At 59.8% G+C, this 56,495-nt stretch carries 52 protein-coding genes and 4 tRNA genes (2 of these 56 only partly in view); 14 read left to right on the forward strand and 42 right to left on the reverse strand.

The window, feature by feature from the left end:
* The 3 genes from C4N24_RS07710 to C4N24_RS07720 form a co-directional block, all read right to left on the reverse strand.
* Window positions 1–531, reverse strand: partial view of a hypothetical protein gene (locus tag C4N24_RS07710; protein ID WP_242983216.1) — the 5' portion only. The gene continues 12 nt to the left of window position 1, outside the view; 531 of the gene's 543 nt are visible here — the first part of the coding sequence; it begins with the start codon at window positions 529–531; its stop codon lies beyond the left edge, outside the window.
* Between the two features lie 148 nt (window positions 532–679).
* A complete protein-coding gene (locus C4N24_RS07715) occupies window positions 680–1,963 on the reverse strand; it encodes a glycoside hydrolase family 10 protein (RefSeq protein ID WP_112090947.1) in 1,284 nt (427 codons plus the stop codon).
* Window positions 1,960–2,460 carry a conjugal transfer protein TraD gene (locus C4N24_RS07720; protein WP_112090948.1) on the reverse strand — a complete coding sequence of 167 codons (501 nt, stop codon included), beginning with the start codon at window positions 2,458–2,460 and terminating at the stop codon, window positions 1,960–1,962. The genes C4N24_RS07715 and C4N24_RS07720 overlap by 4 nt, the downstream gene beginning before the upstream one ends.
* 128 nt (window positions 2,461–2,588) lie before the next feature.
* On the opposite strand from C4N24_RS07720, the gene C4N24_RS07725 reads away from it, so the two are divergent.
* Window positions 2,589–3,008: a hypothetical protein gene (locus C4N24_RS07725; protein ID WP_112090949.1), complete on the forward strand. Its 420-nt coding sequence runs from the start codon at window positions 2,589–2,591 to the stop codon at window positions 3,006–3,008.
* Window positions 3,009–3,084: 76 nt separating this feature from the next.
* Window positions 3,085–3,161 (forward strand) — tRNA-Ile (locus C4N24_RS07730).
* A 40-nt stretch (window positions 3,162–3,201) separates the two neighbouring features.
* Here C4N24_RS07730 and C4N24_RS07735 read toward each other — a convergent pair.
* The gene (locus C4N24_RS07735) at window positions 3,202–3,399 is read right to left on the reverse strand and encodes a tyrosine-type recombinase/integrase (RefSeq protein ID WP_347475216.1); all 198 of its coding nucleotides are present in this window, start codon (window positions 3,397–3,399) and stop codon (window positions 3,202–3,204) included.
* 175 nt (window positions 3,400–3,574) lie between these two features.
* Between C4N24_RS07735 and C4N24_RS07740 the strand changes: the two genes are divergently transcribed.
* A complete protein-coding gene (locus C4N24_RS07740; protein WP_347475215.1) occupies window positions 3,575–4,444 on the forward strand; it encodes a patatin family protein in 870 nt (289 codons plus the stop codon).
* 78 nt (window positions 4,445–4,522) lie between these two features.
* On the opposite strand, the gene C4N24_RS07745 is transcribed toward C4N24_RS07740, so the two are convergent.
* The 5 genes from C4N24_RS07745 to C4N24_RS07765 form a co-directional block, all read right to left on the reverse strand.
* The gene (locus C4N24_RS07745) at window positions 4,523–6,313 is read right to left on the reverse strand and encodes an ABC transporter ATP-binding protein (RefSeq protein ID WP_112090993.1); all 1,791 of its coding nucleotides are present in this window, start codon (window positions 6,311–6,313) and stop codon (window positions 4,523–4,525) included.
* A gap of 243 nt (window positions 6,314–6,556) precedes the next feature.
* Complete coding sequence (locus C4N24_RS07750; RefSeq protein WP_112090951.1) at window positions 6,557–7,276, reverse strand: YggS family pyridoxal phosphate-dependent enzyme; 720 nt, start codon at window positions 7,274–7,276, stop codon at window positions 6,557–6,559.
* A 5-nt stretch (window positions 7,277–7,281) separates the two neighbouring features.
* Complete coding sequence (locus C4N24_RS07755) at window positions 7,282–7,842, reverse strand: TIGR01440 family protein (RefSeq protein ID WP_112090952.1); 561 nt, start codon at window positions 7,840–7,842, stop codon at window positions 7,282–7,284.
* Window positions 7,843–7,857: 15 nt separating this feature from the next.
* Complete coding sequence (locus tag C4N24_RS07760; protein WP_112090953.1) at window positions 7,858–9,171, reverse strand: SMP-30/gluconolactonase/LRE family protein; 1,314 nt, start codon at window positions 9,169–9,171, stop codon at window positions 7,858–7,860.
* A gap of 412 nt (window positions 9,172–9,583) precedes the next feature.
* Complete coding sequence (locus C4N24_RS07765; protein ID WP_112090954.1) at window positions 9,584–10,873, reverse strand: glycosyltransferase; 1,290 nt, start codon at window positions 10,871–10,873, stop codon at window positions 9,584–9,586.
* Between the two features lie 260 nt (window positions 10,874–11,133).
* Here C4N24_RS07765 and C4N24_RS07770 point away from each other — a divergent pair, with 260 nt between their 5' ends.
* Together C4N24_RS07770 and C4N24_RS07775 are read left to right on the forward strand one after the other, a co-directional pair.
* Window positions 11,134–11,820: a response regulator transcription factor gene (locus C4N24_RS07770; RefSeq protein WP_112090955.1), complete on the forward strand. Its 687-nt coding sequence runs from the start codon at window positions 11,134–11,136 to the stop codon at window positions 11,818–11,820.
* 19 nt (window positions 11,821–11,839) lie between these two features.
* A complete protein-coding gene (locus C4N24_RS07775; RefSeq protein WP_112090956.1) occupies window positions 11,840–13,372 on the forward strand; it encodes a sensor histidine kinase in 1,533 nt (510 codons plus the stop codon).
* Window positions 13,373–13,675: 303 nt separating this feature from the next.
* Here the strand turns inward: C4N24_RS07775 and C4N24_RS15350 are convergent, their stop codons facing one another.
* The 19 genes from C4N24_RS15350 to ruvC all read right to left on the reverse strand — a co-directional run bounded on the left by C4N24_RS15350 (window position 13,676) and on the right by ruvC (window position 31,626).
* Window positions 13,676–13,837, reverse strand: a complete 162-nt coding sequence (locus C4N24_RS15350) for a hypothetical protein (RefSeq protein ID WP_005921947.1) — start codon at window positions 13,835–13,837, stop codon at window positions 13,676–13,678.
* The gene (locus tag C4N24_RS07780) at window positions 13,834–14,799 is read right to left on the reverse strand and encodes a pectinesterase family protein (RefSeq protein ID WP_112090957.1); all 966 of its coding nucleotides are present in this window, start codon (window positions 14,797–14,799) and stop codon (window positions 13,834–13,836) included. Before C4N24_RS07780 ends, C4N24_RS15350 begins: the two co-directional genes overlap by 4 nt.
* 93 nt (window positions 14,800–14,892) lie before the next feature.
* Window positions 14,893–17,187, reverse strand: a complete 2,295-nt coding sequence (locus C4N24_RS07785; protein WP_242983218.1) for a serine/threonine-protein phosphatase — start codon at window positions 17,185–17,187, stop codon at window positions 14,893–14,895.
* A 183-nt stretch (window positions 17,188–17,370) separates the two neighbouring features.
* On the reverse strand, window positions 17,371–17,649 hold the full coding sequence (locus C4N24_RS07795) for a DUF4160 domain-containing protein (protein WP_005921956.1): 279 nt from the start codon (window positions 17,647–17,649) through the stop codon (window positions 17,371–17,373).
* On the reverse strand, window positions 17,633–17,905 hold the full coding sequence (locus C4N24_RS07800) for a hypothetical protein (RefSeq protein WP_112090959.1): 273 nt from the start codon (window positions 17,903–17,905) through the stop codon (window positions 17,633–17,635). Before C4N24_RS07800 ends, C4N24_RS07795 begins: the two co-directional genes overlap by 17 nt.
* A 35-nt stretch (window positions 17,906–17,940) precedes the next feature.
* Entirely contained in the window at window positions 17,941–19,410 is a 1,470-nt protein-coding gene (gene gltX, locus C4N24_RS07805) for a glutamate--tRNA ligase (protein WP_015537235.1), read from the reverse strand.
* Between the two features lie 158 nt (window positions 19,411–19,568).
* Window positions 19,569–20,012, reverse strand: a complete 444-nt coding sequence (locus C4N24_RS07810) for a DUF6773 family protein (protein ID WP_112090960.1) — start codon at window positions 20,010–20,012, stop codon at window positions 19,569–19,571.
* Between the two features lie 3 nt (window positions 20,013–20,015).
* Entirely contained in the window at window positions 20,016–20,213 is a 198-nt protein-coding gene (locus C4N24_RS07815) for a helix-turn-helix transcriptional regulator (RefSeq protein ID WP_015537233.1), read from the reverse strand.
* Window positions 20,214–20,370: 157 nt separating this feature from the next.
* A complete protein-coding gene (locus C4N24_RS07820) occupies window positions 20,371–22,680 on the reverse strand; it encodes an ATP-dependent Clp protease ATP-binding subunit (RefSeq protein ID WP_112090961.1) in 2,310 nt (769 codons plus the stop codon).
* Between the two features lie 21 nt (window positions 22,681–22,701).
* On the reverse strand, window positions 22,702–23,397 hold the full coding sequence (locus C4N24_RS07825; protein ID WP_112090962.1) for a hypothetical protein: 696 nt from the start codon (window positions 23,395–23,397) through the stop codon (window positions 22,702–22,704).
* 60 nt (window positions 23,398–23,457) lie between these two features.
* Entirely contained in the window at window positions 23,458–24,678 is a 1,221-nt protein-coding gene (locus C4N24_RS07830) for a DUF5711 family protein (protein ID WP_112090963.1), read from the reverse strand.
* Window positions 24,675–25,436 carry a tRNA pseudouridine(38-40) synthase TruA gene (gene truA / locus C4N24_RS07835; protein WP_112090964.1) on the reverse strand — a complete coding sequence of 254 codons (762 nt, stop codon included), beginning with the start codon at window positions 25,434–25,436 and terminating at the stop codon, window positions 24,675–24,677. Before truA ends, C4N24_RS07830 begins: the two co-directional genes overlap by 4 nt.
* 227 nt (window positions 25,437–25,663) lie before the next feature.
* Complete coding sequence (locus C4N24_RS07840) at window positions 25,664–26,479, reverse strand: energy-coupling factor transporter transmembrane component T family protein (RefSeq protein WP_112090965.1); 816 nt, start codon at window positions 26,477–26,479, stop codon at window positions 25,664–25,666.
* Complete coding sequence (locus C4N24_RS07845; protein WP_097785299.1) at window positions 26,479–27,393, reverse strand: energy-coupling factor transporter ATPase; 915 nt, start codon at window positions 27,391–27,393, stop codon at window positions 26,479–26,481. The genes C4N24_RS07840 and C4N24_RS07845 overlap by 1 nt, the downstream gene beginning before the upstream one ends.
* A gap of 13 nt (window positions 27,394–27,406) precedes the next feature.
* Window positions 27,407–28,246: an energy-coupling factor transporter ATPase gene (locus C4N24_RS07850; RefSeq protein ID WP_112090966.1), complete on the reverse strand. Its 840-nt coding sequence runs from the start codon at window positions 28,244–28,246 to the stop codon at window positions 27,407–27,409.
* Between the two features lie 231 nt (window positions 28,247–28,477).
* Window positions 28,478–29,353, reverse strand: coding sequence for a class I SAM-dependent methyltransferase (locus C4N24_RS07855; RefSeq protein WP_005921982.1), 876 nt, complete (start codon window positions 29,351–29,353; stop codon window positions 28,478–28,480).
* Window positions 29,354–29,390: 37 nt separating this feature from the next.
* A complete protein-coding gene (gene ruvB / locus C4N24_RS07860) occupies window positions 29,391–30,446 on the reverse strand; it encodes a Holliday junction branch migration DNA helicase RuvB (RefSeq protein ID WP_015537225.1) in 1,056 nt (351 codons plus the stop codon).
* A 3-nt stretch (window positions 30,447–30,449) separates the two neighbouring features.
* Entirely contained in the window at window positions 30,450–31,061 is a 612-nt protein-coding gene (gene ruvA, locus C4N24_RS07865; RefSeq protein WP_055186644.1) for a Holliday junction branch migration protein RuvA, read from the reverse strand.
* Between the two features lie 52 nt (window positions 31,062–31,113).
* Complete coding sequence (gene ruvC / locus C4N24_RS07870) at window positions 31,114–31,626, reverse strand: crossover junction endodeoxyribonuclease RuvC (RefSeq protein WP_112090967.1); 513 nt, start codon at window positions 31,624–31,626, stop codon at window positions 31,114–31,116.
* A gap of 233 nt (window positions 31,627–31,859) precedes the next feature.
* Between ruvC and C4N24_RS07875 the strand changes: the two genes are divergently transcribed.
* The 3 genes from C4N24_RS07875 (at window position 31,860) to C4N24_RS07885 (ending at window position 33,329) form a co-directional block, all read left to right on the forward strand.
* Window positions 31,860–31,935 (forward strand) — tRNA-Val (locus tag C4N24_RS07875).
* A gap of 826 nt (window positions 31,936–32,761) precedes the next feature.
* A complete protein-coding gene (locus tag C4N24_RS07880) occupies window positions 32,762–33,043 on the forward strand; it encodes a type II toxin-antitoxin system prevent-host-death family antitoxin (RefSeq protein ID WP_112090968.1) in 282 nt (93 codons plus the stop codon).
* Window positions 33,033–33,329, forward strand: coding sequence for a type II toxin-antitoxin system RelE/ParE family toxin (locus tag C4N24_RS07885; RefSeq protein ID WP_112090969.1), 297 nt, complete (start codon window positions 33,033–33,035; stop codon window positions 33,327–33,329). Before C4N24_RS07880 ends, C4N24_RS07885 begins: the two co-directional genes overlap by 11 nt.
* 430 nt (window positions 33,330–33,759) lie before the next feature.
* On the opposite strand, the gene C4N24_RS07890 is transcribed toward C4N24_RS07885, so the two are convergent.
* The 5 genes from C4N24_RS07890 to C4N24_RS07910 form a co-directional block, all read right to left on the reverse strand.
* The gene (locus tag C4N24_RS07890) at window positions 33,760–34,314 is read right to left on the reverse strand and encodes a GtrA family protein (RefSeq protein ID WP_006735322.1); all 555 of its coding nucleotides are present in this window, start codon (window positions 34,312–34,314) and stop codon (window positions 33,760–33,762) included.
* Window positions 34,315–34,327: 13 nt separating this feature from the next.
* Entirely contained in the window at window positions 34,328–36,745 is a 2,418-nt protein-coding gene (locus tag C4N24_RS07895) for a glycoside hydrolase family 3 C-terminal domain-containing protein (RefSeq protein ID WP_112090970.1), read from the reverse strand.
* A gap of 168 nt (window positions 36,746–36,913) precedes the next feature.
* Window positions 36,914–39,799, reverse strand: a complete 2,886-nt coding sequence (locus C4N24_RS07900; RefSeq protein WP_112090971.1) for a beta-glucosidase — start codon at window positions 39,797–39,799, stop codon at window positions 36,914–36,916.
* 213 nt (window positions 39,800–40,012) lie between these two features.
* Window positions 40,013–41,311, reverse strand: a complete 1,299-nt coding sequence (locus C4N24_RS07905; RefSeq protein WP_112090972.1) for an ATP-binding protein — start codon at window positions 41,309–41,311, stop codon at window positions 40,013–40,015.
* Window positions 41,308–42,018: a LytR/AlgR family response regulator transcription factor gene (locus C4N24_RS07910; RefSeq protein WP_112090973.1), complete on the reverse strand. Its 711-nt coding sequence runs from the start codon at window positions 42,016–42,018 to the stop codon at window positions 41,308–41,310. The genes C4N24_RS07905 and C4N24_RS07910 overlap by 4 nt, the downstream gene beginning before the upstream one ends.
* 267 nt (window positions 42,019–42,285) lie before the next feature.
* Between C4N24_RS07910 and C4N24_RS07915 the strand changes: the two genes are divergently transcribed.
* Entirely contained in the window at window positions 42,286–42,705 is a 420-nt protein-coding gene (locus C4N24_RS07915; RefSeq protein WP_112090974.1) for a PPC domain-containing DNA-binding protein, read from the forward strand.
* A gap of 55 nt (window positions 42,706–42,760) precedes the next feature.
* On the opposite strand, the gene C4N24_RS07920 is transcribed toward C4N24_RS07915, so the two are convergent.
* Window positions 42,761–44,335: a lipase family protein gene (locus C4N24_RS07920; protein WP_112090975.1), complete on the reverse strand. Its 1,575-nt coding sequence runs from the start codon at window positions 44,333–44,335 to the stop codon at window positions 42,761–42,763.
* A gap of 684 nt (window positions 44,336–45,019) precedes the next feature.
* Window positions 45,020–45,904 carry a LysR family transcriptional regulator gene (locus C4N24_RS07930; protein WP_112090977.1) on the reverse strand — a complete coding sequence of 295 codons (885 nt, stop codon included), beginning with the start codon at window positions 45,902–45,904 and terminating at the stop codon, window positions 45,020–45,022.
* Window positions 45,905–46,151: 247 nt separating this feature from the next.
* On the opposite strand from C4N24_RS07930, the gene C4N24_RS07935 reads away from it, so the two are divergent.
* Window positions 46,152–46,898 (forward strand): TraX family protein, encoded by a 747-nt coding sequence (locus C4N24_RS07935; protein ID WP_112090978.1) that lies wholly within the window; start codon window positions 46,152–46,154, stop codon window positions 46,896–46,898.
* A gap of 575 nt (window positions 46,899–47,473) precedes the next feature.
* Here C4N24_RS07935 and C4N24_RS07945 read toward each other — a convergent pair.
* A tRNA-Ser gene (locus C4N24_RS07945) sits at window positions 47,474–47,567 on the reverse strand.
* A 34-nt stretch (window positions 47,568–47,601) separates the two neighbouring features.
* Window positions 47,602–47,689, reverse strand: a tRNA-Ser gene (locus C4N24_RS07950).
* A gap of 231 nt (window positions 47,690–47,920) precedes the next feature.
* Between C4N24_RS07950 and C4N24_RS07955 the strand changes: the two genes are divergently transcribed.
* From C4N24_RS07955 to C4N24_RS07965, 3 genes are all read left to right on the forward strand, one after another.
* Complete coding sequence (locus tag C4N24_RS07955; protein ID WP_112090979.1) at window positions 47,921–48,553, forward strand: LexA family protein; 633 nt, start codon at window positions 47,921–47,923, stop codon at window positions 48,551–48,553.
* Window positions 48,554–48,739: 186 nt separating this feature from the next.
* Window positions 48,740–50,098 (forward strand): putative DNA modification/repair radical SAM protein, encoded by a 1,359-nt coding sequence (locus C4N24_RS07960; protein ID WP_112090980.1) that lies wholly within the window; start codon window positions 48,740–48,742, stop codon window positions 50,096–50,098.
* Window positions 50,077–50,874, forward strand: a complete 798-nt coding sequence (locus tag C4N24_RS07965; protein WP_112090981.1) for a TIGR03915 family putative DNA repair protein — start codon at window positions 50,077–50,079, stop codon at window positions 50,872–50,874. The genes C4N24_RS07960 and C4N24_RS07965 overlap by 22 nt, the downstream gene beginning before the upstream one ends.
* 180 nt (window positions 50,875–51,054) lie before the next feature.
* Here the strand turns inward: C4N24_RS07965 and C4N24_RS07970 are convergent, their stop codons facing one another.
* The gene (locus C4N24_RS07970) at window positions 51,055–51,459 is read right to left on the reverse strand and encodes a helix-turn-helix domain-containing protein (protein WP_112090982.1); all 405 of its coding nucleotides are present in this window, start codon (window positions 51,457–51,459) and stop codon (window positions 51,055–51,057) included.
* A gap of 267 nt (window positions 51,460–51,726) precedes the next feature.
* Here C4N24_RS07970 and C4N24_RS07975 point away from each other — a divergent pair, with 267 nt between their 5' ends.
* A complete protein-coding gene (locus tag C4N24_RS07975) occupies window positions 51,727–52,203 on the forward strand; it encodes a peptidylprolyl isomerase (protein WP_005921677.1) in 477 nt (158 codons plus the stop codon).
* 214 nt (window positions 52,204–52,417) lie between these two features.
* On the opposite strand, the gene C4N24_RS07980 is transcribed toward C4N24_RS07975, so the two are convergent.
* From C4N24_RS07980 to C4N24_RS07995, 4 genes are all read right to left on the reverse strand, one after another.
* Window positions 52,418–54,370 (reverse strand): bifunctional metallophosphatase/5'-nucleotidase, encoded by a 1,953-nt coding sequence (locus C4N24_RS07980; protein ID WP_112090983.1) that lies wholly within the window; start codon window positions 54,368–54,370, stop codon window positions 52,418–52,420.
* Between the two features lie 328 nt (window positions 54,371–54,698).
* On the reverse strand, window positions 54,699–55,634 hold the full coding sequence (locus C4N24_RS07985; RefSeq protein WP_112090984.1) for an alpha/beta fold hydrolase: 936 nt from the start codon (window positions 55,632–55,634) through the stop codon (window positions 54,699–54,701).
* 21 nt (window positions 55,635–55,655) lie between these two features.
* On the reverse strand, window positions 55,656–55,907 hold the full coding sequence (locus tag C4N24_RS07990) for an AbrB/MazE/SpoVT family DNA-binding domain-containing protein (protein WP_112090985.1): 252 nt from the start codon (window positions 55,905–55,907) through the stop codon (window positions 55,656–55,658).
* Window positions 55,908–56,156: 249 nt separating this feature from the next.
* Window positions 56,157–56,495, reverse strand: partial view of a cation:proton antiporter gene (locus C4N24_RS07995; protein ID WP_112090986.1) — the 3' end only. It continues 957 nt past the right edge of the window; only the last 339 of its 1,296 coding nucleotides appear in the window; its start codon lies beyond the right edge, outside the window — the gene reads right to left on this strand; the stop codon is at window positions 56,157–56,159.

Here is a 56,495-nt window from a genome sequence, read left to right on the forward strand (position 1 = left end):
GCCCTCCACCTTCATCAGGCCGTACAGGTAGTACCGGCTGGAATCATAGGAGATGGTCACGCGGTACTGCGCCGCCGGGTCCAGCCCGGAAATGGTGCAGCGGTAGTCGGTGCCATCGGTTTTGACGTAGTAGGTGCTGTCCGGCACATACGCTGCGCCGCCGTCCACCTTTTTCCACAGTGCCACCTTGAACTTCTGGGTGCCCTCGGCGGTGCCGCAGGCCATGATGTTCAAACTGCCGCCCGGCACGGTAAAGTAGCCGGTGTTGCGGCTCCAGATGCCGTTGAACACCGCGTACAGACAGCCGTCTGCGGTGGCGGTGGCATACTTTGCCGAGGCATCCGCAATGCCCTGAATGATCAGCGGGTCGGCGGTGGCTTCCGCCCAGCGGGTGGTGTCCTCCTCCTGCACTTCCTCGGAGTGGCCTGTCACCTTCTGCGCCACCTTTTTCAGGGTCTCCTTGCAGCCGGTCAGGCTAAGCACCATCACCGCCGCCAGCAGCAGTGCCAAAAGCTGTTTTTTCATCTTCATAGCTTTCCTCATAGAAACAAAGAAACTTTTCTTTTTCGTGCGTCTCTGCCAACGGGCAGATACAGGGTAAGTATACCGCATTTTGCCGCTCTGCACAAGATACCTGTGTTTATTTTGTGCGGTTTGCCGCCTGTTTCTGCACGAATTTTCACTTATTCAGCGCCCGCAGCGCCGCGCACTCGGCCCCGGCCAGCGCAGGAGCCTCCGGCCCGAACAGACTGCCATAGCGGTACAGCGCCCAGCCGCCCGCCGCCTGCTGCCGTAAGTCCTTTACCTGCGCCGCCAGCGCGCTGCCGGTACTCCAGCCGGATACGCTGTCCGGGTTCGCACCGCCGTCCCCGGTGCCCACCCGGTACGCACCCAGCCCGAAGTACAGCGCCACATCCCCCGCCCGTGGGTAGGCAAGCCACGCCGGAACGATGTTTTCAAAGGCAAAGCGGGTGCTGCCGGAGTGCAGGGTAAAGCCGTAACCCCAGTACACCTGCGGGCAGAGGTAGTCGATGACCTTCTCCTCCCCGCCCGCCGCCAGCCATGCGGTCACATCGCTGTACTGCTGGTCAAGGTCGTTGTCCGGGTTGCCCTGCGGACTGATGCCGAACCGCAAGGTGGGGTCTGCCGCCTTTACGGTGCGGTACACTTTCGCCACCAGCGCGGTGACGTTCTGCCGCCGCCACGCGGCAAGGTCGGCTGCGCCGCTTGCCGCAAACTGCACCGCGTCCACGGCGGCATCGGTGGTGGGGTAAAAGTAATCGTCAAAGTGGATGCCGTCCACCGGGTAGTTCTGCAAAAGCTCTGCCACCCCCTGCACCACATAGTCTGCGGCGGCAGGCACGGCGGGGTTCAGGTACAGCCCCTCCCCGGCGGTGCACAGCCAGTCCGGGTGGGTGTTTGCCAGATTATTCTCTGCCAGATTCGGCGGCATCGCCGCCGAGGAGCGCAGACGGTAGGGGTTGACCCACGCTTCCACCCCGATGCCCCGGCGGTGCGCCTCGGCCAGAAAGACATCCAGCGGGTCAAAGCCGGGGTCTTTGCCCTGCACCCCGGTGCACAGATGGCTCCACGGGAACAGGCTGCTGCGGTACAGCGCGTCCCCGAAGGGGCGCACCTGCGCCAGCACGGTGTTCAGTCCCAGCCCGGCGCAATTGTCCAGCAGCTGCGCTGCCCCGGCGCGGAAGGTGTCCTCGGTGGAAAAATCCAGCAGCGCCCAGTCCAGATAGCTCACCCACACCGCCCGCCACTCCCCGGCGGGCAGGGCGGGGTTGGGTGCCGGGGGCGTATCCTGCCCGGAGGCAGCAGTGCGGTCTGCATCGCTTTTCTGCCGCAGATACCACCCCGCCGCAGCACAGGCGGCTGCGCCCGCCCCTGCCAGAAAGGCTCTGCGGCCAAAGCGGCGTTTTGCCTTGGCTTTAGACGTCCTGCGGCGCTGGGTCACAGGGTCTCCTCCTGTGTCTTATACAGGGTAAGCCCCGCCCAGCCCCGGGCGCAGGTCAGCAGCATGAACATCAAATTCGTCCAGAAGGCAAGGCCGCTCATGCCCGCGTACTTGGTCAGCATCCAGAACACCAGCCGCAGCACCTCGGCGGCGCTCACCAGCTGCAGCTGCCGCTGGATGGGTCTGCCGCGCTCGTACTCCGTTGCCAGCAAAGCAGGCCACACCAGCGCCGAGCAGATATCCCCCGCCCAGCCGCTGGCACCCAGCTTGCTGAGCATCAGCACCACGAACACGCCGGTGTAGTTGCGTTTTTCCCTTGCCGGTGCGCCCTTTTGCGCCGCCAGAAACAGCACCGCGATGCCGGTAAGGCAGAACACGATCATTTCCAGCCCGGAAAAATCCATCCCGCTCAGCACGGCAAAGCCGCCCAGCATGGACACCGCCGCTGCAGCCAGCAAAAAGAAATACCATGTCTTGCGTGTAAATTTAAGCTTCATGAAGCCCCTCCCCCCGGGCGTTTGCGCCCGGCCTGCAGAAAAATTTAAAAAAGAATTGTAAATATTATAGCACAAACCCCCGCAGGTTGTGTTACAATAAGGAAAACTCTTTTGGGGAGGGTCTTTCCATGAACGCTGTCGTTTCCGTCTGTCTTTTAGCCTGTGCGCTGGGCATCATCGTGTACCTGCTCTCCCGGCGGGAGACGAACCGCCGCAGCCAGTACGGCCCCGCCGGCCTGTCCGAGTTCCGCACCGGCCTTGCGCTGGACGAGTGCTTTGACCGTCTGGACACCCGCAGCGACACCGACCTCTTTGCCTACGAGTGCCGCCGGGAGAACGACGGCAGCTTTCTGCTGCACCTGACGCTGCACCAGCCCAGCCAGCAGCCGCTGGACACTTTGTACACCCTGCGGCTGGACCCCGGCCGCCAGACCGTGGTGACTTTGATCTTTATCCGGGAGGCCTTTGGCTACAAAGAGCCGCTGTTCCCGCCCGCCATGCTGGACGAATTTATGCTGCAAAAGCTGGATGCCCACCGCACCAAATGATTTTTGCGGAAAATGCTTTCCTTTTTGCGCAGTTTTTGTTATACTAGTGCGTGTTGCAGCAATGCAGCACCCCTGCGGGCCAGTAGCTCAGCTGGTCAGAGCTGGCGGCTCATAACCGCTTGGTCGCGGGTTCAAGTCCTGCCTGGCCCACCAAAAAAGCACGAAGGTCCCGGCCTTCGTGCTTCTTTTTTGCTCATTCGTACAGTTCCTTGCTCATTTGGTTGCGAATCTCTTTGCGCCGCTTGTCATAGACCTGCGTGTAGATTGCAAGAGTGGTACTGGGCTGTGCGTGTCCGGCTTCTGCGGCTACTGTCGCCACGCCGATATTAGGGTTCGACAACAAAATGCTGACAAAGGTGTGCTGGAACATATGCGGGTGGATTTTCTCGATTAGGGGTACATATCACAGAGCACATGATACGCTGGCCGTTTTTGTTTGCCCCCATTGCGGCAGATCCTGCTTTCTGCCGCAAATTGCATCAGATCCCGCCGTTTGCTCAATGAGTATTTCCTGCCGTCCCGTTATACTGGGAGGAAAATGGAATGAAACGATGGAGGAACAGACCATGAAATACGGTGTCATCGATGTGGGTGGCGGCCTGCGGGGCATTTACGGCGCTGGCGTGCTGGACCGCTGCCTGGAGGAGGACCTCCGCTTCGATCTCTGCATCGGCGTTTCGGCGGGCAGTGCCAATATGGCGTCCTATCTGGCAGGCCAGCATGGGCGGAACAAGCCCTTTTACGATGAATACTCCTTCCGCAGGGAGTACATGAGCGTGCACAACCTCATCCGCAAGCACTCCTATCTCGATCTGGGCTATGTCTACGGCACCCTCAGCAATGCAGGCGGCGAGAATCCGCTGGATTACGCGGCGCTTGCCCGCAGCCCGGCAGAGCTCTGCGTGGTGGCCGCTAATGCACAGAACGGCGAGGCGCAGTATTTCACCAAGGCAGACCTCCACCCGGACGACTACCGCGTCCTCATGGCGTCCTGCTGCATCCCGGTCATCGACCAGCCCTGCGTCATCGACGGCGTGCCTTATTTTGATGGCGGCCTGGCCGACCCCGTTCCGCTGGAATGGGCCTTTGCCCACGGCTGCGACCGGGTGGCTCTCATCCTGACCAAGCCCATCGGGCTGGTGAGTAGTGATGCCCGGGACAAGCATCTGGCACACCTGCTGCAGTCGCATTACCCCGCTGCAGCCGAGGGGCTGCGCCGCCGGGCATGGCGGTACAACACGGCTGTCCAGCGGGCGCGGGAGCTGGAGCGACAGGGCCTTGTCTGCATCATCGCCCCGGACAGCACCGAGGGAATGTCCACCCTGACCAAGAACCGCGCCGGCCTTGAAAGAATGTACGCCAAAGGCAAACAGGACGCCGAAGCGCTGGTGCGGTGGATGCAAAACGCCAAACAAGATGAATCGGTGGGTGCCTAGAGATGAAACCCGTTCACTTCCCTTGACAAGAGACAAAAAGACACCCTTTCGGGTGTCTTTTTTGTATTTCAGGCGCTTTTATTCCCCATCCTCTGCGGGCAGCTGGTTCCACAGGCGGTAGTAGATGCCCTGCTTTTCCAGCAGCTGGGCGTGGGTGCCCTGTTCCACGATGCCCTCCTCGCCCAGCACAAGGATGCGGTCGTAGTCCTTGATGGTGGTCAGGCGGTGGGCGATGGTCAGGGTGGTGCGGCCGTGCGCCAGCTTTTCAAGGCTCTGTCCCACAAGGATCTCGCTCTCGTTGTCCAGTGCGCTGGTGGCTTCGTCCAGAATCAGGATGGGCGGGTTCTTCAAAAACACCCGGGCAATGGCGATGCGCTGCTTCTGTCCGCCGGACAGCTTGACGCCGCGCTCGCCCACATAGGTGTCGTAGCCGTCCTTCAGCGCAAGGATGAACTTTTCCGCGCCCGCCAGACGGGCGGCGGCTTCGATCTCCTGCCGGGTGGCACCGGGCTTGCCGTAGGCGATGTTCTGCGCCACCGTGCCGCTGAACAGGTACACGTCCTGCTGCACGATGCCGATATCCTGCCGCAGGCTCTTTAAGGTGACCCGGCGGATATCCTGTCCGTCAATGAGGATGCGGCCGCTGGTCACCTCGTAAAAGCGGGGGATCAGGTTGCACAGGGTAGTCTTGCCGCCGCCGGAGGCACCCACCAGCGCCAGACGCTCCCCGGCGCGGATGTCCAGACTGACGTCGTGCAGCACCTTGTTGTGGTCGTCCGGGTACTCAAAGCACACCTTCTCGAACCGGATCTCTCCGGGACCGGGCTGCAATGGCACTGCGTCCGGGGCGTCCTTGATAGCCACCGGGGTGTCCATGATCTCGGCAAAGCGCTCGATGCCGGTCATGCCGCGCTGGAACTGCTCGGCAAACTCCACGATGCGCCGGATGGTGGCGATGAGGGTGGTGACGTAGAGCATATACGCCACCAGATCACCGGCGGTGATCTTACCGTACACCAGCGACAGGCCGCCTGCCAGAATGACCACCAGATACATCAGGCCGTCAAACAGGCGGGTGGAGGTGTTGAAGGCGCCCATGGCGTAGTAGCCAAGGGTCTTGATCTGTTCAAAGGCGCGGTTGCCCTTGGCGAACTTTTCCCGCTCCTCGTCCTCGGCGGCAAAGGCCTTGACCACGCCCTGTCCCAGCAGACTGTCCTCGATGGTAGAGTTCAGCTCGCCGATCTGGACACGCTGCTGGCGGAACCGCGCTCGCAGACGGCCATTCAGGTACACCGATACCACGCCCATCAGCGGCACACAGGCAAACACCGCCAAGGTCAGCGGGATGCTGGCGCGGCACAAAATGACAAAGGACGCCACGATCTTGATGCCCGCGATGAAAAACTCCTCCGGGCAGTGGTGGGCGAACTCGGTCACGTCAAACAAATCGTTGGTGATGCGCCCCATGATGGTGCCCACCTTGGTGTTGTTGTAGTAGGTGTGATCCAGCTGCAGCAGATGGTCAAAGGCATCCCGGCGCATATCCGTTTCGATATGCACACCCATGATATGACCGATGCTGGACATATAGTAGCTGGCTGCGCCGTCGATGATGCGCAGCACAAAGTAGAGCGCCGCCAGTTTCAGCACGATGCCCGCCGTCAGGGTGATGCCCACTCCCATGGCAGAGTTGGTGATGATGCTCATGATCTTGGGCAGCACGATATCACACAGGGTCGTCAGCGCTGCGCAGAACAGATCAAGGCACAGCACCATCTTATAGTTTGCCAGATACGGCAGAAAACGCCGGATCAGTGCACCGCTGCTTGCGTGGTGCGCCCCGGGGTCGTTGGTTTTGGTTTTCGGCATGGTTCCTCCGTTTTTGTTGATTTCCATCAGGCTTTTCCGATTCAGGGTGTTGCAGATATTTTTCAGCGGGCTCGCCCTCTCCGTCACGGCTTCGCCGTGCCACCTCTCCCAAAGGGAGAGGCCTTGGCAAAGAGATGAAGTTTGCGTGGACTGCCAAGGGCTCCCACTTTGGGGGAGCTGGCGCGAGAGCGCCTGAGAGGGCGAGGACGCTGCCCTGAAACCGTTTTTATTTCCGCGTTTCTCTTATTTTTTACTGTAATCCCGCTCACCGTAGATGGCGGTACCGATGCGCACAAGGGTAGCGCCCTCGCGGATGGCGTTTTCAAAATCGCCGCTCATGCCCATGGAAAGGGTCTGCATCTCCACGTTGCGGTAGCCCCGCTCCCCTGCCCGGACGAACAGCTGATACACCTGTGCCAGATACCGGCGGTTCTGGGCGTCGTCATCGTTCACGGGCGGAATCGCCATCAGACCCTTGACCCGGATATGCTCCTGTGCGGCGGCGGTGTCCAGCAGCGGCCAGAGCAGCTCCGGCGCAGCACCGGTTTTGCTCTCCTCCCCGCCGATGTTCACTTCCAGCAGGATATCCTGCACGATACCGGTCTTGGCGGCTTCCTTCTCAATGGCCAGCAGCAGATGCTCACTGTCCACGCTTTGGATCAGGCTTGCCCGCCCCAGCACCTTTTTGATCTTATTGGTCTGCAAGTGGCCGATAAAATGGCTGGGCTTACCGCAGTAGGCTCCGGCATCGTAATTTGCGCACAGCTCCTGCACATGGTTTTCGCCAAATAAGTCAATAGGCAGGGCGGCACTGGCTGCTATGGTCTGCGCCGTGCGGGTCTTGCAGGCGGCGCACAGCTGCACCGCTGCCGGATCGCGTCCGGCTTCCCGGGCGGCTGCGGCCATCTTTTCCCGGATCTCGGCCACGGCCTGCCGCATCTCTTCCAAATTCTTTTCTGCCATCTGACTCAGTCCTCCTCGGTATAGCGGGCGCGTTCGCCGCCGATCAGCTTCGGACGGGTGTAGGCACACAGAATGTTTGCTTCGCCGATCTTATGAAGGCTCAGCCGCACCGGCACTGCCACCCGCTTCAAATGCATTCCGATCAGGGTGCCGCCGATATCCATGCCCGCGTTGGCGCGGATCTCTTCCACCGCCACCGGGTCTTTGAAGTTCTTCCAGCAGGTGGTCGCCCAGCTGCCGCCCGCATGGGGACGGGGCACAACGCACACTTCCTCCCAGCCGTACTTCTCTGCGGCTTCCCGCTCAAGGATGATGGCGCGGTTCAGGTGCTCACAGCACTGGGCTGCCAGCCAGACGCCTTTTTCCGCCAGCACCGGCGCAGCGCCCGCGTACAGCGCCCGGGCAGCTTCCAAGCTGGAATCCTTGCCGATGTGACCGCCCACCATCTCACTGGAAGAGCAGCCCACCACGAGCACATCTCCCTTTTTCAGCTTTGCCGCGGCCACCAGCTCGGTCATTGCCTGCCGCGCCTCGGTCTCGATCTGTTTTGCAAATGCTTCGGTCATACAAAAACACCTCGCTTATCGGTTTGCAGCCAGCAGGCTGTCTGCCCCTGCTGCACCGAAATATACTTTACTTTCCATCGGACACACCGCCGCGCAGCTGTCCTGTGCAAGGCCGGTAAAGGTCTGTTCCCAAGCCCCGGTGGCAAGGCTCACTGCTTCGGCGCAGGGGGCGTCTGCCGTGCATCGGAACAGCCGCTCCTGCGTATTCTGCCCCGCCCGCAGGGCGATGCCCCGCAGCAGGGTGCTGTCCGCGTTCTTTTCCAGCCAGCTGCTGCGCGCCCAGCGGTAGCTGATGTACAGCGTGCCGTCCGTGTCTGCCGCCAGCGCACCGGGATAGCCCGGCAGACCGGCAAAGGCGGCAGTGCAGCCCCGTCCCCCGGCGGTCAGCTCCCGGGCGGCGGCGTCCACCGCCCAGATGCAGCGGCTGCCAAGGTCGGAGACATACAGGGTGCTGCCGTCCGGGCTGAGCGCCAGACCCGCAGCGCCTGCTACCCCGCCCAGCACCTTTTCCACCGTGCGGGCGGCGGGGTCGTACACATACACGCAGCCGGTGGCGGTGTGCGCCAGCAGTTCAGTGCGCAGGGCGCTTTCCAGCCCGTTCTCCGCGCCTGCCGCCGCAACCACCGCAAAGTACACCTTGCCCGCCGGGCTTACCTCCACGGCAGATACCGCCCCCAGCGGCGCACCGTCCAGCTGGGTGACCACCTGCTCCACCGCTGCGCCCCAGCTGTCGTGCTTGACGCGGCACAAGGTGCCCCCGGCGGTGGTCAGCTGGGTCAGCCACACATCCCCGGCGGCGTCAAAGGCAAAGCCGGTCAGCTCGCCCTCCACGCTCAGGATGGCGGCAGCGTGCCCGCCATCGGTGCGCACAAGGTCGGCGGTGCGCTTTTTCAGGGCGGCACCGTTCCACGCAGCGGCATACAAAAGGCCGTCCTTTGCGCGGATGCAGTCCACGCCCTGATACTCCCCCAGCTCCAGCCGGGTCTTGCGGTCGGTGGAAACTGCCGTCTGCATTGCGCCCGTCTCCTGCCGGAGGTCGGGTGCTTTATAGGTCTGCGGCGGGGTGTCGATGGGACGGAAGCCCAGCGCATACACCAGCACCAGCAAAATGCCCACCCCGAACACCGTGCTGGCGGTGCGGAACCGCTTGAGCATGGCATCCCGTTCTGCGGCCATCTGGGCGGCATACTCGGCCCGGCGGCGCGCCGCCATGGCGTTGGCGCGGTTGGCACGCCGCATCCACCGGTCCACGAACAACGCCACCCGCGGCCCTACCGTGAGGGACGCAATGGCCAGTATGAGCAAAAATTCGATCAGTCCGATTCGCATAAGCGCTTATCCTTATCTCTGAAAAACCTGCGGACAGCGCACTGTCCTTTATCGCTAAAGTATAGCATTCCTGCGCAAAAAGGGCAAGCGGGGTGTGCCTATCAAACAATAAAGCATCTGCAACATTCGCTTCTGAGTTTTCAGAGAAACAGCGAATTTTTATTGCAGATGCTCATATTTTTTAGCGTGCTCGCCCTCTCAGTCTCGCTTTGCTCGGCAGCTCTCCCAAAGGGAGAGCCTTTGGCAGTCCATGCAAACTTCATCTTTTTGCCAAGGCCTCTCCCTTTGAGGAAAGACTTCCCCCGGCCGGGGGAAGATGTCGCGCAGCGACAAAAGGGGGAGTGTGGCAGTGAGCGAAGCGAACTGACGGAGAGGGCGAGGACGCCGCCCTAGTGCAGCAGACTTTTATGCGCTATCTTGTCTCGATCGGGCGGATGGTCTGCTCCCCGCTGCGGGTCACGAGGGAGCCGGCGGGCACTGCGCCACGGATGATGCAGCCCGCGCCGATGACGCAGTTGTCCCCGATATCCGCACCCTTGAGCAGCACCACGTCCGAAGCGATCCAGCAGCTGCGCCCCACGGTGATGCAGCCCGCAGCGCATTCCCGGCTGACCCCTTCCTCCCGGCTGAAGCGGTGGTTGTTATCAAAGATCTTCACCCCGGGGCCAAAAAGGGTGTTCTCGCCGATGGTTATCTTTCCAAGACAGCTGATGACCGCGCCGTCGTTGAAGTAGACCCCGCTGCCGATGTTCAGCCGGCTAGAATAGCCGGTGGTGATGGACACTCTGCCATCGCTCTCCACCCGGTCGCCCAGCGTCACCCGGGAGCCGCTGTTCAGCCGCAGCCGGAGTTCCCTGTCCAGCAGGATGCAGCGGCCAAATTGCAGCCCGCGGCAGCCGAACCATTTTTTCCATTGCAGGCGGCAGCGGTTATGCAGGCTGCGCCGTTTTTCCCGCAGCCAGCGGGGCGAACACTGCCGCAGCCACATACACCAGCGCCCGACTTTGGTGCACTTGAAGCGCTTGCGCCAGCGGTTTGCCTTATCGCCGCTTTGCCAGCTGCCCTGATAGTAGTGGATGCCGAAGGTGCGCGGTGTCCGGTGCATCCGCTCGGTCACATAATCAAAGGGCGAAAAGCAGTCGGTGGGCAGCACCAGAAAGCCGTCCAGCTCCTGTTGCTCGTTTTTCTGCTGCAAACCGGCCTTGGTAAACAGCGGGGTATCCCGCTGGGTGCAGGTGCGCAGATCCGGCTCGCCGGTTTCCTGAATAAAGGCGGCATTCCGGTAAGCCGCCAGCATTTTGCCGATCATCCCGCAGCCCGGCTCTGCGCCCACGCCGGAACCGGTGTTCACCAGCAGCGTGCGGCCGTAGGGTGTTGGCATACTGTGCTCCATGCCGATAAAGCCCTTGTGCTCCAGCAGCTCATCCAGCGGGCGCACCAGCTCCACATCCGTGTCCAGATAGATGCCGCCGTACTCGTACAGCACTACCAGCCGCGCATAGTCCGATACAAAGGCATATTTCTTTGCCGCATACGCCTGCTGTGCGTAGCGGTTTGTGCTGATATCAAAGTTCTGCTCGTTCCACGCCATGATCTTGTAATCCGGGCAGTATTTCTTCCAGCTTTCCATACATTTGCGGCTCTCCGGGCTGATGGGCCCGCCGCCAAACCAGCAGTAGTGGATGATCTTGGGGATGCTCATGATCACTTCTCCTTTTTCATCGCAAATACCCCAGTCTTTACGACTTTATTTTACAAAAACGCCCGTTTTCTTGTCAAGTTCCCCAGTGCCTTTTTCTGCGCTTTCCCGCAAAAAGATTGCCGCCCCGCCGCCCTGTGTGGTATACTGGGTGCAGACGGCTTTGTTTTTCCAAACCATTCACTTAAAATTCACAGCTTTTTCCAATTCTTGCATTAAAATAGAGCTGTATACTGATATATGATAGGGAGGAGTCCTGTTTTATGGCAAAGATCCTGATCGTTGACGATGAGCCCCGCATCCGGGAGCTGATCCACGAGCATCTGCAATATTCCGGGTATATCTGCGAGGAAGCCGGGGACGGCTCTGCGGCGCTGGCACAGCTGTCCGGCGGCGGGTTTGATCTGGTGATCTTAGACCTGATGATGCCCTTTATGGACGGCATGACCTGCCTGCGAGAGATGCGTGCCCGCCACATCAACACCCCGGTCATCATCCTGACCGCCCGGGGCGAGGAATACGACAAGCTGGCCGGGCTGGAAAGCGGCGCAGACGACTATGTGGTAAAGCCTTTCTCCCCCCGGGAGCTGGTGGCGCGGGTGCGCGCGGTGCTGAACCGCACCATGCCCCGCACCCCCGAGACTGCCGACACCATGACCTTTGGCGAGCTGACCATCGACACTGCCAGCCATACCGTGCGGGTATCCGGCGAGGAAGTGGCCCTGACCCCCAAGGAGTTTGACCTGCTGGTATTTCTGGCGTCCAACAAGGGCATTGCCCTGAGCCGGGAAAAGATCCTGCAGAAGGTGTGGAACTACGACTACTTTGGCGAGGACCGCACCGTGGACACCCATGTAAAGATGCTGCGCGGCCATCTGGGCAAATGCCGCAGCTACATTGCTACGGTATGGGGCATCGGCTATAAGTTCGACCCCGATGCCGCCCGTTGACTGAAGGAGCGTGCGGTCCATGCGGCAAACCACCAAAGCACGGCATACCCTTGGCATCCGCGGGCAGCTGATGTGGTTTTTGTGCTTCATCTGCCTGTTTCTGCTGGGGCTGTTCTGGCTGCTGTCCACCCAGCTGCTGGAGCCTTTGTACACCAAACACATCGAGACTCAGCTTACCAATCAAGCCGACAGCATCGTAGAGCGGCTGGACGATGCCATTGCCGAGGGCAAAGTGCTGTCCAGCTGGTCCTTCGGGCAGCTTGCGGTCAACAGCGATTTTTTTGATAAGCTCACGCTGGAACTGTACACCAAGGGCACTTTGAACAGCTTCTGCGTGGACATCTCGGACACCACCCTGCACACCATTTATAAGATCGAGAACCAGTCCTTCTGCAACCTGCACGGCACCTATCTTTCGGACTCTGCCAACAACGATAAGATCATTGCCACCGCCCTTGCCATGCGGCGCAAGTGCCGCAGCATGGGCAGCTTTGTGCAGACGCTCAACCCGCCCCGGCTCTCCGGCTCGGCGCAGCTATTGGTAGGGCGCACCACGGCAGACGGCAGCTACACCGTGCTGGTGACCACCAGCCTTGTGCACGTTGCCGAGGCCGGAAAGGTGCTCAGCACCCTGCTGCCGCTGGCGGCGGCGCTCATCTTCGGCTTTGCCATGTCGGCGGCGTGGCTGTTCAGCGAGTGGTTCACAAAGCCGCTGCGCCAGCTTTCCAGCGCGGCGCGGCAGATGGCGCTGGGCAACTACGCCGTGCAGGTGGACAACCGCCGCAACGACGAGCTGGGCGACCTTGCCCGGGACTTTAACCACATGGCCGAGGAGGTGCAGCACGCGGTGCAGATGCAGCGCGATCTGCTGGCCAACGTCTCCCACGACCTGCGCACCCCGCTGACCCTTATCAAAGGCTATGCCGAGACGGTGCGCGACCTGACCGGTGACGACAAGGCGCACCGGGACGAGCAGATGAACATCATCGTGGACGAAGCCGACCGCCTGACCGCGCTGGTGTCCAGCGTGATGGAGCTGAGCAAGGTGACCAGCGGCACTTATAAGTGCGAGCGGGTGCACTTTGACATGGGACAGCTGTGTGATGAGGTAAGCGAGCGCTACGACGCCGTCTGCGCCCAGAACGGCTGGCAATTGCGGCTGGAACTGCCGGAGGAGGAGCTGCCGGTCTACGCCGACCCGGACATGATGCAGCGGGCGCTGCACAATCTGCTGGGCAACGCCATGCACCACATCGGCAAGGACGGCATCTTTATCCTGCGCGCCTTCCGCTGCACCGAGGGCGTGCGGGTAGAGGTAGAGGATCACGGCCCGGGCATTGCCGCCGCCGACCTGCCCTATATCTTTGACCGGTACTACCGCTCCCGCTCGGATGCAGGCAAGCAGGGCACCGGTCTGGGGCTTTCCATCACCAAGGCCATCTTCCAGCAGCACAGCTTCCGCTTCGGCGTACAAAGCACCGTAGGCAAGGGCACCACCTTCTGGTTCGTCATGAGCGATCTGCCCTATGTGGACGATTTTGAGGGTAAGTGAACGCTCCCTTTTACACAAAACAAAAAAGCATCTGCAACCAGCGCTTTCTGAATTTCAGAAAAACAGCGTTTTTGTTGCAGATGCTTTTATTTTGAGCGTGCTCGCCCTCTCAGGCGCTAACGCGCCAGCTCTCCCAAAGGGAGAGCCTTTGGCATAGCGACAAAGTTTCCGGTTGAACCTGAGGCTCTTCCTGTGCGGAAAGCCTTCCCCCAGCCGGGGGAAGGTGGCGCGCAGCGACAAAAGGGGGAGTCTGTCACCGCAGGTGACTGAGAGGGCGAGGCCGCTGACCATGTGCAGCTCTTATTATGTTCCGCTCTCTGCCGTATGGTAGATGCCAAAGGTGTTGTCCGGGGCAGGCATCTCCACCCGGGAGGCGCGGTCGTTCACCGCCCACATCATAGCGCCCATAGCGCCCAGCACCACCAGAATGATGAGCCATTTTACTGCATTGGGTAATTTTTTCATTCCGTTATCCTTTCCGTAGTCTCCATGCGGCACTTCTGCCGGGCAGCGCGCAGCAGCGCAGCGGCTTCAGCAGCCGAAAGCGCCTGTACCCAGCCGGGGCGCTCCCCTGCGCCCGCGCCGGTGCTGCCTGCTTCGGCAAAGCCGGCCAGCGCCGTGTCGGTGCGGTCGTTCCAGCCGGCAAAGCCCTCTGGCGCAATATGCGCCCCAAGGCGGCAGTCCAGCACCGCCGTTTTGCCGGTAGGCCGCCACGGTCTGCCCAGATACACGCTGCCCGCCGGGCAGTCCGAGACAAAATCGCAGTCCCAGAACACAAAGCCCAGCCCATCTGCCGCACCGGAGGGCGCGGTGACCCAGCTGTGCGCAAGGCCATTGTCCACCGTGCGCAGGGTGCAGTGCTCAAACAGGGCGTCCGCCCCGCCAAAGATAAAATCAATGTCCCCGGCGATCTCGCAGGCGTGGTAATACTGTGCGCTTGCCCGGCGGGGTGCCAGCCCGCGCGGGCCCAGAAAGCCGTCCTTCTCCCGCTCTTTCTCCGGCAGAGGGGCGCAAAACAGGGTGTCCTGATTGCCCAGCAGCCGCACGCGGCTGAACGCCGCCCGGGCGCTGTCCACATAGGCTGCGATGGCCTGTCCCGCCTTTGCGCCGGGGCCTGCATCGTTCTCGATGGTCATATCCTCCACCCGCAGCTTTTCGCCGCTGAAAAAGGCGGTGTAGCTGCGGAAGGTGTGGGTAGGACGCCCGTCCGGGTGCGGCAGCTTGCCGCCGTCGTTCCATACCAGCCGGGTGGCATCCATGCCCGCGCCCGTAAGGGTGATATCCTTCTTCTCACAAACCAGCTTTTCCCGGTAAATACCCGGTGCGATGCGGATGACCGCAGGGCAGTCGTAGGGCACCGCCAGCACCGCCTCGGAAATGGTGGTAAACTGTCCGCTGCCGTCGGGTGCAACGTTGATGGTAAACATAAGCCGCCTCCTGCGCCCGGCACTGCCGGGCTGAAAAATATGCTTCCAGTATACCCCTCCTTCCCGTAAATTGCAACGGAAACTCTGCCGCCGTCACCCGCTCTTTTCCAGCCGGAGCACGGCGGCGGTGATATCATCCGGGCGGCCGGTCTTTTGTGCGCGGATGCGGGCGGTCTCCACCAGCGTTTCGGCCAGCTTTTCCGGCGCGTCTCCTGCCGCCGCCGAAAGCTCCACCTGCTTTGCCACCCAGCCCGCGCCGTCCACCAGCAAGCCGTCCGATACCAGCACCGCGTAGTCCCCGGCGGTCAGGTGCACCACCCGGCTCTGTCCGTTCACCCCGCCCAGCACCCCCATGGGCAGAGTGGCTTCGCCCACGGCCCGCACCCGCCCGCCGTGCACCAGAAACCCCGGAGCAGCCCCGGCCTTGAACAGCCGCGCCGTGCCGGTGTATAGGTCCACGCTGATGAGGTCCAGCGTTGCGCCGCTCTCGTCCTCGCTTTTCAGCGCCAGCGCCACGTTCACCAGCCGCGCCGCCAGCTCGGCGGTAAAGCCCGCCTTGAGCAGCCGGGCGGTCAGCTCTGCCGCCAGATTGCCGTCCACCGCCGCCGGGCGTCCGGTGCCCATACCGTCACATAGGATCATCTGCGCCGCCGTAGGGCTGCAGAATTGCTGCACCGCATCCCCGGATACCTCACCCCGGGCGGCAGCGCTTGCCGCGCCGAACACCGCCCGCAGCGCCGGTCTTTCGCTGAACAGCAGGGTGGTCATACCCTTGCAGGAGAGCACCTGCGGCACCTCCAGCGTGCGGCGGCAGATATGCCCCACCTCCCCCGCCAGCGCTGCCAGCTCCTGCGGGGTGAACCGGGTGCGCGGCAGGGTGACGGCGGCATGGGTGCGGCCAAGGTCGTCCAGCGTGACGGCGCACTCCTGCGGCGGCGCACCCAGCCCGGTAAAGAACTCCGCCACCCGGCTGGATTTATAGGGTTCCGGGTCGCCGGGACGCCCCAGCTGCTCGCTGAGCACCCCAAGCGCTTCGGCTACGGCGCTGTACTGCTCGGTCAGGGCGGTGCGCATGGCTTCGGAATGGATGCGCGCTTCCTTGCGGCTGCGGTACAGCGCAAAGCTGCGCCCCGCCGCCGCACACAGCGCCGCCGGGTGGATGCAGCGGGACAATTCCCCGGGCAACTGCGCGGTCTCCACGCTGCCATTCTGTTCCAGCAGCGGACGCAGCGCTTCCATGCCCGCCATGGTGGCAGTGTATTCCTGCTTCCAGCAGGTCTCCCGCCGCCCGCAGTTAAAACAAAGGGTATCATGTACATTATCTATGACCCAGCGGAAACCTTCCCGCCGCCGGGGCAAGCCCTCGTAGACCGCGTTCACCGTCTCCGCCAGTGAGGAAAGGCTCTGCGCCACGGCTTCCAGCCGGGTAGATGCCGCCGCACTGCGGGCGGGCGCGGGGGCGCTCTCTCCGCTCTGTGAGATGTCTGCCGCCGGGGCAAGCCAACCGCCGGGCAGCAGGCAGCCCACCGCCATGCCGCCGCAGGCGCTGAACAGCATCCCAAAGGCATTTCCGGGCGGCTGCACGCAGAGCACCCCGGACACGCACCCGCCCGCGTAGGCGGCAAGGGTCTCCACCCGCCGTCCGGGCGCCAGCACCGCCGCCGCTGCCGTGGCACAGCCCAGCCCCGCTGCCGCCGGGGCAAGGGCAGGGTCTGCGGCGCAGAGGGCTGCGCCCAGCACCGCACTTCCGCTCAGGGCGGCAAACCTCTGTGCCCGGCAGCACAGTGCCAGCTCTGCGGCGGCACACACCAATACCCCGGGCGAAAACCATCCCCACCGCACACTGCCCAGCGCCGCTGCCACGGCTGCGCCCACCAGCAGCGTGCCCATGTCCGGGCGCTCCGGGGCAAATTTGCGCAGCCCAAAGCCGATGCTCACCGCAAGCAATGCGTCCGCCGCGCTGTACAGCAAAAGGTCTGCCCCGCCGCTGCTGCCCAGCGCAAAACACAGCGCCATGCCGGTCAATGTACCGCAGCCCGCCAACGCGGCGGGTACAAACCTTTGCGGCAGCAGCCAGCGTGCTGCCACGGCAGCGCCCAGCGCACACAGCTGACACAGGCTGCGCAGCGAGAGTGCTCCCAGCCCGTGGAGCAGCAGCCCCAGCGCCGCCCCTGCCGCGCAGGGGGCAAAGCAATCCTCTGCCAGCCCAAGGGTCAGCCCCAGCCCAAAGGGCATCAGCGCCCCGTACAGCACCGCCCAGCCGCCGGCAAAGCCGATGCCCACCGCTGCCAGCCGCCGCGCCGCCGGGCGCAGCATCGCCCGTGCCGCCAAGGGCGAAGGCTGCAAACACCGCCCGTCCGAAGATAAAACACCCATCCGCTCTGTCATAAAAATCCCCCGCTTTCCGGCGGGGAGTTTTGTTCTGTTCCCCGCACTGTCTGCATATACTGTAACGCGGGGCAGCGGCGCTTTTTGGCGCGGTGCATAGAACCGTCCCAAACCCGCCCAAAGACGCAAAAAAGCCCTGCGGCCGTCATTTTGCCGCAGGGCTTTGGGGGTATTTTCAACTGTTCAGCAGAAATAGCGGATCTCGCCAAAAAAGGCTGTCCATTTTTCGATCACTTCCCCGCTGCGCGCTTCAATAACTGCCATAATGTTGCGCAGTACCCGGGGCGGGATCTGAGAGTTATTATTGCACAGGTAGCAGCCGCCCGCCTTGGTGATCCAGATCTTGGTGGCGTTGCTGTTGGGTGCCCCCTGTGCAACGTGCACATGGATCGGCTCCAGCGGTTCGTTCTCATTGGCCCAGAAGTAGACCCAGTAGGAGCCAACCTTAAAAACCTGCGGCATTTTCCACGCCTCCTTCTTGGGAGAACTGCAAGATCAGATGCGCGGTGGACTCCACGATCTTCTGATACCGCGCGATCTCCTCCGGCGTGAAGCCGTGCACCTCCTGCCAGTCATAGTCCGGCAGCCAGCACACTGCTGAGTGGAAACAATCTTCTGCATCCGGTTTTTCAAGGTACACCTTCACCCGGCCATCGGGCTTCATCTCGGAATGCACGATCTCGGTATCGTCATCCAATGTCATAAACGGGTACATCATAGGTTCCACCTCCCAGATCACTATACTTATATCGCTCAGCCGTTCAGCTTTGCAATGGCATCCTGCACGCGCTGCAGGGTCTTTTCGCGGCCCATCATGCAGGCAAGGTCGGTGCCGCCGCCGGGGGTGCGCTGCTTGCCGGACAGGGCAATGCCCAGCGGGTAGAGCAGCCAGCCGTTCTTTTTGCCCAGTTCTTCGGCCTTGGCCTTGCAGGCATCGAACACGGCATCGCGGTTTGCAAAATCCAGTGCCTCATCGCTCAGCACCGGCAGCAGGGCTTCCAGTGCTTCCTTGGCCGTTTCCGGGGTGGTCTTTTGCTTTTTGTTGGCGTACAGGCTCACGTCGTACTCCGGCATGGCGTCAAAGAAATCCAGCTGCTCGGGGATCTCGCCCAGCACCTCGCACCGGGGCTGCAGGTTTGCGCACAGCAGCTTTTTGTCGATGGCGCTGTGCACGGCGCTGTCGATCCACGGCTCGGCCTTTTTCTGGAACTCCTCGGGGCTCAGGCGGCGGATATACTCCGCATTGATGGCGCGCAGCTTGAGGGGGTCGAAGATGGCGGGGGACTTGGAGATGCCCTCCGGGGACCAGATCTTGACCAGCTCCGGCAGGGAGAAGATCTCCTGCTCGGCGTACTCGCCGCGGGGGCTCCAGCCCAGCAGGCAGATATAGTTCAGCACAGCTTCGGTCAAGTAGCCCTTAGCCACCAGATCCTGATAGCTTGCATCGCCGTTGCGCTTGGACAGCTTGTTCTGCGCGTCCTTCATCACCGGCGGGCAGTGGATATAGGTGGGGATGTCCCAGCCAAAGGCCTGATACAGCAGGTTATACTTGGGGGTGGAGGACAGGTACTCGCTACCGCGGATGACGTGGGTAATGCCCATCAGGTGGTCATCCACCACGTTAGCAAAGTTATAGGTGGGCATTCCATCGGTCTTGATGAGGATCTGGTCGTCCATCTCGCTGTTGTTCACCTCGATGTGGCCGTACACCACATCGTCAAAGCCGGTCACGCCCTCGCGGGGGATCTTCTGGCGGATGACGTAAGGCTCGCCTGCGGCAAGGCGCTTTTCCACTTCCTCCTTGGGCAGCTCGCGGCAGCAGCCGTCGTAGTGGGTCATCTCACCGGCAGCGCGCTGCTCGGCGTGCAGAGCTTCCAGCCGCTCCTCGGTGCAGAAGCAGTAATAGGCCTTGCCCTCTGCCACCAGCTGCTCGGCATACTGCTTGAACATCCCCATGCGCTCGCTCTGCACATAGGGGCCCACGGGGCCGCCGATATCCGGGCCCTCGTCCCACAAAAGGCCGGTCTCCCGCAGGGTGTTGTAGATGACATCCACAGCGCCCTCCACATAGCGGCCCTGATCGGTGTCCTCGATGCGCAGGATGAAGGTGCCATCCTCGTGCTTGGCCATCAGGTAGGTGTACAGGGCAGTACGCAGGTTGCCAACGTGCATATAACCCGTGGGCGAGGGTGCAAAACGGGTGCGGACTTTATTGCTCGGCATAGAAAAACGCTCCTTTATTCTCATGCAAAAAATTTGCGGATAGCTATGTTTTATTGTACTTATTCTGCGCAGTTTTGTCAATGCGGGATAATATCATACACCCATGCAAAAAGGGGCTGCTGCATCAAATGCTGTGCAGCAGCCCCTTTTGCGTAATATTATTCTCCGTCCTTCGGGTCATCCAGATGCTCGCGCCGTTTGCGTACCAGAGCGACGCACAGTTGCAGCAATGCAAAGCACAGGATGCCGGCAAAAACACCGGCAAAAGCGGCACCGACCCAGTATCCACTGGAAAACCCGCTGATCAGCGTAACCGCCACCGCAGCCACCAGAGAATACACAGCATTGGCCAGGGGCGTATCCGAAAAGTGGCGTTCCCACAGACCATTGCGCAGACACGCGACAACCATATAAATGCAGCCGATCATGAATACGACCCACTCTCCGGCGGCCTTGTCCGCAGCCCCGAACACCGTCTGCACGATCCACGCCGCCAGAAGGCTGTACCACAGCAGCCAGAAGCCATGGCTTTCAATTTTGCGCATGGTCTGCTCCTGCATCTCGTCCAACTGGTTTTTCTTGCTGTATAGTGAAAATTTCATAACTCATTCCTCCCAGAACAGTTCATCCAATGTCTTATCCAGAATTTTACAGATACTGCGGCAAAGGTTGATGGTGGGGTTGTACTCCCCTTTTTCAATGGCGTTGATAGTCTGGCGCGAAACGCCTGCCGCTTCGGCAAGCGCGCCTTGCGTCATATCCTTTTCCGCACGGGCGGCCTTTAATTTCAGGTTCTTCGGCATTGATACGCTCCTTTCCTGCCGGGTCGGCATTTGTTTTATCCTCTGGACATATAGTAGCATTTACCATTCTAAATGTCAAGTATATATTACAAAAAGTTTTTGCACGCAGACAAAAAGCACCCCGGCTGTTTTCAGCCGGGGTGCTTTGCGGTTATGATTATTTCAGCACGACTTCGCCGTTTTCATCGGCATCCACCACAAGGGTGCCGCCGGATGCCAGCGTGCCGTCGATCAGGCGCTCGGCGGCGGGGTCCTCTACCGCCTTGCGGATGGTGCGGCGCAGATCGCGTGCGCCGAAGCGCCCGCCCTGACTCTTTTGCACCAGCGCCTTGAGCGCTGCCGGGGTGTAGCTGTAAGCGATGCCCTTGGCTTCCATGCCGGGCTTGTACTCGTCCAGCATCAGGGCGGCGATGCCCTGCAAGGTCTCCTCGGTCAGGGGCTTGAAGGCGATCACTTCATCCACGCGGCCAAGGAACTCCGGGCGCAGGAACTGCGCCAGCGCCTTGCGGGTCTTTTCCTCGCTGCGCTGGGCGTCGCTCTTGTTAAAGCCAAGGCTGCCCGCGCTCTGGTCGCTGCTGCCGGCATTGGAGGTCATGCAGATGACCGTGTTGGAAAAATCCACCGTGCGTCCCTGCGCATCGTTGATCTTGCCCTCGTCCAGAATCTGCAGCAGAATGTTCATCACGTCCGGGTGTGCCTTTTCGATCTCGTCAAACAGCACCACGCTGTACGGGCGGCGGCGCACCTTCTCGGTGAGCTGACCGGCTTCCTCGTAGCCCACATAGCCCGGAGGAGAACCGATCATGCGGGACACCGCGTATTTTTCCATGTACTCGCTCATGTCCAGACGAATGAGCGGGTCGGGACCGTCGAACAACTGTTCTGCCAGCTGCTTGACCAGCTCGGTCTTGCCCACGCCGGTGGGGCCCACAAAGATGAAGCTTGCGGGACGGCGGCGGCCGGAAAGGTCGGCGCGGCTGCGCTTGATGGCCTGCGCCACCAGATGCACGGCTTCGTCCTGACCGATGACCTTCTGCTTGAGGGCATTTTCCAGCCCTGCCAGCTTGACGAACTCGGTCTCACGGATCTTTACCGCCGGGATGCCCGTCCACAGCTCGATGACCTTTGCCACATCGTCCATGGTCACCTGAATTTCGCTGGCAGCGGCCTGCTTTGCAGGCAGCTCGGATTCCAGCTTGGCGATGCGGGTCTTGCGCTCGGCTACCCGCTCGTAGTCGATGGCTTCGTTCACATCCGCGCTCTCCATCTCGGCTTCTTCCTGCTTCAGGGCGTCCAGCTCCTTCTGCATCCCCAGATACTCGGAGATGACCGGGTGCGCCAGATTGCAGCAGGCGCAGGCTTCGTCCAGCAGGTCGATGGCCTTATCCGGCAAAAAGCGGTCGGTGATGTACCGCTCGCTCAGGGTGACCACCGCCGAAAGCACCTCGGCGGGCACCTGCACATGATGGTGCTGCTCGTAATAGCGCTTGATGCCGTTCATCACGGCAAGGGTGTCCGCCACGCTGGGCTCCTCCACCCGCACGGGCTGGAAACGGCGTTCCAATGCCTGATCTTTTTCAATGTACTTGCGGTACTCGGTAAAGGTGGTGGCGCCGATGACCTGAATTTCTCCACGGGAGAGGGCGGGTTTTAAGATGTTGCCCGCGTTCATAGCACCCTCGCTCTCACCGGCAGAGGTGATGGTGTGGATCTCGTCAATGAACAGGATGACGTTGCCCGCGGCCTTTACCTCGCTCAGCAAGCCCTTGACCCGCTGCTCGAACTGACCACGGAACTGGGTGCCCGCCACAAGGCTGGTGAGGTCGAGCAGAAAAATTTCCTTATCCCGCAGGCCGATGGGCACCTGTCCCTTGGCAATGCGCTCGGCAATACCCTCGGCGATGGCGGTCTTGCCCACACCGGCTTCACCGATAAGGCAGGGGTTATTCTTCTGACGGCGGCTCAAAATCTGGATGGTGCGGTAAATTTCGCGGTCGCGGCCGATGATATCATCCAGCTTGCCCTCCCGCGCCTTGCGGGTCAGGTTTTCGCAGTAGGTATCCAAAAACTTGCGCTTGGGCGGCTTTTTGCCGTTTTTGCGGTCGGCCTTTTTGTCGCCGTCCTGCTTTTCCGTGCCGGTAAAGCCCAGCGGGAAGGTGGCATTGCTGCCGGGTACAAGATCTTCGTCCATGTTCTCCGCATCGGCATCCTCGCCGCTGCCGGACATATTCATCAGCATGGAAAGGGGGTTGGAATCGCCCAGCTCCTCCATCATGCTCTCCATGCGGTTTTCCATGTTATCCAGATCCTGTTCCGACATCCCGAATTGTTTCATCAGATCGTCCACGGGCTTGATGTGCAGTTCCCGGGCACAGTGCAGACAGTACCCCTCCTGCTTCATCTGACCATTCTCCATCCGCTGGATAAAGATGATCGCCGGACGCTTCTGGCATCGAATACAGACCATAGTTCCTCCTTGTCACCCCTGTTACAAAAAGGGGTTGAACATATTAAACGCTTTATAGTAAAGACTGCTGCGCATCACAGTGTCGTTGAGCACATTTAAATTGCCGCCGGTGATGACCACAAGACCCCACACCACGCACAGCACGAGGTATAGGTCCAGCATTGCGGTCATGCCGCCGGTCAGCCAGCCCAGACCCCGGTTGACGGTGCCGATGACCGGCAGCTTGTTCACCAGCCCCAGCACGGTGACCAGCATACTGACCAGCAGCCGCAGCACCGCGTAGAACACAAAGAACAGCACCAGCATGATCACCGGGGTGAGCAGCGGCTGCAATACTTTTTCCACGATGGTATCGGCAAGCACCACGGCGTTGTCTGCCAGCACGGCGTTGATGCTGCGCTCGCAGGCTGCCACGATGGAGGCGCGGAAGCTTTCCGGCAGAAAGCCCGCGTACTGCTGGGCAATGCCAGAAAGGTTCACCACCCCGTCCTCCGAAAGGTGGGCGGCGATCTGGGTGCGGAAGCCCCCGGCCAGCAGATTTTCGAACACCCAGCCCGCACAGGCGGCAGAACACTGCCGTGCGCCCAGCAGGCTGATGAGGTTGCCGGACAGCTGCACGATGCTGGCAAGAAAGCCCTTGCGGGCATAGCGTACCATCAGCACCAGCCAGACCACCGTACATAGGATATCAAAAAGAAATGACGGATTCTTGAACATACCTTGTTTTCCCTGTTATAAAGATCACTTTCCCCGCAAAAATACTGGTTTTTCCCCCGGTCACCGGGCGCTGGAAGCCGTTTGCTCCGGCGGAGCGATCTGCTGCACCGTGTTGCCGCACAGCACCAGCAGCTGCTTGCCCGCGATGAGTGCCTGCGGACGGACGGAAAGCGTCTGTCCCCACTGGTACACCCCGTCTGCGGTAAAGCATTCCACGCCGCTGTCGGTAAGCAGATAAAAGTTTTGACCCCGGCGCAGGATCTGGTTTGCCGCAGGCACATTGCCGCTGTACTGCACGTTCAGGTCTTTATCCAGCAGTACGGCGGTGCACACCTGTCCGTTTTCCAGCAGCAGGGCGGCGTTTGCACCGTCCTGCGAAACGCTGACAAGACTGCCGCCGCCAAGGTCGAAGCGTCCCCGCTCGCCGCCGTCCGCACCGTACACCACGGCGCAGTTCTCGTACACAGCCAGTACGGTGTCGTTGTTCAGCCAGCCCAGCCATTGGGGCACGCTGTCCCCGCTGCTCAGCTGCACCGGGTCGCCCTGCGCAAGGCTGAGCACAAAGAGGTTTGCCTGTAACTGTCCGGCGCTGGAGGTGACCGCCGCCACCGCCAGACGGCGGCTGTCGGCGGCAAAAGCCATCCGCACCGGGGTGCCCTGCGTGCCGGTCATATCCCAGTGCAGCTGTTCGCTCATGGTGGGGGTATACACGGTCAGCCGGGCGGTGCTGTCGGCGGAATCGGTAGCCACTGCCAGCGTGCCGGTGTCCGACATGGCACACAGATAGATGCTGTTTTCCAGCGTTTTGCTGTACAGGTTCTGGGTGCGGCTTTCCACCCGCAGCTCGTTGCCGGAGCGGTTGTACAGCACAAAGCGGGTCTTGCCCGCAGCCAGCGCCGGGCGGGCGTAGCCGCTCTGGATGCCGGCAAGGCGGGTGCCGCCCAAGCTGTACACCACACAGGCATCCTCGTCCATGGCTGCAAAGCTGCCGGACATGGGCTGCACTGCCGTTAAATCACCAAGGCCGGTCTGCTGCGGCCAGCCCACCGCCGGGGACAGGGCGATGTGCACCGTATCCACCATATCCTTTACCCGGGCGATGGATGCACCCACCGCGCCGGTGGCAAACAGAGTGACCAGTATCAGCGCCGCCAGAAGAATGGCGGTGCGGCGTAAACGGCGGCGGCGCACCCGCTGGCGCGCTGCTTCCAGATATTCCACACGCCCGGCAGAAAGCGGTTCTCCGTCCGGGCTGCTGCCGCCGCGATGAAGCTTTTTCATGGCTGCTCCTCCTTTTCCGGGTAATCCACGCACTTTAAAAACAAGCCCTTTGCGGGCAGGGTGGGGCCCGCCCGGCTGCGGTCCCGGCTTGCCAGAATGGCGGGGATGTCCTCAGCGCGCAGCCGCCCCGCGCCCACCTCGCACAAAGTACCCGCCAGAATGCGCACCATGTTGTATAGGTAACCGTCGGCAGTCACCTCAATGTCCACCTCGTCCCCGCGCCGGGTGACATGGCAGTCTGTGATGGTGCGCACGGTGTCCCCGTGGGCGGCAGCAGAACTGCCCGCCGCGCACAGCGCCAGAAAATCGTGGGTTCCCACGAACTGCTGCGCCGCCGCCTGCATAGCAGCTTCGTCCAGCCGCCGGGGCACCCGGGTGTAGTAGGCAGCGTCAAAGGGCGAGTCGATGGGGTGGTTATGGATGCGGTACAGGTAGGTCTTGGTATGGGCGGCGTACCGGGCGTGGAAGTCCTCCGGCACAGTCTGCGCCGCCAGCACCCGGATATCCGGCGGCAGATGCTGGTTGAGCGCCAGCGGCAGTTTTTGTGGCGGGATGCGGGTGTCGGCGTGAAAATTCAGCCGGAAGCCCAGCGCGTGCACCCCGGCATCGGTGCGGCTGCAGCCCTTGATATCGGGCCGTGAGCCCAGCACCGCTTCCAGTGCATCCTGAAAGGTGGCTGCCACGCTGCGCCCGTTGGGCTGCACCTGAAAGCCGCAGTAATTTGTGCCGTCGTAGGCAAGGGTAAGTAAAAAGTTCATAGTTCTGATTTAAAATGGCCTCCGCTTCGCCGTGGCCATATTCAGCGGAAAAACGTTTTTTATTTCGTGTCTGTCGCGGTCTGCGGACCGCGACAGACACACTTTCACCGGAGGGGCCGCAGCGGAAAGCGGCATTTTCTCTCATCAGAAAAGTTCCGTACCAAAAGCTCCCCCTTTCGGGGGAGCTGGCAATGCCGCAAGGCATTGCCTGAGAGGGTTCTCCTCTTTTAATAATTCGGGAACACCAGCCGGGAGGCAAGGATGACGGCAAAGCAGGCGATGCAGACCGCAAGGTCGATGTAGTCCTGTTTTTCGCAGCGCAGCACCTTCAGGCGGGTGCGGCCTGTGCCGCCGCGGTAGCAGCGGCACTCCATGGCCATGGCCAGCTCGTCTGCGCGGCGGAATGCCGAGATGAACAGCGGGATGAGCACCGGCACCAGCGCCTTGACCCGGTCGGTCATTTTGCCGGTGTCCAGCTGCGCGCCGCGCGCCTTCTGCGCGTTCATGATCTTATCCGTCTCCTCGATGAGGGTGGGGATAAAGCGCAGGGCGATGCTCATCATCATGGCAAGTTCGTGCACCGGGAAGTGCAGCTTGCCCAAGGGCTTGAGCAGCTGCTCAATGGCATCGGTCAGCACGATGGGGCTGGTGGTGTAGGTGAGCAGGCTGGTACCCGCAATGAGCGCCATCACGCGCACCGCCATCAGCACTGCGTAGCGCACGCCCTCGGCGTAGATGGTCAAGAACCAGAAATGCACCAGCGGGTCGCCCTCGCCGGAGACAAAGAACAGGTTCAGCACCGCCGTGAACAGCACGATGGGCAGAATGGGCTTCAGGCTTTTGCCGATCATCTTGACCGGGATTTTTGCCACCTTGTACATGACCCCCAAAAAGAGGATGGACAAAGTAAGCCCCAAGGGGTTGGAGGCTGCAAACAGCAGCACGATATAAGCGACCGTCAGCACAAGCTTCAGTCTGGGGTCGAACCGGTGCACCAGACTGTTGCCCGGGAAGTGCTGACCGATGGTGATATCTCGCAGCATCAGACAGCACCCCCTTTCCGGGCAGTGCTGCGGGGCAGCACAAGGCTTTCCCCGGCATCGCGGCGGCGCTTGGCTTCCAGCAGGGTCTTGACCGCGTAGGGGATGGTGTACACGTCCGCAGGGACGTCCACCCCCATCTCCCGCAGCTTGAGGAAAATTTTCGTCACCTGCGGCACCGACAGCCCCAGTTCCAGCAGCTCCGGGGCGCGGGCAAAGACCTTTTCCACCGTGTCATACATGGCAATTTTCTTGTTGCTCATCACCAGCACGCGGTTGGCGTACTTGGCAATATCCTCCATGCTGTGGGACACCAGCAGCACGGTGGTGCCGGTCTTTTTGTGGTACTCCTTCACCTCGGAAAGGATATCGTCCCGTCCCTCCGGGTCAAGGCCGGCGGCGGGCTCGTCCAGCACAAGGATGCGGGGCTTCATGGCCATGACGCCAGCCACCGCCACCCGGCGCTTCTGACCGCCGGACAGCTCAAAGGGGCTGCGCTCCAAAAGCGCCGGGTCCAAGCCTACAAAGTCTGCGGCTTCGTGGACGCGGCGATCTACCTCGGCTTCGTCCAAGCCCATGTTCTTGGGGCCAAAGGCGATGTCCTTGTAGCAGGTCTCCTCAAACAGCTGGTATTCCGGGTACTGGAACACAAGGCCGGTGAGGAAGCGGAAATCCCGGATCTTTTCCGGGTCTGCCCACAAGTCGCGGCCGTCAATGTAAATTTTGCCGCTGGTGGGCTTGTTCAGGCCGTTCATGTGGGTGATGAGGGTGCTTTTGCCGGAGCCGGTCGCCCCGATGATGCCCACAAAATCGCCCTCTTCTACGGTAAAGCTCACGTCGTCCAGCGCGGTCACTGCGGTGGGCAGGCCGGGGTTATAGACGTAGCTCAGATGTTCTACCTTAATGATATCTGCCATTTCGTCCGCCCCCTTACTGCAGCAGCTCATACAGCGCCTGTGCACAGGCACCGGTGTCGATGATGCCTTCCGGCATCGGGATACCGGCCTTCACCAGCTCGTCCCGCAGCTCAGCGGCCTGCGGCACGTCCAGATGCAGACTGCGCACCTTCTCGGTCTGGCTGAACACCTCTTTCGGGGTGCCCTCCATCACCACATGACCCTTGCTCATCACCAGCACACGGTCGGCCTGTGCGGCTTCTTCCATATAGTGGGTGATGGACACCACCGTGATGCCCATGTTCCTGTTCAGGTAGTGGATGGTCTGCATCACCTGCTCGCGGCCGCGCGGGTCCAGCATGGCGGTGGCTTCGTCCAGGATCAGGCAGTCCGGGCGCATGGCAACCACACCGGCGATGGCCACGCGCTGCTTCTGGCCGCCGGAAAGGTTGTGGGGTGCGCGCTCACGGTATTCGTAGATGCCGGCCATCTTCATGGAGTCGTCCACCCGGCGGCGCATCTCGTCCTGCGGCACGCCGAGGTTTTCCAGCGCAAAGGCCACGTCCTCTTCCACCACGGTGGCAACGATCTGGTTGTCCGGGTTCTGGAACACCATGCCCACGGTCTGGCGGATATCGTAGAGTTTGTCCTCGTCTGCGGTATCCATGCCCTCCACATACACCTTGCCGCTCTCGGGCAGCAGAATGGCGTTGAAGTGCTTCGCCAGCGTGGATTTACCACAGCCGTTTGCACCCAGCACCGCCACGAACTCCCCGCGCTTTACCTGCGCAGATACGCCGTCCAGCGCATAGACCGGCTGCTCGGCATCGTAGCGGAACTTCAAATTTTCAGCAGTTAAAATCGTATCACTCATGCTTTGTTTCTCTTTCTGGTGGTGCGCCCCTCCGAAAGGGGCTGTACCCCATTCTATTGAAATTGCTTGCTTATTTTTAACGTCCTCGCCCTCTCAGTCAAATCTTTACAGATTTGCCAGCTCCCCCAAAGGGGGAGCCTCTGGCGAAGAGGATAAGTTTTCGGTTTTGCCAAAGGCTCCCTCCCCGAGGGAGCTGGCACGGCGACAGCCGTGACTGAGGGAGTTCTTTCCTTATTCTTCCCAAATGGCGGTGGCGCCGCAGGGCACCACGCCGCCGGTGGCGGACACCGGCAGTCCGATCTCGTCGCAGCTGGTTTTGCCGCCAAAGCGGGGCACCAGCGTGGTCTTGAGCATATACTCCATGACTGCCGGAGACAGGCCGGTGGTGTAGCTGTTGACCGCAAAGAACAGCGGGGTATCGCTGAGCACCTCTTCGCACTGGCTGATGAGGTCGTAGATGCAGTCCTCCAGCTTCCAGATCTCGCCGCCGGGGCCGCGCCCGTAGCTGGGCGGGTCCATGATGATGCCGTCGTAGGTGTTGCCGCGGCGCTTTTCCCGCGCCACGAACTTGGCGCAGTCGTCCACCAGCCAGCGGATGGGCTTATCGGTCAGGCCGCTTGCCACGGCGTTGTCCTTGCCCCATGCCACGATGCCCTTGGAAGCATCCACATGGCAGACGGTAGCACCGGCAGCGGCACAGGCCAGCGTAGCGCCGCCGGTGTAGCCAAACAGGTTCAGCACCTTTACCGGGCGGTTCGCGGCGCGGATCTTCTGCTGGTACCAAGCCCAGTTGACCGCCTGTTCCGGGAACACGCCGGTGTGCTTGAAGCCGGTGGGGCTGACGATGAGGGTGAGCTTATCCTCTCCCTCGCCGCAGCTGATCTTCCACTTTTCCGGCAGACGGCGGCGGTACTCCCACTCGCCGCCGCCCTGATTGGAGCGGTGGTAGATGGCATCTGCCTTTGCCCACAGGGGGCTCTGCTTGGGGGTCTTCCACACCACCTGCGGGTCGGGGCGGATGAGCAAAGTCTCTCCCCAGCGTTCCAGCCGGTTGCCGTCGGTGGCATCCAGCAGCTCATAGTCTTTCCAAGTATCTGCAGGGCGCATAGCGTCCTCCTTCCGTTTAATTCCTTTATATGATAGATCAGAACAGGCTCTGCTGGCCGTTTTCCTCGGCGCTGCCGGTCTCCGGGGCTTTCATGCCCAGATGCTCGTAGGCAAGGCGGGTGGCGCAGCGTCCGCGGGGGGTGCGGGTCAAAAAGCCCATCTGCATCAGATACGGCTCGCACAGATCCTCCAGCGTGACCGCCTCCTCGCCCAGCGCGGCGGCCAGCGTTTCCAGACCTACCGGGCCGCCGTTGTACATCTCAATGATGGCGCGCAGCAGGCTGCGGTCCAGCTCATCCAGACCCAGCGCGTCCACGTCCATCCGCTTCAGACCCAGCAGCGCCACATCCCGATCGATGATGCCGTCGCCCAGCACGGTGGCGAAGTCGCGGATGCGCTTCAAAAAGCGGTTCGCCACGCGGGGCGTGCCACGGCTGCACTTTGCCAGCTCATAAGCGCCTTCCGGGGTGATGGGCTGATCCAGAATGCCCGCCGACCGCATGATGATGCGGGAAAGCTCGTCCGGGCTGTACAGTTCCAGCTTAAGCAGCACGCCGAAGCGGTCGCGCAGCGGGCCGGTGATCTGTCCGGCGCGGGTGGTAGCGCCCACCAGCGTGAACCGGGGCAGATTGATGCGGATGCTCTGGGCGCTGGGGCCCTTGCCGATCATGATATCCAGCGCGTAGTCCTCCAGCGCGGGATACAGCACCTCCTCCACCTGCCGGGACAGGCGGTGGATCTCGTCGATGAACAGCACATCGCCCTCCTGCAGGTTGGTCAGCAGGGCGGCAAGGTCGCCGGGCTTTTCAATAGCCGGGCCACTGGTGATGCGGATCTGCACCCCCATCTCGTTGGCAATAATGCCCGCCAGCGTAGTCTTGCCCAGACCCGGCGGGCCGTACAGCAGAATGTGATCCACCGGCTCGCCCCGGCGCTTGGCGGCTTCCAGATAAATTTTAAGGTTCTGCTTGGCCTTTTCCTGCCCGATGTAGTCCTCCAGATGCTGCGGGCGGAGGTTATTTTCCTCATTGTCCGCCGGGGTCATGACGGGCTGCATCATTTTTGCGCCGTACAGCGCGGTATCGTCCTGCATTGCTTACCTCCTGCCTGCCATGCTGCGCAAGGCCAGCTTGATGATCTCTTCCACCGGCAGCGTGGCGTCGATCTTTGCGATGGCCAGCGCCGCCTCGCTCTGGCTGTAGCCCAGCGACACCAGCGCCGCAATGGCCTGTGCACTGCTTTGGGTGGCGGGCGTGTCGGCGGCAGAGCCCGCCACATCCTCCAGCGAGATGCCGTCCACAAAGCCCTTGGCCACCTTATCCTTCAGTTCCAGCACGATGCGCTGCGCCAGCTTCGGGCCCACGCCAGAGGCGGCCTTAAAGGCCTTGTGGTCCCCCGCCGAGATGGCCAGCGCCACCCGCTGCGGCTCCATGACGCTGAGGATGGCCAGCCCCACCTTGGGACCCACGCCGGACACGGCGGTCAGCATCTCAAAGCAGGCCTGCTGCTCCTCGGTGGCAAAGCCGTACAGGCTTACATCGTTCTCGGTCACGCTCATCACGGTGTACAGGGTGGTTTCCTGCCCCACACCGGGCAGCGCCCCCGCCACGCTGGCCGGGCACTGGGTATAGTAGCCCACGCCGCCGCAGCTGAGCACCACGGCGTTCAGGCTTTTTTTCACGATTTTTCCAGTCAGACAGTAGATCATAGAATCCTCTCAGTCAAGACCCGCCGCCCCGCAGGGCGGCTGTGGTATGCGGTCAGATGGGGCCCGCCACCCGGCGGGTGTAGCGGTTGAGCTGGTTGCCGTTGGTGTGGCAGAAGGTAATGGCCATGGCCAGCGCATCGGCGGTATCGTCCGGTTTTGGCACGACGGGCAGATGCAGCAGCACCCGGGTCATCTCCTGCACCTGCTTTTTCACGGCCTTGCCGTAGCCGGTGACCGCCTGCTTGACCTGCATGGGGGTGTACTCGTAGATGGGCAGCCCCGCCTGCGCTGCCGCCAGCAGAATGACCCCGCGCGCCTCGGCCACGCCGATGACGGTGGTCTGGTTGTGCTGGTAGAACAGTTTTTCGATGGCCAGCACCTCGGGCTTTGTGCGCTCGATGACCTCTTTGATGCCGGTATACACCTCATCCAGCCGCCGCTCAAACGGCACGCCTGCATCCGTGCACACCGCGCCGAAATCCACCGGCGCAAAGCGGTTGCCCGCATACTCCACCACGCCCCAGCCCACGATGGCGTAACCGGGGTCGATGCCCAAAACTCTCATGCTGCATTCCCTTTCCGACACTACTCCTATTATAGTTTTCTATTATAGCACAACGTCTGGTTGGGGGCAACAAGAAAGCTGTCGCCCGCTGCCCCAAAACCCGCGCTGCACCGCACAGAAGCCGGATTTCGGGGTGCTTTTTCAAAAAAGTTTTACAATTTTTGAAAAAAGGTCTTGCTTTTTGGCATCGGATATGGTATTATAATTTAGCTGATTTCGGCAAAACAGAATATGGACGGTTAGCTCAGCTGGTAGAGCATCTGCTTGACGTGCAGGAGGTCACAGGTTCGAGTCCTGTACCGTCCACCATACAGTTCGTACTCGAACCCGATTCTCTATGAGAAAGGGTTCGGGTACGTTTTTTGTTTATCGGAGGTTCTGCGGAGGGACTACTCGGAACGGTAAACGAGCAAAGGCAGGGTATCACTATGATAGTGGTATCCTGCCTTTTGCTTTGAGGAATCAAGTTCGCTTTGTGCGAACTTGGTCGTCCCCCTATATGGCGCGTTTGGGGGTAGTCGCTGCATACGTGCGTACCGGGGAGAGCCTGTACACCTCTGGCAAGGTGTAACACACTAGACTTTGTGCCAAAGTCTGTGTGCTAAGGGGTCAAGCCCCTTAGAATCCCTGCGGAGCGTGTACGCACGTACGCAGGAAAATGGCAAAATTTCACTATATCGGGGGTGTTCTTTCATTGGAGAGTATGGTATACTCGGCTTAGTTCAACAAATAAGAATTTGAGGAGGAAAAGTAGATGAGAAAATTATTACCAATTTTGCAAATCATAGATTTGGTTTTGTTGTTATTGAGTCTGTATTTTCATAACGATATGCTTTTAATCGTCGCAGCAGTAGTTATAGCTGTTTGCGTTGTTCTTACTTTTAGCAATATGAAAAACAAACGATAACCTCCAGTTTGCTGTACTCGTTTCCAGCAGGGTCTGGGGCAGGCACGCCCCAACAAGAACACTTCAAAACGCGGGAGCGTTGCAGAAGTGCAGTCCCGGAAGGGCACAACATTTTCAAGAATTGAAAATTTGTGGCCATGGGACGATTCTTGCTCTCACCGTCAGAATTATCCGTCTTGCGCCCGTAGTCATTTTGTGATACAATAATTCTGACAGGAGGTGTCTCGTATGATGCAGACATTCGTTCGCCCTTCCCGGGATCTGCGCAACCATTACGCCGAAATTTCGGAGATACTCAAAGATCATGACCATGTGATCATCACGAATCATGGCCGTGGAGAATCCGTACTCATCAACATTGAGGACTACACCAAGTACGAGGAGTTTTTGCACCAGCGATATGTTGCCGAGGCACTTGCCAAGGCAAAACAGCAGGCGGCTGACCCTGACACGCAATGGGCGGACCACGAAAGCGTATGGGAGACGCTGAGCAAGCAGTATGACGTATAAAATTAAATATCTGCCCCTTGCGGTGCAGGACTTGAACGATATCGCCCGGTATCTGTCTGGCTTTTACCCTAAAACAGCCAGCCGTGTACTGAAAGAACTTCGGGAGAAGATCACAAAATTAGGCGATACCCCGAAAATGTGCGAGGTCTACCGCCTTGACCCGGCTTATCGTAGGTTGGTCGTTGACCAGTATCTGGTGTTCTATCGCGTCAACGATGAAAACAAGATTGTGGAGATTCACCGTGTGCTGCGAGGTGCTTGGAATCTGCCGCAGTATCTGGAATAAATTCAGGTTCGACTACCGTTAATAATGCTCCACCAAAACAAAAGTCCCTGACTTCGGTCAGGGGCTTTTTTGTTGCGTCATCCACTAACCTGCGTCAGAGCAGGACGGTACAGGGCTCGAACAGCACGGCCGCGCCGCAGGCGGGGCAATCAAAGCCCTAGCAGGGCTTTGATTAGTGCGCGGTTCCCAACGCGTAGGAATGTCTACCAAGAAAGATGCCGCCAGACCATTCGGTCTGGGGATTTTTTTGTGGCGGAGGTCACAGGACGAGGACCGGAACGAGCAAAGGCAGGGTATCATCATTACGATGGTATCCTGCCTTTTGTGCGATAGGATGATCATAAGCCAAAGGCTCCCACCTGTTCTGTCGTATGCACAGAGCGGGCGAGAGCCTTTGTGATGAAAAGAAGAAAATGAAGGAGATGACTTGTTATTTGGCGGCTTTTTCGCCCTCCGGGAAGATGATCTTATTCACGAAGAAGAAGATGACCATGGAGATGCCGCCGTTGAGCACGGTGGTGCCGATGTTGTAGATGAAGTCCGGCACCAGCAGACCTGCCACCGCCACCCAGATGCAGTTAATGGAGTTGACGATGCAGGTGATGACGCAGAACGCCAGCACATACCAGCCGATCTGCTTTGCCAGATTGCCCTTGCTGCGGAACACAAAATTACGCTGGATGGGGAAATTGATGCACTCGCCGATGACCATGGCGATCATGTAGGCGCAGAAGTAGGGCAGACCACCGTGGGCGGCATCGTAGCCGAGGATGTTCCACTTGAAGGTCTCGCCGAACAGGGTGATATCAATGCCCGGCCAGCCGAAATCCACCACCGGCAGGCTTGCAAAGGCCTTGGGCAGAAATTGCAGCAGCAGGTACTTGAACACCGTGATGAGGTTGGACACGATGACGAACAGTCCGCCCTCGCGCACCCACTTGGCAGCGGCGGGGTGCTTTGCCGCAAAGTTATTCCAGAAATTCATAGCCTGCTTCCTTTCAGCTGTTTTTCAGACGCTCTTCCATGCGGCTGTTCAGCACGAGGTTCTTCACGGCCTCCACGATCACCCGCACAAGACCGATGATCCAGAAGCCCCGCAGCTCCATCACGATGCCGTCCACCATGCCCATGCTGATAGCGCCGTTGGTCATTTTGGCCAGCGCCCGCAGGGGCATATTGTACTGGAACAGGATGTTCAGGTCGGGCTTGCCATTTTTGATGCTGCGGCGCAGTAGGGTGCCCAGCACGGCAGCCGCCAGCCAGCCGATGGGGCTGCGTCCGTGTCCCATCTCGCCCAGCGTCATGTTGCGGTCGATGTGTACCTTGTTCTCCGGGATGGGACGGCCCAGCAGCGCTTCAAACTCCGCGTCCGGCACGTTCTGCACCTGTGCGGTGCGGTAATGGGCAAGGTCTTTGCCCGCGTAGGGGTCGGGTGCGCCGGTGCCCGCCACCGTGACAGCGGCAGTCAGACGGATATCGGCGCTGGAAGCGCCCACCAGCAGCTGATAGCTGCCGCCCTCCACCTCCCAGCGGTCGGTCTTGACGTTCCAGTAGCGGAAGGCCTTGTCGTCCAGCGGGATGGTGACGGTCTTGCTCTCTCCGGCTTCCAGCTGCACCTTGGTAAAGCCCTTCAGCTCCTTGGCGGGACGGAAAACTTTTGCATCCGGCTTTGCCACATACAGCTGCACCACCTCGGCACCTGCACAGCTGCCGGTGTTGGTGACAGTCAGGGTCACGCCGTTTTCGTCTGCTTTCAGGTCACTATACGCAAAGCTGGTATAGCTCAGGCCGTAGCCGAAGGGGAAGGCGGTGGGCACACCGGCGGTGTCGTAGTAGCGGTAGCCCACATACAGCCCCTCGCGGTACTCCACAGTGGGACCGTCGCCGCCGAAATGCGCCTTTGCGGGGGTATCGGCGTAGCTGCGCGCCCAAGTCTCCGCCAGCTTGCCGCAGGGGTTCTGTGCGCCGGTGAGCACCTCGACCAGTGCGCCCGCACCGGCCTGACCGCCCAGGCAGCCGTAGACCAGCGCCTTGCAGTCCTTGACCCAACCGCTTTCCAGCGAGGAGCCCGCGCTCAGCAGCACAACTACATTGGAGTTTGCCGCCGCCACAGCCGCCAGCAGCTCCAGCTGGTTCTCTGCCAGCTTCATGTCGGCGCGGTCGATGCCCTCGCTCTCTTTGATCTCGTCCAGACCCATGCACAGCAGCACCACATCGGCGTTCTTTGCCAGCTGCACCGCCTCGGCCTTCAGCGCCTCGTCGGGCTTGCCCTGCCGGTCAAAGCCCTTGGCGTAGCCAACACTGTTCAGGCCGCTCTCGGCAAGGCATTCCAGAAAGGAATCCACCTTGATGGAGTTGACGGCGCTGGAGCCTGCACCCTGATAGCGGGGTGTCTGGGCAAAGTCGCCGATGACCGCCACCTTTTCCCCCTTTGCAAGGGGCAGCAGGCTGTTTTCGTTCTTCAGCAGCACGATGCTCTGGGCAGCAGCCCTGCGTGCCAGCGCGTGGTGGGCATCGGCATCGAACTTGCCGGGTGCGGCGTCCACCGCCGCCTTGGTGGTGAACACCAGCTCCAGCAGTTCCTCCAGCCGGGCGTCCACGTCCGCTTCGGTGATCTTGCCGGTCTGCACCGCCTTCATCAGCTCCCGGATGGCGTCCCCGCCGGGGGCAGGCATTTCCAGCGTAGATCCGTTCTTTACGCCAAGGGCGTGGTCGTTGCTGCCGCCCCAGTCGGTGACCACTGCGCCGTCAAAGCCCCAGTCCCCGCGCAGGATATCCATGAGCAGGTGGGTGTTCTCGTTGGCGTAGGTGCCGTTGACAAGGTTATAGGCGGACATGATGGTCTTAGGCTGCGCTTCCTTGACCACCATCTCGAAGCCGGTCAGGTAAATTTCCCGCAGGGTGCGCTCGTCCACGATGGAATCCGAGGCCATGCGGCGCAGCTCCTGACTGTTCACCGCAAAGTGCTTGGGACAGGCGGCAATGCCGTTTTTCTGGATGCCGCGGACGTAGGCCGCAGCCATCTTACCGGCAAGGTAGGGGTCCTCCGAGAAATACTCGAAGTTGCGGCCGCACAGGGGGCTGCGCTTGATGTTCAGGCCGGGGCCCAGCAGCACCGACACGCCCTGTGCCGCTGCTTCTTCGCCCATGGCTGCGCCCACAGCCTCGCCAAGCTCCGGGTCCCAGCTGTTGGCAACGGTAGCCGAGGTGGGGAAGCAGGTGGCAGGCACACTGGGGTTCAGGCCCAGATGGTCAGCCGCGCCCGCCTGCTTGCGCACGCCGTTGGGGCCGTCCGACAGGGTAATGGCCGGGATGCCCTTGCCCGGCAGCGCCCGGGTGGTGAACACCGTGCCGCCGCTCAGCAGGGCGCATTTTTGTTCCAGGCTCAGTTTTGCAATAATATCCTGATGTTTCACGGGGAAATCTCCTTTCAGTAGAAACGGTATTGCCTTTGGAAACAGGACCACGCATAAGGAGAAGAAGCGTGATTCTGTTTCCAAAAGGGAACACGGCTGCAGGTCGTAACTGCCGTGCAGCCGTGTTCCGGGATTAGAAGAAAGACAGTTTTGATTACGGGTCAGTACTTATGCCTTACTCACATCCGCACCTGCATTGGTATTAGCCAGCGTTTTATTATACTTGCGGCGGCGAAGAATCACCACAACACCTGCCAGAACCAACACATAGACAATCACACTGCCTACCAGTGCAGGCGTGCGCCACATAGGCACAGGCGCATCTACATCTACACCGTAGCTATTCGCCAGCGTATACAGATACTGATGCGCAGCTTCGCGCATCTTCAGCTGACCGGTAGCAGTCTGGCTCAGGTTATCGAAGGTCTTAGTGCCCCAGCCAAACAGCAGACTGGTACCACCTGCCAAGACAGCTTTTTCAATATCCATAAAGCCATGCTCCTCGTTGTTATCCGTAATCACAGTGCCAATAAAGCCCCATTCATTACGCAGAACATTGGTCAGTAGTGCAGTACTTGCACCGGCCCAAGTAGTACCAATATTATTGTAGGAAGACATCACAGCCGTGCTGCCGCCTTCCTTCACAGCCTTTTCAAACGGCACGAAGTAAATTTCACGCATTGCCTGCTCATCGGCCCAGGTGCACAGACCATAATGACGCCAGGTTTCACGCTCATTCAGTGCAAAATGCTTAATGTAGCAGTACATACCATTTTTCTCTGCCGCACCAACCGTAGCAGCGGACATGGAACCAGAAAGGAAGCCATCCTCAGAATAGTACTCAAAGTTACGGCCAGCAAATGCATTGCGGTGGGTATTAGCACCAGGTGCATACCAGCCGGAAATATTCCACGCCTTTCCTTCCTGCGAGATTGCATCGCCAAATTCAGAAGCCAGGTCTACATTCCAAGTAGCCGCCAGCAGAACTTCTGCCGGATAAGTAACCGTCTTGTATGTGCAGGTTCCCATAAAGGCATCGAACACATAACTCAGAGCGGCAGGTCCGTCCATTTCATAAGTCTGTCCCTTACCGATATTATCAACTGCTGCACTTCCCCAGCCATCTGCGCCCAGCAGTTTGTACATATCATCAAGGGTCAGCTGATCCAGCAGCTTATCCCACTGTGCATCATCATAGGCAAGGCCTTCCATGTCTTTCAGAGTAAGGCCATTCTTTGCACCAAAGGTCGGCGCAGTGTCATCTGCATCCACATAGCTATCATCCACCAACAGCGCATTGTTGAAGGCTTCCAGCTGTTCAGCAGTTGCTTCCTTGCTGGTACCGGGAACGATCTGCCAAGTGTCACGGTTGAGGTAAGCCACATCACCAGCTGCATCATCAAACTGATTTGTTGCTACCACTTCATCCGAAGAGCGCTTGCCGACATACTTGCAGTTTTCCACACCATTGCCAAACGTACTGTCCTGGAACACTTCATTCTCAGCAACCTTGCAGGTCATGGTCAGATTATCTTTCACCGTATGAGAATCCGTACGCAGAGAAATCTGATACTCGCCAGCTTCCAGCACATAGGAACCGGTAGAAGTGTAGTACTTCTGTGCATCATAAGAAGCCATCTGCTCTACCGGCATAGAAATCGTAACCGTTTCCGTTTCGCCCGGCTGCAATTCCTTCGTCTTTGCAAAGCCGCCCAGTACTTCGCCAGCCTTCTGCAAGCCGCTGCCGCCTTCAGCTGCACTGTAATAGGGCGCACTGTAATACAGTTCCACAACATCTTTGCCAGCCACATTGCCAGTATTGGTAACTTTGACATTCCACTCCAGCGTATCCTGTGCGGTAACGGTAGTCGGAATCGTGTTTTCCAGTTCCCAGTCAAAGCTTGTGTAGCTCAAGCCATAGCCAAAGGGGAACTGCACTACATCATTGTAGGAAAGTCCCGTCAGATTTTCTCCTTCACGGGTAGTGTAATCGTAGCTTTCACGGGTTTCGTAATAACGATATCCCACATAAATGCCTTCCTGATACTCTACAAGGTAGGCAGGATGACTTTCGAAGTTTTTGAAGCAGTCATTAGAGTTGGTATACTCAAAGGTATCAAAGTTGTAGTAAGAAGGGGTCGTTTCTACTGCATAAGGGTAGATATCCGGCAGACGGCCAGAGGGGTTGACTGCACCCGTCAGAATGTTGACAATTCCAATCGTGCCCACATCACCGGGATCACCGATCCAGAGGGCTGCATCAACGCCTTCATCATTCAGGAAGCCCAGTTCCATAGCATTGCCTGAATTGATCAGAACGATAACATTATCAAATGTCGCTTCTGCCTGTTCCAGCAAAGACTGTTCCGCGCTGTTCAGTTCCAGATAATGCTTGCTCTGATCCGGTGCATACGAGGTATTTTCAGCCATCGAAGTGGGCAGGTCATTGCCTTCACCGCCCTTGCGGGAGAACACGACCACAGCAGTATCCGAAAAATCCTTCATTGCTTCAAATGAGCAGTCTCCAGTATACTGGTACTCCACACCCATGTCCTTAGCCAATTCCTCGGTTGCAGGCAGTTCCGGGATGGAAAAATCAACAGAGAATGTATTTCCGCCTTCGTTGTTTTTGGGGCTGTAGAGATTGACCAGATTTTGATTCACTTCAAAACCTGCATCCGTAAAGGCTTTTACAAAATCTGTCCGGTTTGCAGTGTAGCTGCTGCCACCGGAACCCGTACCGCCATAAACCGGATTTGCGGAAGCATAGCCCAAAAGATTGATTTTTCGGTTTGTTCCTGCCAACGGCAGAGCGCCGTCATTTTTCAGAAGGACTGCGCCTTCCTCCTCGATTTTCTGAGCCACTGACAAACCATTTGCATAAGATGTTTTTTGCAATTCCGGGTCTCCATTCTGGCCAGGGAATGCCTTGTCCAGAGAACTAGGAAACACACCAAACATTGCTACATCTGCCACTATTCCAACTGCCAGTAAGAGTGCTGTAACAGATGTCAGCAACTTTGTGGGCTTTTTGCTGTTCGGATCGCGCTTCATTGTATTGTCTCCTCCATATTCTTTTATATTTTTTGGGCCGTACCCAACTGTGACCCATTATAACGGATATTTGCGCATCGTTATCATCTTTTGCACAATCTGTCGTTTGGGATGCATAATTTGAAAAAAGTTTCAAATTGGTTTCATTTTTTATTGTGCTTATTCACAATTCCACTGCCCCTGATTTTGTGCATATCGCAAAAAGGGCGGGGATCACTCCCCGCCCTCGGTCTGTTGAATCCCCGCCTGCGGCAGAAGCACCCGCAGGGTGAACCAGCCGTCCTCCCAGTGCACGGTCATGCTGCCGCTGTGCTGCTGCGCAGCCGCCCGCAGGCTGCGCAGGTCGTAACCGCCGTGGGCACTGCGCAGCGGCAGACCGTCTGCACCCAGCTCCACCGGCTTTTTGCAGTAGTTCTCCACCCGGAACAGCACAAAGCCGTTCTGGGCATACACCGCCGTGCGGATCAGCCGCTTTTCCGGGTCCTGCTCGGCGGCACAGCTTTCAATGGCGTTGTCCAGCGCGGTGCCCACCAGCGTGCAGATCTCCCGGGTGGACAGATGGTCCAGCAGATGCCCGTCTGCCACGCTGGTCATGCGGATCTGCTTTTCCTGACATTCCATGCTCTTGGCGGTGAGTAGGATGTCCAGCACCGGGTTTCCGGTCTTGTTCTCCGCCTCATACTGCAGAATGCTGTTCTCCATCTTTGCCAGCGCCGCGTCCTGCTTGGCGCGGTCCCGCTGGGCACGGATATCAGCGATCTGGACCTTCAATTCATGGTAGCGGCTGTTGATGAGCTCGATGCCCTCCTTGCTGCGCTTGTACTGTTCGTACTGCCGGTGCAGCACATTGTCCATGGCAGAAAGCTCCTGATGCAGTGCGCTCTCCCGCAGTTGCTCGTGCTGCAGCGTCAGGATCAGCACCCCGCAGAAATCCACCAGCGTGCGGATGCAGAACACGTTCATGGTCGCCGGGCTCTCCCCCAGAAACAGAAGGTTGCTGACCACGAACACCGTGCCTGCCATGACAAATGCCGCCAGCGCAGCCTTGTTGCTGATGTCCAGATGCTTTTCGGGCAGCGGACGGCTGCGCTCCAGCCAGAACATCAGGCCGTAGACCACGCCGTAGACCGCCGCCAGCAGCGCCAGCGCCAGCGGGTCAAAGCCGCTCCGGTGCGGGAACAGCCAGCAGTGCAGCTGCCATTCTGCGCTGGCAGCAAACTCTGCCAGCAGAAACGCCCGGGCGGTGATGTACAGTGCCTCCAGCCAGTTGACCGCCCGGCTGCCCCACAGGTACCCGTAGAGCAGCAGCACCGCGCAGAGCATACAGGGCACCCACCACGCCAGCGGCACATAGCCGGTCTTGTGCAAAAAGATTCCCAGCACCAGTGCCCACACCACCGTGACCGCTGTCTGCCGGTGGAACCGCCGCGGCAGGTGGCGGGCGTAGAGCAGCACCGCCAACACCTCTGCCAGCGCCGTGTACAGGCGGGGGATGTTCGGCAGCATGGTCATGAGCCCTCACCTCCGATGTAGTCGGTCAGTGCGGCAAGAAAGGCCTTGCGCTTGGGGCGGCTGATCTGCAGCTCATAGGGTCCCACCTGCACCGTGTTCTGCTGCACCGCCTGCACCTGCGCCAGATTTACCAGATAGCCGCTGTTGCAGCGGGCAAAGGGGCGGCCCGCCAACTTTTCCTCCACTGCCTTGAGGGTGCCCGGTGCCGAAAAATCGCCGTCCTCGGTGTAGTAATGCACCCGGTGGCCTTCGCTTTCCAGATAATACAGCCGGGAGCTGTCCAGCCGCCGCAGGCCGCTCTCCACCGGGACCATGAGATAGTGGCTGGCGCGGCGGGCCAAATTTTTCTCGGCCTTTTTCAGCTGCTCGGAAAATGCAAAATACGGCACCGGCTTCAGCACATAGTCCAGCGCTCCCACCGAGTAGCCCCGGATGGCATACTGCGCCATATTGGTAATGAAGATCAGGATGACGTCTGCATCCATCTGCCGGATGCGCTCTGCCGTGGTCATGCCGTCCAGATGCTTCATCTCCACATCCAGAAAAATAATATCGTAGACGGCGCGGTAATTGTCCAGAATATCCACCCCGTCCGCAAAGACCGATACCTCAAATTCTGTCCCATACTGCCGGGTATACCGCCGGATGTACTCCCGCAATACCCCCTGCACCTCCGCGTCATCCTCTACGACTGCCACCCGGATCATGACCGCACCTCCCTTACCACACCTTTGTGGAACTGTTACGGCTCTATTATAGCGCAATCACGCCGGGTTTGCCAAGTCCCCGCCCCGACAAGTTTCCATCTGCAAATTTTACGCTATCGGGGTGTTCTTTCCTTGGCGGGTGTGGTATACTCGATTTAGTTCAACAAATTGAAATTTGGAGGGATCGGGTTCAGAAGATCAATAAATCCGCACGCGCTCCCGGCAAAGGGCAGCGCACAAAAAACCACATAAAGGAGACGCTTTTCCATGGAATACAAACGTTTTGGCAATAAGATCATTGTACGCATCGACAAGGACGAGGAGATCCTTGAACAGGTCAAAGAACTTGCCCTGAAGGAAAACATCCGCCTTGCCGCCGTGCAGGCGCTGGGCGCCACCAACAGCTTTACGGTGGGCGTATACAATGTAGCGGAGAAGAAATACTACGCCAACACCTTCAGCGGCAGTTTTGAGATCGTGTCCCTGACCGGCACCATCAACACCATGAACGGCGCATTCTACACCCACCTGCACATGAGTGCCGGCAACGACAAGGGCGAGGTGTTCGGCGGACATCTGAACCGGGCGGTGGTCAGCGCCACCTGTGAGATGGTGGTGGATGTTCTGGACGGCACAGTAGACCGCCAGTACGACCCCGTTACCGGGCTGAACCTGTTCAAGTTCTGATCTTATCTGTAAAAAGCCAAGGCCGCTGCGCGATGTCTGCGCAGCGGCCTTTTGCTTATAGCTCTTCCTGCCGGGTATAGGGCTCCATGCCGTGGTCGGCAGGGTCATAGTATTCCAGCAGGGTAATGTAGGTTTCCAAAAAGTGACACAGCACTGTTTTCAGGATGCCGCTCAGCTGCCCCTTTACCGTGATGGTGGACAATACAAAGTCTGACACCAGCTGCAGCGTCTCCGGATCCAATTCAAAGCACAGCCCGACTGCCAGCATGGGGATCACGATCTGCTGTGCCTGCAGCGGCACTGCATTGCCCAGCTTTTCCAGCAGCGGGCGGCTCAGGGCAGAGGCCGCCTGCACACAGCGCTCCACCTTTTCCTGCGGGAACTGCTGCATGGGCTCCATGCTGCGCAGCTGCGCCACCACGGCAGCATCGTCCAGAATGACGCCCCGGGTCACCTCTGCTTCCGAGCGGGTGGTCACGCATTGCAGTATACAGCGCATGGCATCCTCGTAGTCCTCATGATAGGTCTGACGGCTGCCGAACAGGGTCATCATGGACTGCAGCACGGCATCGGTCTCCTCGGTGACGGCCAGCCGCCCGAAATCCAGCGGTGCGCCCTCCATCCCTGCGCTGCGGTCGTTCAGCGCCTGCAGTTCCTCCGGGACAACTGTAGCGGGCAGAAAACGGTCGTTGCCGTTGCGGTAGAAGCCCCACTCTGCGGGCAGCACCCGGGGGACCACATCTCCGCTGGAGATGATGTTGAAGATGTTGCTGGTGCCCCAGTTCTTTTTCAGACTGCCGCTTGCCGTATGGTTGTTGTCAAAGTCCTGCTGCAGCTCGGGGCAGTCTGCCGCCGCCAGCGCAGCCGGGGCGGCAAAGGTATAGATGAAGGTGTTTTTCTTTTCCAGCTGCGGCAGCACGGCGGGCAGACGCGCCGCCACTAAATTCGTTACGCCGCCGGCACGGCTGTAGCCGCCCATCCAGAGCTTCAGGGTACCCAGCGGCTGGCGCTTGGCCGATGCCTGAACATATCCGCGTATTTTTTCAGTCAGCTGCCGCGCCGCTGCTACAAAACCCGTGTGGGCGCTGCCGGAGCCTGCATGAAGGTTGCCGGACCACTCGGCTCCATAACCGGAGCCGCGCACGAACGCCCCGATGATGGTCACCTGTCTGCCGCCGCGCACCAGTGTTTTGCGGGCAACGGCACAGGCCGCCGTGTCCGGGGCATCGTTCAGGCTGTGGGTATAGTTGAACAGCTGCACCTCGGCAAAGCCCAGCTTTGCAAAGGCATCCCGGATATGGGCGGCACGGCCGACCTCGCCCGTCATCCAATAGCGCTGGTCGCTCTCCCACGAGCTGTCCGCAGCCGCAGCCATGCCCAAGGTGGCCAGTGCCAGCTTATCGTCGTACTCTGTGGCGGCGTGGTCGAACAGGCTGTCGCTGTAATAGTAATCGTGCCGCAGGTCAGCGCTACAGCGGTCGCTGCGGTACCACAGGGTATAGTAGTCGTCCGGCACGGCGCGGCCGACCAGCGCCGTAGCCGCCCCGGCCTGCGGCAGCGCCGCTCCGGGAGCCAGTGCCCCCGCCGCAAGGGTCACCGCAAGACCCTTACAAAAGTCCCGTCGTTTCATGCTTCATCTCCTCTGCCCCTGCGGCCTGTGCACCGCAGACATTTTTTATAGTATAATCCTTTTTGCCGCCGGATGCAATTTTTACTTGCGGCGGCAGACGGGACGATTTGGAATGCGCGCCGCTATCGGGTTGCGGCACCCAGCATCCGCATCGTGCCTTGGGCGGCACTCGCGTCTTGCTGGCCGCTGCCCCAACAACTCCTCCCTGTTTCCGCCGCTGGCGGCGGTCGTCGTCGTTGCACTCTGGGCATATTCAGCGGAAAGAATATTTTAAATTTCGGGTTTCAGGAAAGTCTGCGGACTTTTCTGAAACCCATTTTCACGGGAGGGGTCGTAACGGAAAACGGCATTTGCAGCGCCGCTTTCTGCGAAAGCGCGGCGCTGCGGTTAGCATCCTCGCCCTCTCAGGCGCTAACGCGCCAGATTCCCCCTTTTGTCACCTGCGGTGACATCTTCCCCCGGAGCGGGGGAAGTCTTTCCTCAAAGGGAGAGCCTCTGGCGAAACCGTATACTTCGCAATTTAACCGGCAACTTTGCCGCCATGCCAAGGCCTCTCCCTTTGGGAGAGGTGGCACGGCGTAAGCCGTGACGGAGAGGGCGAGGACGCTGTCGGAGAACAAGTTCCTATAAAAACGGAAAACCGGAGCGTTTGCAAACGCTCCGGTTTTCCGACATTATAATTATTTACAGCGAAAGATCCAGCTCGTGGCAGTACTCCACGATGTGGTGGAACATCTGCTCCACGGCGGGAGCCATAGAGGTCGGGCGCTGCACGGCCAAGCCCACCACGCGGTACTCCTCCGGCTCGATGGGGTACACCTTGACGGCGGCCTTGCAGTCCCGCAGCAGCATCTGCGGCATGATGGAGATGCCAAGCCCGGCTTCCACCATGGCGATGTTGGACTGGTCGTCGATGACATGGCAGCGGCGCTCGGTGCCGATCTTGTATTTCTTGAGGAACTGGCGCATCTCGGCGTCGGTGGCGTCGCACTGCACCACAAAGCTCTGGCCGTTCATCAGCGCCGGGGTCATTACGCCGTCCTGCGGCTCCGGCCAGTCCTGCGGCACGATGCACAGCAGCGGCTCCCGGAACAGCTCGGTGAGGTTGAACTCCTCCCGGCAGGTGGAGGACAGGAAGGCGATGTCCACCTGACCGGTGCGCAGCCATTCCTTGACATCGTCGTAGGTGCCCTGATATACTTCGATCTCGATCTGCGGATAATGCGCTGCAAAGCTTTTCAGCAGCCCGGGCAGCAGCGATGCACACACCGAGTTGAACACGCCCAGCTTCACCTTGCCCTTTTCCAAGCCGTTCAGGCGGGCGATGCTCTGCTTCAGCGCCTCGTCACTGTTCAGCACATCGCGGATAGAGGGATACAGGGAAGCGCCGTAGCTGGTCATGGACACGCCGTTTTTGCCGCGGTTGAACAGAGCAAAACCCAGCTCCTCCTCCATTACGGCAATGGCGTGACTGATGGCCGAGGGGGTCAGGTGCAGCTGCTGTGCCGCCTTGTTAAAGCTGCCCTGCCGGGCCACGGCATCAAAAATTTCGTAGGAAAAAAGCGTCATGCCCAAAGCCTCCTTCCGTCTTTACTGGTTCGGAGACGCCCGATTCTCTGTGAATCTTTTTCATCTTTCGTTTGAGTCAGTTCAATTATCTTCTTGATTGTACTATCCCGCGCCTTTTCTGTCAAGCATTTTTGCCCCGATTTTTGCACGCTCTGTGCAGATTTTGCCGCGATTTTTGCAGGAAATGCCGCCTTTCTTCCGTTATAGTTTTTATAACGATTTTTTACAAACTGACCGAGGTGTTTTTATGACCGCACTTTCCCCGCACCGCACCTTCAGCGGCACCGCTCTGAAAACCATTGCCTGCATCACCATGCTGGTGGACCACATCGGCGCGTCCTGCATCGAGGCAGGTATCCTTACGCCCGGGCTGGACGCCGGCACCCTCTCGCAGGACACCCTTTCTGCCTACCCGCTGTACCGGCTGGACACGGTGCTGCGCTTCACCGGACGGCTGGCCTTTCCCCTGTTCTGCTTTTTGCTGGTGGAGGGCTTTGTGCACACCCACAACGTCAAAGGCTATTTGGGGCGGCTGGTGCTGTTCGGCCTTCTGAGCGAGGTACCCTTTGACCTTGCGTTCTTCCGCACCTCCTTTGACCCGGGTGCACAGAACGTTTACTGGACTCTGGCGCTGGGCGTGCTGGCTATGGCAGGGCTCAAGCGCTTTGAAAAGGAAAACGGCCTGCCCGGCTGGCAGGGGCTTGTGTGGGCGGGCGGGTGCGCCGCACTGGCGCTGGCTGCCAATACCGACTACAACGCTATCGGCGTGATCATCATCTGCGCGCTGTACCTCACCCGTGCAAACCGCAAGCGGCAGTGCCTTGCAGGCGCGCTGCTGTTTATGTTCGAGCTCACCGCCCCGCTGGCCTTTGTGCTGGTCTGGTTCTACAACGGGCAGCGCGGCGCGTGCAGTCCGCTGCAAAAGAAGGCCTTTTACTGGTTCTACCCGGTGCACCTGCTGGTGCTGGCAGGTATTACGAACCTGCTGCTGTAATTTTACCGATAAAAAACGCAATGCCGGACAGTCTGCGGGCTGTCCGGCATTGTATTTTGGGGGAAGGGGTCGTAACGGAAAACAGCAGTTGCAGCGTTGCTGCTATGGTAACTTTCTACCTGCCGTCAGCGCGCAGGGACGCTCCGCTGGGCCAGAGGCAGGGAGGGGTGTTCCGACTCCCCCCTCCCTACCTCTGGACTCCACCCACCCCACAACGGGCCAAGGGCTGCTCGCCCTTGACAATCCTAAAGAAGAAGTCGAAGCACAAAAAAGCTAGCGCTGCGCCAGTCGGCGCTATCGCTTTAACGCTTTTTCGCTTCTCCATTTATAGCCCCTCAGTCGCTGCGCGACAGCTCCCCCGAGGGGGAGCGAGCGTGCCCGCAAGCTTTGCGGTTTAACCGCAACCCTTCCCGTCATGCCAAAGGCTCCCTCCCAGAGGGAGCTGGCAAAACCGATAGGTTTTGACTGAGGGAGTTCAGGCGCCCCCTTGGGGGAGCTGCCGAACGGAGTGAGGCTGAAGGGGTCACAAAAAGGAAAATCCCCCGCAGTTTTCACGAAACTACGAGGGATTTTCTTGGCGGAGTAGGAGGGATTTGAACCCTCGCGCCGTTGTTTAGACGACCTACGCCCTTAGCAGGGGCGCCTCTTCGGCCTCTTGAGTACTACTCCAGAGCAAAGTGCATTACACTTATTCAATAAAAAATGGCGGAGAGAGTGGGATTCGAACCCACGGTACGTTGCCGTACGGCAGTTTTCAAGACTGCTTCCTTAAACCACTCGGACATCTCTCCTTGTGGACACTCGCGTTACGCCGTGTCGAATGCCTATTTACTTTACCAGATTTACGCTGTTCTGTCAAGCCCTTATGCAAATTTTTTCTTTTTTCTGTACGATAGCTGCACAGCAGCCCCATTTACCACAACCTTTATTCGAAGTTTTTTTGGATTTTCTCTTTACAGAAACACCTTTTTGTTGTATAATAAAACCAACATAAACCACCCATCGGGAAAAGGAGCATCATTATGTCGTTTTCAGAGCTATTGAAGGAGTGCCGCAAAAAGCAGGGCGTCAGCCAAGCGGAGCTTGCCGCCAGACTGGGGGTCACCCAGCAGGCTGTCGGCAAGTGGGAAAGCGGCAAGTCCTCCCCCGACCCCTCCACTGTGGCCCGCATTGCGGAGCTGCTGAACACCACGGCGGACTATCTGCTGGGGCTGTACCGCCCGGTCAGCAATGTTTCTGCCCCCGAGGAGCGCTTTTTCGGCAGCTACACCGAGAGCCTGATCCCGGTCATCGGCACGGTAAAGGCAGGCTACGGCGCACTGGCCTTTGAAGAGGACTACGGGCAGGAGTACGCCCGGGTGAAGGACCCCGCCAACTATTTTTATCTGGTGGTGCGCGGCGACAGCATGGAGCCCCGCATTCAGGACGGCGACCTTGCGCTGGTGCACAAGCAGGACACGCTGGAAAACGGCGACCTGGGCGTGCTGATCTACGGCGACGAGGGCGAGGGCACTTTGAAGCGCTACATCCAGCGCGGCAACTGCGTGGTGCTGCAGCCCTTCAACCCCGCCTATCATGAGATGGTCATCAAGGGCGAGGACCTGAACCACCTGCACATTGCAGGCCGCGTGGTGGAGACCAAGGCCAAGTGGTAAGCCGGATGATTTAAGCTTTCGTGGCTGAAGGCTTCCCCCGGACGGGGGAAGGCTTTTGTTCCGGTAAGCGTTTGCTTTTTGTCAAAGACGTCCCCCTGTTTTTCATAAAGCCATCTGCTGTTTTGCGTATGGCTTTATTTTTTGACCCTTTTTCCCGGTTTTATCCTCTTTGGAGGTGTTTTTTGCATGGAACAGACCCTGATGGACAAGCTGACCATTCTGGCGGACAGCGCCAAATATGACGTTGCCTGCACCTCCAGCGGGGCGTCCCGCACCGCGCGCCCGGGCACGGTAGGCAGCTGCTATGCCCCGGGCTGCTGCCACGCCTTTACCGCCGATGGCCGCTGCGTCAGCCTGCTCAAGGTGCTCATGTCCAACTGCTGCTCCTTCGACTGCGGCTACTGCGTCAACCGCCGCTCCAACGATATCCCCCGCGCCACCTTTGCGCCCCGGGAACTGGCAGAGCTGACCATGGAGTTCTACCGTCGCAACTACATCGAGGGGCTGTTTTTGTCCAGCGCGGTGCTGGGCACCCCGGACTACACCACCGAGCGGATGCTGGCGGTGCTGCGGCTGCTGCGGGGTGAATACCGCTTTGGGGGCTACATCCACGCCAAGGCTATTCCGGGCACAAGCCCGGAGCTTTTGCAGCAGCTGGGGTATCTGGCCGACCGTCTGAGCGTGAACGTGGAGCTGCCCAGCGAGCGCAGCCTGAACTTGCTGGCCCCGGACAAGGGGCGGCACTCCATCTTCCGCCCCATGAAGCAGATCGCGGTGTCCGGCGCTGCCAGCCGGGAGGAGCTTACCCTTTACCGCCACGCGCCCAAATTCGCCCCCGCCGGGCAGAGCACCCAGATGATCGTAGGCGCTTCGCCGGAGACGGACTACCATATTTTAAAGCTGACCGAGGGGATGTACCAGAAATACGGGCTGAAGCGGGTGTTCTACTCCGCTTACATCCCGGTAGCCGAGGACACCCGCCTGCCCGCACTGGACACCAAGCCGCCCCTTCTGCGGGAGCACCGGCTGTATCAGGCCGACTGGCTGCTGCGGTTCTACCAGTTCGAGGCGGACGAGATTCTGGATAAGGACAACCCCAACTTCAACCCCTATCTGGACCCCAAATGCAACTGGGCGGTGCAGCACTACGGGCTGTTCCCGGTGGACGTGAACCGCGCTCCCTTCGAGATGCTGCTGCGGGTGCCGGGCATCGGCCCAAAAAGCGCCCGGCGCATCTGGCGCGCCCGCAAGCAGGCGGCGCTGGGTCTGGACGAGCTCAAGCGCATGGGCGTGGTGCTCAAGCGGGCGCAGTATTTTATCACCTGCCGGGGCTTTTCCGGGGCGCACCCGGGGCGCGGCACCGCCGGGCGGGAGCGCATTACCCGGGCGCTCATCGACCCCAACGTATTCAGCGGCAGCTGCGAGCAGCTGAGCCTGTTCAGCCCGCCCGCCGTAGACAACCTCATCGGGCAGGGCGTGCCGCCCCGGGCGGCTGTCCGCATGGTAAGGGAGGAGGCGGTGCAATGTCTTGCCAAGGCGCTGTAAGCCCCAAGGGGGCGCGCAAGCTGCACGATGCCGATGTGGTCTACCTGTACGACGGCAGCTTTGAGGGCTTTTTGTGCTGCGTGTACGAAAGCTTTGCGCAGCACGAGCTTCCCTTTGCAGTGTGGACGCCCCAGCGGGAGACCGCCACCCTCTACCCGGTCAAGGACATCCCCACCGACCCCGCCGTTGCCCGGCGGGTGTTCGCAAGCTTTGGCAAAAAGCTGGGCGCAGAGACCGAGTACCTTGTCAGCCGGAATTTTCTCTCCGGGCAGGAGGACAAGGAACTGCTTCTGCTCCGCTTTCTGCATCTGGCCTTTGCGCTGGGCCCGGGCACGGTCAAGCGGGAGGGACACCCGGTGGTCGCGCCCCTCTACGCCATGAAAAAAAGTCTGGACTGGGAGGTAGACAAGTTTCAGGGCTTTGTGCGGTTCGAGGAGCACGATGGGATGCTGGGCGCGGTCATCCACCCCAAAAATTATATCCTCCCCCTGCTGCGCCCGCACTTCTGCGGACGCTTTCCGGAGGAGGATTTCATGATCTACGATGCCGTCCATCAGGCGGTGCTGCTGCACGAGGGGCACAGCACCCGGCTGCTGGAGCTGGCAGCGCCCTTGGAGCTGCCGCCGCCCAGTGCGCGGGAGCAGCAGTTTCAGGCGCTGTGGACGCAGTTCTACAAAACGCTGGAAATCAAGGCGCGCCACAACGAAAAAGGCCGCATGACCCATTGCCCCAAGCGCTTCTGGGCGGATATGGTGGAGATGCAGGGGGAATTGTGAAACCCCTTCCGTCTGCTCACGCAATGCGAACTCCCCCAGTCTCGCTGCGCTCGACAGCCCCCTCGGAGATGGGGCCTTTGGCAAAACCGGAAACTTTGACGTACTGCCAAAGGCTCCCTCCCAGAGGGAGCTGGCAAAACCGTCAGGTTTTGACTGAGGGAGTTCAGGCGCCAAAAAGGGTCATTTTCCTTCCGCTTCCAGTGCGCTTTCCACGCCCTTGAGCAGATCCTCTGCCGGGATGCCGTACAGCCTTGCCAGTGCCATCAGGTTAGAGGTGTTCGGCTCCGAGGTGCCATTCTCCCACTTGGACACTGCCTGCCGGCTCACACCGATGCTCTCGGCCACAAACTCCTGCGTCATCTTGCAGCGGGTGCGGTTCTCCTTGAGCATCTCGGAAAGTGACTTGCGCACGATCTTGACTTCCTCCGTGAGCTTCGGCGGCTTTTCCAGATTGCGGGCAATGCGCCAGAGCAGGTAGAGTGCCGCCACGATGGCCACCGGCAGCAGCAGCTGCACGATCATCGTCGCGATGCTCACCGTCTGGAGCGCTCTGAAAAAAAGGTTGGTCAGAAAATCACTTTTCATATTCGTTTCCTCCTTTGGAAGCTTTCTCTTGTGGTTTTTGTGGCACGATTCTAGCACAAAAGCCCGGTTGCGTCCACCAACCAGAGCGCAAACTCCGGTTGCGGCGCATATTTTCAGCCTATTGGGGCAGATAATTCACAAAAACGTTGCATCTGCATCGTTGCAACGGGCAAAACCTATGGTATACTATAAGGGATATCCGGGCAGGCATTTCTGCCCACCAACACCCCCGCTGCGGGGTCAACACAAAAGGAGTATTGTAGCGTTATGGTTCGCATTACTATGGAAGACGGCGGCATCATCGACATCGAGCTGAACGAGGAAGTTGCCCCCATCACCTGTGAGAATTTCAAAAAGCTGGTCAAGGAAGGCTTTTACAACGGCCTGACCTTCCACCGTGTCATCCCCGGCTTTATGATCCAGGGCGGCTGCCCGCTGGGCACCGGCACCGGCGGCCCGGGCTGGAACATCAAGGGCGAGTTTGCCGCTAACGGCGTGAACAACCCCCTCAAGCACACCCGCGGTGTGATCAGCATGGCCCGCAGCATGAACCCCAACAGCGCAGGCAGCCAGTTCTTCATCATGCATCAGGATGCACCTCATCTGGACGGCCAGTACGCCGCCTTTGGCAAGGTGGTTGCCGGCATGGACGTTGTGGATAAGATCGCTGCCGTCCGCACCGACTGGAACGACAAGCCCACCACCCCGGTCAAGATGGCCACCGTGGAGCTCATCGAGGGCTAAAATTTGATACCAAAAATCCCGACACCTTACGGTGCCGGGATTTTTTTATTATAGAGACCCCTTCCGTCATCGCCTACGGCGATGCCACACTCCCCCTTTTGTCACCGCAGGTGACAAAAAGGGGAATCTGCCGAGCGTAGTGAGGCTGAGGGGGTAATTTTCCCGTGAAAACGCAATGCCGGGCAGCCCGCAAGCTGTCCGGCATTGTGCTATTTTAACGCGCCTTTTTCCTGCGCCGGAGCTTGCGCACCAGCTTGCGGAGCAACAGCACAAGGCATACCACCAGTACAACGGCGGTGAGAATGATGCCAAGGAGGATAAAGGTAAAGCGGTTGGGCTTTTTCAGCAGCGCGGAAAGGCTGCGGCTGTCCTCCACCTTTTTGCGGTCGTGCAGGGTGCTGTAATAGTCCGGCACGTTGCCGATGCCGTCGCCGTCGGTGTCCTCAAACGACGCCATGTACCGCGCAATGGCGTCCCAACCCTTCAGCTCTTTGCCGTTTTCGGTCAGGATCACATCCTCAAAATCTTCGATGGGTGTGCCGTCGGCGTACTTCGGCACGATGGACAGAATGCCGTAGGACATATCCGTCACGGCGCTCAGCATCTGCCCGCTGTAAAGGTCGGCCACGATGCGGTACAGCTTGTCGTCCTGCAGCTCCACGCGCTGCCCGTCCTTGACCAGATAGACGTCCGTCACCTTGTTCAGCAGCAGACGGTGGGGGTTGTAGGTAAAGTTCAGGCCGCTGCAATACAGCCGCGCGGTGGTCATGAAGTCCGACACGGAAGCGTCGATCTCGGCGGCGGTGCGCAGTTCCTTGCCGGTGAGATAAACCTCGATGAGGGGATAGCCCGGCACGCCGTCCGCGCCGATGCCCAGCGAGAAGGAGTTGAACACCTGCTCCACCGTGATATCGCCCCGGGCGTAGGTGTCGCGCACGGTGCCGCTGGGCACGACTGCCAGATCCACCGGTACGCCGTCATAGTCGGCGGCGTTCTCCACCGCGTACACGTAGGCGTCCGCGATGATATCGCCCAGATTGTGCTCGGTGTGCACCTTGCCCAGATCCTTCAGGTTGGAGAAAACAACATCGTTTTCTGCCAGCACCTGATCCTTGGTGTAGCCGAACTGCGCCAGATAATCCTCGTCCACCGTGTCCATAAAGCGGTCGATGACCTCTTGCGTTTGTGCATCGGCGGGGATGTCGGCGGTGATGGGGATCAGCTGGTAATCGGTCACCTGCCAGCGGCCGTCCGCTTTTTGTGCCATGGTAAGGCTGCCCAAATTTTTGCCGTATTCGCCGCAGGAGACCACATAGGTGTCCCCGTGCCGGATGGGTTCCCGGATGCGGCTGTGGGTGTGGCCGCTCAGGATGAGGTCGAGCTCAGGCACACCTTTAGCCAGCAGCTCGTCCTCAGACTTTTTGGGATCGTCCCAAGTGCCGCTGTGGGAAACGCAGACGATCATATCCACGTTTTCGTTCGCCTTGATCTCTGCCACGGTGGCCTTTACCGCCTGTACCGGGTCCTTGAATTTCAGCTCGCAGGTGGGCGCGCAGGAGAGGGCATCCTTGCCGAAAACGCCCACCACGGCAATGCGCACATCGCCCTTCTGCACCACGGTGTAGTCCTGCACGCCGTAGGCGGCAAAGGCGTCCTTGAGCAGCTGCTGGCCCTCGGTAAGACCGGCGCTTTCCATAGCGTCCCAGTCCACATTGCAGACCACGATGGCCGGGACGGCATCGCCGGAGGTGCGGGCACTGGTAAGCATATTGGCAAGCCCCTTGGAGCGGTAGTCGAACTCGTGGTTGCCGAAGGTGGTCACATCGTAACCCATGCAGCCCAGCATCCGCAGCTCTGCGGCCTGCGTTTCAAACACCGTCTGGATCAGGGTGCCCATGGAAAAGTCGCCGCCGTCGATCACAAGGGTGTCCGGGTCTTTGGCGCGCTGCGCCTTGATGAGGGTGTTGGCGCGGGCAAAGCCGCCGATGTCCGTTTCCTCATCCTCCACCACGGTGGTAAAGGTGTTCAGGTGGGAGTGGGTGTCGTGGCTGAACAGGATATCCAGCGTTTTGCCCGTCTCCGGTGCCTGCCCATAGGCGGCGGGGATGCCCAGCAGCACTGAAAAAAGCAGCAGCACAGCCGCCGTCATGGCGAAAAGTTTTTTCATGGCGTGTTCTCCTTTTGTTGCGTCCTTATTTTTTTCGGCTCAGCCGAATTTTTACAGCATCAGAAAAGTAATACCACTCTATAAAAATCAACCATCCGTCCGTTATTTTAGCATAAGTGCACAAAATAAACAAGACGGCAGTTGCCTTTTTGCGATGATATGCAACCATTTTGGAGAATCCGCCTTGTTTTGCTTACGCTGGCACGCGTGCACTCAGGCGCTATCGGGTCAGCTTCTCTCTTTTTGCTGCTGCGCGGTGCCTGCTGCCCCTGCCGCCAAAGAGAAACGGGCTGCTGCACGTTTTTGTGCAGCAGCCCGTTGGTCGTTTTTACTGTTTTGCCAGCTGTTTATCCAGCCATGCGGCGATATCTGCAAAAACCTCCAGCTTGTTGGTCTCCAGCAGCAGCTCGTGGCGGGCACCGGGGTAGAAGATGCTTTCAATGTTCAGCACACCGGCGTCCTTCAGGCTCTGGATGGCGCGGCGCACGCCCTTGCCCTGCTCGCCCACCGGGTCGGCATCGCCGGAGAGGAAGAGCAGCGGCAGGTCTTTGGGCATCCGTGCCAGAAAAGCCGGGTCGTGCAGACGCAGGATGCCGCTGAACATACTGTAATAGGCATTCAGCGTAAAGGTAAAGGTGCAGCGCTCCTCGGCCAGATACTTGTCCACCTCGGCCTGATCGCGGTTGAGCCAGTCGTGGGTGGTGCGGCCCTCCAGCCCCTTGTTGTAGCCCATAAAGGAAAGGTTGGCCACAAGGCTGCTGCGGTAGTGCCAACCGTGAAAGACTGCCAGCACCCGGCAAAGGGTCTTGGCTGTCTTGACCAGCGCCTTGGGCTGGAAGCCGGTGCCCATGATGATGGCGCCGTCCAGCTCCCTGCCGTACTCGCACAGGTACTGCCGGGCATAGAAGGAACCCATGCTGTGCCCCAGCAAAAAGTAGGGCAGATCCGGGTAAAGCTGCTTGGTAAGCACGGTCACAGCGTGCAGGTCGGCCAACACAGCGCGGTTGCCGTCCGGCTCAGCAAAATAGCCGTAATCCTCTTTGGTGCGGATGGACGCACCATGTCCCAGATGGTCGTGCCCGGTGACCAGAATGCCCCGGTCGGCCAGATATTCTGCCAAGGGGCGGTAGCGGTCAATGTATTCCACCATGCCGTGGGACAGCTGCAGCACCGCCCGCACCTGTCCCTCCGGGACGCAGCGAAAGCCGTGCAGGGTGCGCCCCGGCACGGTGGAGGGAAGGGTAAAGTCGATGAACTGACTCATGGAAAGGGCCTCCCTTCTGAGTTACAGTGCGCTGAGCTTGCGGCGGCAGGCGGTACAGATGCAGTAGCCGCCGAACTGGATGGCCTGCTCGTCCACCTCGCCGCAAAAATCGCAGCTGCCGGCAGGGCGGTGCTTTTTCAGGACGATGGCGTCCCCATCCACAAAGATCTCCAGCTTGGTGTCGGTGTCGAGGTGCATACTGGTGCGCAGTTCCTTCGGCAGAACGATCCGTCCCAGCGAATCAATGCCGCGGACGATGCCAGTGCTTTTCATAATGTGTCATTCTCCTTCACTATTTCCTTCTTACTTAGCAACCACTGACACAATAGGAAAATTGTGCCAGCGCTGATAAGCTTAGTATACAAAAAATAACACCTTTCGTCAATGATTGCGTGTTAATTCGACAAAAAGCAACCTTTTGCACGTAAAGGTGGGGGAGAACCCTTTTCTGTGAAAAGAGGGTCAGGAAAGTCCGCGGACTTTCCTGACCCTCAAAATTACAAATAATTCTTCCTTACCGTCTCAGCTCAGCTCCACAGGGGCTTCGGGCTGGTTCTCCACGCGGGCGCTGGTGCGTCCCTCGGGGCGGATCTCTCCGGCAGCGGTCAGCGAGATCTTGGTCAGGGTGGGGCCTACCAGCTCGTACACCAGCACCGAGAACAGCACCACGTTGCGCACCATGTGGCCGTCCGACAGCTCGGCGGCTGTGGCAGCCATGCCCAGCGCCACGCCTGCCTGCGGCAGCAGGGTGATGCCCAGATACTTCTGGATGGCGGAGCTGCAGCTGGTGGCGCGGCAGCTCAGGTAAGAGCCGCTGATCTTACCGGCAGAGCGCGCCACGATGTACACCACGCCGATGAG

It is taken from the genome of Faecalibacterium prausnitzii, assembly GCF_003287405.1.
GTDB classification, from domain to species: Bacteria; Bacillota; Clostridia; order Oscillospirales; family Ruminococcaceae; genus Faecalibacterium; species Faecalibacterium intestinale.

Bases quoted from the DNA above. Each gene is read 5' to 3' on its own strand.
- C4N24_RS07720 (WP_112090948.1), bottom strand. From the start codon at position 2,460: ATGAAGCTTAAATTTACACGCAAGACATGGTATTTCTTTTTGCTGGCT.
- C4N24_RS07725 (WP_112090949.1), top strand. From the start codon at position 2,589: ATGAACGCTGTCGTTTCCGTCTGTCTTTTAGCCTGTGCGCTGGGCATC.
- C4N24_RS07740 (WP_347475215.1), top strand. From the start codon at position 3,575: ATGAAATACGGTGTCATCGATGTGGGTGGCGGCCTGCGGGGCATTTAC.
- C4N24_RS07745 (WP_112090993.1), bottom strand. From the start codon at position 6,313: ATGCCGAAAACCAAAACCAACGACCCCGGGGCGCACCACGCAAGCAGC.
- C4N24_RS07750 (WP_112090951.1), bottom strand. From the start codon at position 7,276: ATGGCAGAAAAGAATTTGGAAGAGATGCGGCAGGCCGTGGCCGAGATC.
- C4N24_RS07755 (WP_112090952.1), bottom strand. From the start codon at position 7,842: ATGACCGAAGCATTTGCAAAACAGATCGAGACCGAGGCGCGGCAGGCA.
- C4N24_RS07760 (WP_112090953.1), bottom strand. From the start codon at position 9,171: ATGCGAATCGGACTGATCGAATTTTTGCTCATACTGGCCATTGCGTCC.
- C4N24_RS07765 (WP_112090954.1), bottom strand. From the start codon at position 10,873: ATGAGCATCCCCAAGATCATCCACTACTGCTGGTTTGGCGGCGGGCCC.
- C4N24_RS07770 (WP_112090955.1), top strand. From the start codon at position 11,134: ATGGCAAAGATCCTGATCGTTGACGATGAGCCCCGCATCCGGGAGCTG.
- C4N24_RS07775 (WP_112090956.1), top strand. From the start codon at position 11,840: ATGCGGCAAACCACCAAAGCACGGCATACCCTTGGCATCCGCGGGCAG.
- C4N24_RS15350 (WP_005921947.1), bottom strand. From the start codon at position 13,837: ATGAAAAAATTACCCAATGCAGTAAAATGGCTCATCATTCTGGTGGTG.
- C4N24_RS07780 (WP_112090957.1), bottom strand. From the start codon at position 14,799: ATGTTTACCATCAACGTTGCACCCGACGGCAGCGGACAGTTTACCACC.
- C4N24_RS07785 (WP_242983218.1), bottom strand. From the start codon at position 17,187: ATGACAGAGCGGATGGGTGTTTTATCTTCGGACGGGCGGTGTTTGCAG.
- C4N24_RS07795 (WP_005921956.1), bottom strand. From the start codon at position 17,649: ATGCCGCAGGTTTTTAAGGTTGGCTCCTACTGGGTCTACTTCTGGGCC.
- C4N24_RS07800 (WP_112090959.1), bottom strand. From the start codon at position 17,905: ATGATGTACCCGTTTATGACATTGGATGACGATACCGAGATCGTGCAT.
- gltX (WP_015537235.1), bottom strand. From the start codon at position 19,410: ATGCCGAGCAATAAAGTCCGCACCCGTTTTGCACCCTCGCCCACGGGT.
- C4N24_RS07810 (WP_112090960.1), bottom strand. From the start codon at position 20,012: ATGAAATTTTCACTATACAGCAAGAAAAACCAGTTGGACGAGATGCAG.
- C4N24_RS07815 (WP_015537233.1), bottom strand. From the start codon at position 20,213: ATGCCGAAGAACCTGAAATTAAAGGCCGCCCGTGCGGAAAAGGATATG.
- C4N24_RS07820 (WP_112090961.1), bottom strand. From the start codon at position 22,680: ATGGTCTGTATTCGATGCCAGAAGCGTCCGGCGATCATCTTTATCCAG.
- C4N24_RS07825 (WP_112090962.1), bottom strand. From the start codon at position 23,397: ATGTTCAAGAATCCGTCATTTCTTTTTGATATCCTATGTACGGTGGTC.
- C4N24_RS07830 (WP_112090963.1), bottom strand. From the start codon at position 24,678: ATGAAAAAGCTTCATCGCGGCGGCAGCAGCCCGGACGGAGAACCGCTT.
- truA (WP_112090964.1), bottom strand. From the start codon at position 25,436: ATGAACTTTTTACTTACCCTTGCCTACGACGGCACAAATTACTGCGGC.
- C4N24_RS07840 (WP_112090965.1), bottom strand. From the start codon at position 26,479: ATGCTGCGAGATATCACCATCGGTCAGCACTTCCCGGGCAACAGTCTG.
- C4N24_RS07845 (WP_097785299.1), bottom strand. From the start codon at position 27,393: ATGGCAGATATCATTAAGGTAGAACATCTGAGCTACGTCTATAACCCC.
- C4N24_RS07850 (WP_112090966.1), bottom strand. From the start codon at position 28,246: ATGAGTGATACGATTTTAACTGCTGAAAATTTGAAGTTCCGCTACGAT.
- C4N24_RS07855 (WP_005921982.1), bottom strand. From the start codon at position 29,353: ATGCGCCCTGCAGATACTTGGAAAGACTATGAGCTGCTGGATGCCACC.
- ruvB (WP_015537225.1), bottom strand. From the start codon at position 30,446: ATGCAGGACGATACCGCGCTGTACGGCGCAAAAATGATGCAGCCCGTC.
- ruvA (WP_055186644.1), bottom strand. From the start codon at position 31,061: ATGATCTACTGTCTGACTGGAAAAATCGTGAAAAAAAGCCTGAACGCC.
- ruvC (WP_112090967.1), bottom strand. From the start codon at position 31,626: ATGAGAGTTTTGGGCATCGACCCCGGTTACGCCATCGTGGGCTGGGGC.
- C4N24_RS07880 (WP_112090968.1), top strand. From the start codon at position 32,762: ATGATGCAGACATTCGTTCGCCCTTCCCGGGATCTGCGCAACCATTAC.
- C4N24_RS07885 (WP_112090969.1), top strand. From the start codon at position 33,033: ATGACGTATAAAATTAAATATCTGCCCCTTGCGGTGCAGGACTTGAAC.
- C4N24_RS07890 (WP_006735322.1), bottom strand. From the start codon at position 34,314: ATGAATTTCTGGAATAACTTTGCGGCAAAGCACCCCGCCGCTGCCAAG.
- C4N24_RS07900 (WP_112090971.1), bottom strand. From the start codon at position 39,799: ATGAAGCGCGATCCGAACAGCAAAAAGCCCACAAAGTTGCTGACATCT.
- C4N24_RS07905 (WP_112090972.1), bottom strand. From the start codon at position 41,311: ATGACCATGCTGCCGAACATCCCCCGCCTGTACACGGCGCTGGCAGAG.
- C4N24_RS07910 (WP_112090973.1), bottom strand. From the start codon at position 42,018: ATGATCCGGGTGGCAGTCGTAGAGGATGACGCGGAGGTGCAGGGGGTA.
- C4N24_RS07915 (WP_112090974.1), top strand. From the start codon at position 42,286: ATGGAATACAAACGTTTTGGCAATAAGATCATTGTACGCATCGACAAG.
- C4N24_RS07920 (WP_112090975.1), bottom strand. From the start codon at position 44,335: ATGAAACGACGGGACTTTTGTAAGGGTCTTGCGGTGACCCTTGCGGCG.
- C4N24_RS07930 (WP_112090977.1), bottom strand. From the start codon at position 45,904: ATGACGCTTTTTTCCTACGAAATTTTTGATGCCGTGGCCCGGCAGGGC.
- C4N24_RS07935 (WP_112090978.1), top strand. From the start codon at position 46,152: ATGACCGCACTTTCCCCGCACCGCACCTTCAGCGGCACCGCTCTGAAA.
- C4N24_RS07955 (WP_112090979.1), top strand. From the start codon at position 47,921: ATGTCGTTTTCAGAGCTATTGAAGGAGTGCCGCAAAAAGCAGGGCGTC.
- C4N24_RS07960 (WP_112090980.1), top strand. From the start codon at position 48,740: ATGGAACAGACCCTGATGGACAAGCTGACCATTCTGGCGGACAGCGCC.
- C4N24_RS07965 (WP_112090981.1), top strand. From the start codon at position 50,077: ATGTCTTGCCAAGGCGCTGTAAGCCCCAAGGGGGCGCGCAAGCTGCAC.
- C4N24_RS07970 (WP_112090982.1), bottom strand. From the start codon at position 51,459: ATGAAAAGTGATTTTCTGACCAACCTTTTTTTCAGAGCGCTCCAGACG.
- C4N24_RS07975 (WP_005921677.1), top strand. From the start codon at position 51,727: ATGGTTCGCATTACTATGGAAGACGGCGGCATCATCGACATCGAGCTG.
- C4N24_RS07980 (WP_112090983.1), bottom strand. From the start codon at position 54,370: ATGAAAAAACTTTTCGCCATGACGGCGGCTGTGCTGCTGCTTTTTTCA.
- C4N24_RS07985 (WP_112090984.1), bottom strand. From the start codon at position 55,634: ATGAGTCAGTTCATCGACTTTACCCTTCCCTCCACCGTGCCGGGGCGC.
- C4N24_RS07990 (WP_112090985.1), bottom strand. From the start codon at position 55,907: ATGAAAAGCACTGGCATCGTCCGCGGCATTGATTCGCTGGGACGGATC.